The organism is Acinetobacter pittii ANC 4050 (assembly GCF_000399685.1).
Classification (GTDB): Bacteria; Pseudomonadota; Gammaproteobacteria; order Pseudomonadales; family Moraxellaceae; genus Acinetobacter; species Acinetobacter pittii_E.
Genome location: NZ_KB976987.1, coordinates 3,485,643 through 3,541,421 on the forward strand (window position 1 = coordinate 3,485,643; position 55,779 = coordinate 3,541,421).

The following is a 55,779-nucleotide window of genomic DNA, read 5'->3' on the forward strand; positions in this document are numbered from 1 at the left end:
ATGGCAACGGAAGATATTTCGGTATTAAGTCGTTTGGCTGAGTTTGCTGTTGTCGTAACGGGGACTACCATTTTTCATGGCGCTGTTGTTTTACCGCTACTACTTTGGATTTTTGGTCGTATGAGTCCTTGGACTTTTTTCAAAGGAACACGTACAGCGCTGATCACTGCATTTGCCACCAGTTCTAGCTCTGCCACGATGCCGCTTAGTATGAAATGCGCACAAGAAAACTTAGGTGTACGCCCTCAAACAGCGGGCTTTGTGATTCCTTTAGGTACGCAGCTTAATATGGATGGTACTGCACTATATGAAGCTGCAGCTGCACTCTTTGTGGCAAATTTAGTGGGACTAGATTTAAACCTGACACAACAAATTATCGTGTGCTTAACAGCAATGATTGCATCGCTCGGTGCACCTGGAATTCCGAGTGCGGGTATGGTCACCATGATTATGGTTTTACAGTCTGTAGGTTTACCAGCTGAAGCAATTGCAATTTTACTTCCGATTGATCGTCTACTCGATACTGTGAGAACAGTGGTCAATGTGCAAGGCGATATGATGATTAGTGTCGTTGTAGATCGTTATACAAAAGATAAAGATAGCAGTGTCTAATCTCCTATAAAAAAGCAGGATTTAAAATCCTGCTTTTTTGTTTTTAAGCGGCTTGAAGCTCAGCTCTTTTTGCTGCTGGAGATTGAGATAAATAACTTACCGCATCTTCAGTGCTGCCTTCTTTAACTGGATCATACCAAGGCATGAGGTAATCAATTTGTTGGGCAATCAGCCAAAATGGATTTGGTAGCACTTGGTTATCTTTGCGACTAATCTTAAGCCATTCTATAGCAACCCATACTGGGAAAAATCTGGATTTAGCTGCATCAGCAAAACGTGGATCTTGTTTCATAATATGTGCAGCGCCATCTACCCATAATCCAAGTACCAGTACAATCACTGCAAGACTTAAATAGTAGCGTGGAATATAGCCACCACCAAGATGGCGGTATAAATCAAAAGCAACGGTACGGTGTTCAATTTCTTCTGAACCATGCCATTTAACTAGATCGACCATTTCGGGGTCAGCGCCTAACTCTTCCCAACGCTTGTTATAGAGTGCATATTTCCCTAATACACAGGTCATATGTTCGACAGTTGCAATAACGCCTAAACGGAAAAGATCCCATTGTTCTTGTAGAAATTGAGGGACTTCTTTATCAAAGGGTTTATCTGCTAAGGCGGTCGTAAATAGATAATTCATAATGTCCAGATTTCGCTGGATATCAATATTACGTGCACTTAAATATTCTTTATTGGCAGAAGTATGCGCATTGGCATGCATAGCTTCTTGGCGGATAAATGCTTGTACATCCTGTTTAAGTTTTTCATCTTTAATTTGCGGTAAAACTTTATTGTACAAACGGCAAAACCAGAATTCTCCGGCAGGTAAAATATTATTAATTTCATTAATAAAATAACTGGCGAAAGGCTGATTTGGAATCCAGTCAACAGGGGTATCTTTCCAGTCAAATTTTACTTTACGGGGAAGAATTTTATAGTCAATAGAAGAACCTAAAGCCTTGTTCTTCAAAAAAGATAACAATTTCATCATTTAGTCCTGATTTTTAACTCGATGAAGTTATAACGAGTATAAAAAAAGCCCCTACATTTGTGTTTAGCAATAGGGGCCAATTTGAATATAAATTTAATGAAGAAATTGTATCTGCTATGACAATTTAACTTTCAGCGTCCTCATCGGTGGCTTCAGGAATCGCATCGACATCAAATTCTGGTTCTTGATCAAGCGTAAAATGTAGTCGTCCAGCCATAACACTTGCTAGCTCTTCTAAACCTAATTTATTAAGTGATGAGAAAAGTTGAATCGAGAAATCAAGCTTCATTTTTTTCAGCTGCTGCTTAACTTCTAATAGCACTTTGTTTGCTGGACCACGATTAAGTTTGTCCGCTTTTGTTAGAAGGATATGAACAAAAAGATGACGTGAATAAGCCCACTCTAGCATCATCATGTCGAAGTGCTGTAAAGGATGGCGAATATCCATCAGTAATACTAAGCCTTGTAAGCTTTTACGATGAATTAGATAGTTCTCTAATTCTTTTTGCCATACTCGTTTCATATCTTCAGGTACAGCTGCATAGCCATAGCCAGGAAGGTCGACTAAACGTTGATCAGGATTACCTAGGCTGAAGAAGTTAATCATCTGTGTACGGCCTGGTTTTTTTGAGGCACGTGCGAGTTGTTTTTTGTTGGTCAATGCATTAATAGCACTAGATTTACCAGCATTTGAGCGCCCTGCAAAAGCAATCTCGTAGCCACTATCTTCAACACAAAGTGCCAATTTAGGAGCACTCATTAAAAATTCAGCTTGGCGTAACCAGTTTAGTGATTGCACGGCATATTCCGTGATCGCTGGGTCTGGTTTCTTTTCATAGCTGATCTTTTGCTTTGGTGCGAGTCTGGCTTTGGTGTCTTTCGATTTTTCACTACGACGCATAAAAAATAACTTTTTAAATGAGAGGGCTCGCACCTAGTATAAAGGAGCTTGGGTATTCTTGCTAATTTTCAATAAATCAACTTATGAAAATTAATCCAAGTTAGATTTCTAAAAAGGCAATAGGGGAGTGTGCAGGAGCAGATTTTGAGTGCTGCAAAACTTCTTCGAGTGTGTATTGGTCTAGGCTTTGATAAAAGCTCTCTAGAGCTTGATCTAAAATACCTTTTAAACCACAGTGACTGCGTAATACACAAGGGGGCGTATTGCACTCAACGATTTGATTGTCACCCTGTAATATTCGAACAATTGAACCTAAATTTGAGTTAAGTGCATCTGGGTTTAAGCGTATTCCACCACCTTTTCCTCGAATGGTAATAATCCATTCTTGTTTGCCCATAAAGTGAACAACTTTAACCAGATGGTTTTGTGAAACATGCAAATCTTTCGCGATTTCTGCAATCGTGTAGGGTGCATCACTTGGGCGTGCAACATACATTAATATTCGTAATGCATAATCGGTAAATTTATTAAGCTGCATGATCACCAAAAATGGAAGAGAATAAAAAGGATGATCATCTTAGCCTGAAAGTTTAAATAAGAAAACTTTCAGGCAAGAGGTTTTTACATTACAACGTTAAAGGAGCTGAAACCTGCACTTGATCCCCCACTCTGTAATGCTCAAGTAAAATATTAGCCACCGAAAACTCAGTATGGTTTTCTTCAGGCTGAACATCGAAGTGATATGAGTTATTTTCTTGAGCTTCTGTAAATTTAAAAGCTTTCGGTTGTTCAAGCTGTTGCTCTGGAACTTGTACTTTAACCGAAATAAAAGCATTGGCTGGACCAGTTAATACGTCCTCATGGTCAGTTGCTTTTAAAGTAAAACGTTTGCCAGATTCAAGAGGATCAATTTGGGTAATCTCAAATGAGCGCCAGCCAGCCCATCCACCTTTTAAGCTCTCAAGTTGTTCATACTTTTGTTTTTCAACGCCAATTAAAATATCTGCCAATTGTAGATAAGCTTGCTTCCATGCTTCGATAAGTTCTGATTCAAATGGCACATTGAGTACTTCACTAATTGAATGAAGTAGGTTGTCACCAACAATTGCATATTGATCAGGCTGAATATCTAAGCTCACGTGTTTAGTGGTGATGCGTTCTACCGCTTTAGCGAGCACACTAGGGTTCTCAATATTTTCTGCATATGCAAGAACCGCAGCTGCAAGCGCGCGTGGCTGGCGTAAGCTGGTTTGATCATCTAAGTTGAAAACATTTTTTAATTCAGGGTTGTTATTCAACATACGCTTATAAAAGTATGTAGTTAGCGTAACGCCGTGTTCACGTAAAACAGGTACGGTAGATTTAACAAGTTCAATTTGTTGTGGAGTCATGGCTAGACCTTATTCATCTGGCTATATAAGATGTATTTAAAATACATCTTTAAAAAATTAATGGCAATAACTTTTTGAGAAAAACCATAAAAAAATTAGGGGATATAAAATCCCCTAGTATTAACACAGTTTTATTAAAATTTTTTATTTTCCAAATAAAGAACCAAGTAGGCCTCGTACGAGTTTTTGGCCTGTACTTCCTCCTAAACTGCGTGCTGCACTTTTTGCAAAAGTTCCAACAATGTCTTGGGTCAGCTTGGCTCTTTCACGTGCTGCTCGTTCTTCTTCTTTTAATTGTTCACGTGCCAATCTTTCTTGCTCTTTAACTTGTTGTTTGGCTAAAGTTTCTTGTTCTTTTGCTTGTTGTTTAGCAATTTCGGCATTTTGTTGTTGCTGTTCGCGTTCAGCAACTTTATTTTGTAGCATTTCATAGGCACTATCACGATCTACAGCTTGTTCATATACACCAGCAATAATGCTTTGCGAGATTAGCGTTTGGCGCTCTTCGGGAGTGATTGGTGTAAATGCAGAGTACGGAGGCATGACCCAACCGCGTTCTACAATTTGTGGAGTACCTTGCTCATCTAGGCAACTAATGAGGGCTTCACCAACACCAAGTTCCGTAATTGCTTCATCAACTTTAAAGTTTGGATTAGCTCGGAAAGTATCTGCTGCAGTTTTTACCGCTTTTTGATCTTTAGGGGTAAATGCGCGTAGGGCATGTTGAACGCGATTACCAAGTTGCCCCAGAACACTTTCAGGTAAATCGAGTGGATTTTGGGTAATGAAATAGATACCCACTCCTTTAGAGCGGATTAAACGTACAACTTGTTCAATCTTGTCTTGGAGTGCTTGGCTGGCATTATCAAATAATAAGTGAGCTTCATCAAAGAAAAACACGAGTTTGGGTTTATCCATGTCACCGACTTCTGGAAGCTGTTCAAATAACTCTGAAAGCATCCATAAAAGGAAAGTGGCATATAGTTTGGGTGTATTCATGAGCTTGTCAGCCGCAAGAATATTAATGTAGCCACGTCCATTTGCATCAGTTTGAATAAAATCTAAAATATTTAAAGCAGGTTCGCCGAAAAATTGCTCTCCACCTTGATCGGCAAGGGCTAGTAAATTGCGCTGAATAGCGCCTAGGCTTGCTGGAGATAAATTGCCATATTCAGCTTTAAACTCGGCTGCATGTTCGCTAACAAACGTAATCATGGCTTTTAAATCTTTAAAGTCGACTAATAGTAGACCTTGGTCATCTGCAATGCGGAATACAGCAGCGAGCACACCTTCTTGAGTATCGTTTAAATTGAGCATGCGAGCCAATAAAATTGGCCCAATTTCAGAAATAGTGGTTCGGATAGGATGGCCTTGCTGACCAAATAAATCCCAAAAAACAACTGGATTAGCTGCAAAAGGAATGCTATCAATTTGTAAAAGCTTTAAACGTTCATTAAATTTATCAGAAGCTTCACCAGCTTTTGCGAGACTCGAAACATCGCTTTTAGCATCGGCAAGAAATACCGGTACACCAATTCGAGAGAAACTCTCTGCTAGAACTTTTAACGTAACTGTTTTACCTGTACCCGTGGCGCCTGCAATAAGTCCATGGCGGTTAGCAAACTGGGAAAGTAAAACAATTTCTTTGGATGTGTCATTAATATTTTTAGCAATAACAATCGGTGTACCCATATATTTTTATCCTGTGGTTCGAGTCACTATGATCTTGTCGTTTTTACAGTTGTTTCAGTGCGTTTTCGATATCTTGTATTAAATCTTGCGGATCTTCTAGTCCTATACAGAATCGAACCAATAATCCTTGTTGTAAATGTGTATTTTCAAGTTTTCGCATCATTTTTAAATCATAAAGCATGATCAGGCTAACAGGTCCTCCCCAGCTAAACCCGAGCTTAAATAAAGCCAATGCATCGCAGAAGCGACGTACTGCTTTAATGTCATATTCAGGTTTAAAAATGACACTGACTAAGCCAGCACTTTGACCATCTGTGCAGATTTCTTGCCAGTACTGATGGCCTGGGGCATTCTCATCGCTTGGGTGTAGAACCTGTGCAAATTGAGGTTGATTCTTTAGCCATTTAAGTAGAGTGTGGGCATTGGCTGACTGTTTTTCATAGCGTAAAGACATATGAGCTAGGCTGCGTTGAATCTGAGCTGCATCGTCTCCCGAGACTGCAATACCTAAAATGGCATGCGTACGGAATAGACGGTGATGCAGTTTTTCATCACGAGTTACAATGCTGCCCATTAAGATGTCACCCCCACCGCTCGGATATTTGGTGAGTGCATGAATAGTTAAGTCGACTGACAGATGCTCATCAGAAAAATTAAAAGCATTAAAGGCAATTCCAGCACCCCAAGTGTTATCGAGGGCTGTTAAAACACCATGTTCTTTAGCTTTTTTGACTAGATTTTTAAGATCGGGGAATTCTAGAGTAACGGAGCCCGCAGCCTCTAGCCATAGCAGTTTGCTTCTGTCGGTTGGCTGAAAGCTTGTTGCATCAATTGGATTATATACTTTAACGATAATCCCATATTGATCTTGTAGGTAATTTAGATGTTCGAGATTGGGTCCATAAATATTGTCTGGAACCCATACTTCATCATTGGTACTTAAAAAAGCTGAGTTCACAATATTAATTGCTGATAAACCGCTCGGTGCAAGTAAACAATGCAATCCACCTTCAATTTGCGCAATATTGTCGCCTAAAGTGAAGGTAGTAGGGGTGCCATGGGTTCCATAACTATAGTCATAAGGGTCAGTCCAATGACGATCAAAAAGGTGCGAAGTTGATTTAAAAATAATAGTTGATGCACGAAATAAGGGAGGTTGCACTGTTTCAATGAATTGCGGAGCCTTTCTTGGGGCATGAATGAGGCGAGTTTGAAAATCGTTATGCTTTTTCATAGTGCGTTGTGTGTTAAATGATAAAGTTAGATTAAGAGAAATTTAAACTCTTCGCTAGATTTATAAAGTTTTGTAAGACGTTTCGTTACAGTAGATCCATAAAACAAAAACTTGGCTTTATTTTTGCAAAGACCACTACAACATTCTAACAACAATAGGTTTAAGCGCATGAAGTCGCATTTAAGAGTTCATTATTTTCAACATATCGCAGGTGAAGGCTTTGGGAGCTGTTATTCATTTTTAAAAGCTCACCATGCGACTATTAGTTCTACGGAATTTTTTGCACTTCCGGTCGATCGGTCACTTGAAATAGAAGCTTTGCCTCAAATAGACGAGGTTGATTTGTTACTCGTCATGGGTGGTACCATGAGTGTAAATGATGAAGCAAATTATCCATGGCTTAAGATAGAAAAAAGATGGTTACGCCGATATTTAGCAGCAGGAAAGCCTGCTATAGGACTTTGCTTGGGCGGGCAGCTAATCGCTAATGCATTAGGGGCAGCTGTCAGTCGTAATCGCTATCAGGAACTTGGATGGTCGACAGTTCAGAGAGTTGCTAATTTACCTCAAGACAGCTTTCCATTGCCTGAAAAAATAAAGGTGATGCAGTGGCACAGTGAAACATTTGAAATACCTAAAGGTGCTATACACTTGGCTGAGAGTACAGCTTGTCGTAATCAAATGTACCAGATTGGAAAGAATGTATTGGGCTTTCAATTTCATCCGGAAATGACACCAGCGACTTTAGAACTCTTGCTTGAAAATGAAGAGGAGTTATCAATTTTTAATGGAGAATATGTTCAATCTCCGAAAGAACTACAATATTCGGAAGCACAAAAATTTGAACAAGGCAATCAACTCTTAAATAAAGCAATTGAATTTGTCATAAATGCATAGATGAGTTGTCAATGCTCAGTTAAAGCAGGTTTTGAGCAAAAAATAGAAAAAGAGAATTGCATAAGACTTAAACAATCGTTATAATGGGCGACCCTCAAAAGGAGGGGCATTTACTGCGAAGAAAGTAGTAAATGTGCATTACAGTCGTGGCATCGATCATGACCTTAGTGATTTTCACTGCCTTTGACACTTACCAATGGGTGAGATGCGTCAAAGGTGATTCTTTATATGTTTGGCTTGGAGTTTACTGGTATGTCTAACCAGAGAATTCGTATCCGTTTGAAGTCTTTTGATCATCGTCTGATTGATCAATCAGCTCAAGAGATCGTAGAAACCGCTAAGCGTACTGGCGCACAAGTTTGTGGTCCAATTCCGATGCCTACTCGCATCGAACGCTTCAACGTTCTTACTTCACCGCACGTTAACAAAGATGCGCGTGATCAGTACGAAATCCGCACCTATAAACGTTTGATCGACATCGTTCAACCTACAGATAAAACTGTTGATGCATTGATGAAATTAGATCTTGCGGCTGGTGTTGATGTTCAGATCGCTTTGGGTTAAGGCTTTCGGTTGATTAACTTCTAAGTTAATTAGGCCGCTTTTTTAGAGGTTTATGCACATGGCTATTGGTTTAGTCGGTCGCAAATGTGGTATGACTCGCATCTTTACAGATGCAGGTGTTTCTGTACCTGTTACAGTCATCGAAGTCGATCCAAACCGCATTACGCAAATCAAAACACTTGAAACTGATGGTTATCAAGCTGTTCAAGTAACTACTGGTGAACGTCGCGAATCTCGCGTAACTAACGCTCAAAAAGGTCACTTTGCGAAAGCTGGTGTTGCTGCTGGTCGTTTAGTTAAAGAGTTCCGTGTTACTGAAGCTGAGCTTGAAGGTCGTGAAGTTGGCGGCACTATTGGCGTTGATTTGTTCACAGTTGGTCAAGTAGTTGACGTAACTGGTCAATCAAAAGGTAAAGGTTTCCAAGGTGGTGTTAAACGTTGGAACTTCCGTACCCAAGACGCTACACACGGTAACTCAGTTTCTCACCGTGTATTAGGTTCTACAGGTCAAAACCAAACTCCTGGACGCGTGTTCAAAGGCAAGAAAATGGCTGGTCACTTAGGTGATGAACGCGTAACAGTACAAGGTCTTGAAATCGTATCTATTGACGCTGAACGTTCTGTTTTAGTTGTTAAAGGTGCAATTCCTGGTGCAACTGGCGGCGACGTGATTGTACGTCCTACCATCAAGGCCTGAGGGGAAATACCGTGAATTTGAAAACTGTTTCCGGCTCTGCTGTTGAATTGTCTGAAGTTGCTTTCGGACGTGAATTTAACGAAGCTCTTGTACACCAAGTTGTTACTGCTTACTTAGCAGGTGGTCGTCAAGGTACTCGTGCTCAGAAATCACGTGCAGACGTTTCTGGCGGTGGTAAAAAGCCATTCCGTCAAAAAGGTACTGGTCGTGCTCGTGCGGGTTCTATTCGTAGCCCTATCTGGGTTGGCGGTGGTAAAACTTTTGCTGCTCGTCCACAAGATTGGTCTCAAAAAGTAAACCGTAAAATGTACCGCGGTGCAATGCAATGTATCTTAGCTGAACTTGTTCGCCAAGATCGTCTTGTATTAGTTGAAGAGTTTGCTGTTGCAGCTCCAAAAACTAAAGAGTTGCTTGCAAAACTTAACGACTTAAATGCTGCTCGTGCATTAATCGTTACTGACGCTGTAGATGAGAACTTATATCTTGCAGCACGCAACCTTCCGCATGTAGATGTGGTAGATGCAAATGCAATCGATCCTGTAAGCTTGATCGCGTTTGATAAAGTTGTGATGTCTGTAGCTGCTGCTAAGAAAATTGAGGTAGAACTCGGATGAACAACGAACGTATCTATCAAGTCCTTAAAGGACCAGTCTTCTCAGAAAAGGCACAAGTTTTAGGTGATACTGTTGGTGTTCAAGTATTTAAAGTAGACATCAATGCTACTAAGCTTGAAATCAAAAAAGCAGTTGAAAAACTTTTTGGTGTAGAAGTTGTTAAAGTTAACACAACTATTACTAAAGGTAAGACTAAGCGCTTTGGTCGTACATTAGGACGCCGTTCTGATGTTAAAAAAGCATACGTCACCCTGAAAGCCGGCCAAGATGTTGAAATGGCTGACTTGGGCGATACCGCTGAAAGCGCAGCGGAATAAGGACGAAAATTATGCCGATTCAAAAATGTAAGCCAACGTCTCCAGGACGTCGCTTTGTAGAGAAAGTGGTTCATGACCATCTTCACAAAGGCGCGCCTTACGCACCGTTGGTTGAAGCTAAAAAACGTACTGGTGGTCGTAATAACAACGGTCACATTACTACTCGTCACGTTGGTGGTGGTCATAAACAACACTACCGTATCGTTGACTTCAAACGTAACAAAGACAGCATCCCAGCTGTTGTAGAGCGTATTGAATACGATCCAAACCGTACAGCACATATTGCTTTATTGAAATATGCTGACGGTGAACGTCGTTATATCATTGCACCTAAAGGCTTACGTGCTGGCGATAAAGTACAATCTGGTAACGATGCTCCAATTCGTCCAGGTAACTGCTTGCCACTTCGTAATATGCCGATCGGTTCTACACTTCATAACGTTGAACTTAAAATTGGTAAGGGTGCGCAATTAGCGCGTTCTGCTGGTGCTTCTGTTCAGTTATTGGGTCGTGATGGTTCTTACGCAATTATTCGTCTTCGTTCAGGCGAAATGCGTAAAGTACATGTTGAATGCCGCGCTGTAATTGGTGAAGTTTCTAACCAAGAAAACAACCTTCGTTCATTGGGTAAAGCTGGTGCTTCGCGCTGGCGTGGTGTTCGTCCTACCGTACGTGGTATGGCGATGAACCCAATTGATCACCCGCACGGTGGTGGTGAAGGGCGTAACAAAGGTATTCAACCTGTAAGCCCATGGGGTCAAAAAGCTAAAGGGTACAAGACACGTACCAATAAGCGTACGACTAAGATGATTATTCGCGACCGTCGCGTCAAGTAAAGGAATCTGACTAATGCCTCGTTCTCTGAAAAAAGGCCCATTCGTCGATGCGCACTTGTTCGCTAAGGTTGAAGCGGCTGTTGCTAGTAACTCTCGCAAGCCGATTAAAACTTGGTCTCGTCGTTCGATGATCCTTCCAGATTTTGTTGGTTTAACAATTTCTGTTCATAATGGTCGTAACCACGTTCCAGTAATTGTTACTGAGCATATGGTTGGTCATAAACTCGGTGAATTCGCGCCAACTCGTACCTATCGTGGTCACGGTGTTGACAAGAAATCTAAACGTTAATAGGTGTCATGATGGAAGTAACTGCTAAATTACGCGGTGCCGCTATCTCGGCACAGAAAGCACGTTTGGTTGCAGATCTTATTCGCGGCAAATCTGTTGCGCATGCTTTAAATATCTTAAACTTCAGTAATAAAAAAGCTGCTGTTTTAGTGAAAAAAGCATTGGAATCTGCGATTGCAAACGCTGAACACAATAACAGTTTAGATGTTGACGATCTTAAAGTATCTACGATTTACGTTGACGAAGGCATGAGCCTTAAACGTATTATGCCACGTGCTAAAGGCCGTGCAGATCGTATTACTAAGCGTACTTGTCACATCACCGTTAAGGTAGGGGTTTGATATGGGTCAGAAGGTTCATCCAATCGGTATCCGCCTAGGTGTTGTGAAACGTCATAACGCTAACTGGTATGCGAATCCGAAACAATACGCTGAATACTTGCTTAAAGATCTTCAAGTTCGTGAGTTTTTAACTAAAAAACTTAAGAATGCGATGGTAAGCAATATTCTTATCGAACGTCCATCAGGCGCTGCTAAAGTAACTATTAGCACAGCTCGTCCTGGTATCGTAATCGGTAAAAAAGGCGAAGATATTGAGAAATTACAGCGCGAACTTACCAGCATTATGGGTGTTCCTGCGCAAGTAAGTATCAACGAAATTGATCGCCCAGACTTAGATGCGCGTTTAGTTGCTGAAGCTATCGCTTCTCAATTAGAAAAGCGTGTAATGTTCCGTCGTGCTATGAAGCGTGCGGTTCAAAACACTATGCGTGCTGGTGCTAAAGGTATCAAAGTTGAAGTGTCTGGCCGTTTAGGTGGTGCAGAGATTGCTCGTACAGAATGGTATCGTGAAGGTCGTGTACCTTTACATACGCTACGTGCAGACATTGACTATGCTACTATGCGTGCAGAAACAACTTACGGTACGATTGGTGTTAAAGTTTGGATTTTCCGTGGCGAGATTTTAGGTGGCATGAAACAAGTCATGAACCCTGCTCCTGCTGAAGATCGTCCAGCTAAACGTGGTCGTGGTCGTGGTGAAGGTCAAGAGCGTCGTGGTCGTCGCGGTGACCGTGCTGCTGACAAGGGAGAATAATCCATGTTGCAACCTAAACGTACCAAATTCCGTAAGGTGCACAAAGGCCGTAATACTGGTCTAGCGCATCGTGGTAGTACAGTATCATTTGGTTCGATTGCAATCAAAGCAACTGAACGTGGTCGTATGACTGCTCGTCAGATTGAAGCTGCACGTCGTACTATTAGCCGCCGTATTAAGCGTGGTGGTAAAATCTTTATTCGCGTATTCCCGGATAAACCAATTACTCAAAAGCCTCTTGAAGTGCGTATGGGTAAAGGTAAGGGTAGCGTGGAGTACTGGGTTTGCCAGATCCAACCAGGTAAGATCCTGTACGAAATTGAAGGTGTGAACGAAGAATTAGCGCGTGAAGCATTTGCTTTAGCTGCTGCTAAACTTCCGTTTAAAACCACTATCGTGACTCGGACGGTAATGTAATGAAAACTAAAGATCTACGTGAAAAATCGGTAGAAGAGTTGAAAGCTTTGCTTGACGAGCAACAGCTTAATCAATTCCGTCTTCGTATGGCGAAAGCAACTGGTCAGTTGGGTAAATCGCATGAAGTGCAAGTTGCTCGTAAGACAATTGCTCGTATTAAGACACTCCTTACCGAAAAACAGGGGAACGGACAATGAGTGAAAAAACAGTCCGCACGTTAACCGGCAAAGTAGTAAGCGACAAAATGGACAAGTCTATTGTTGTTCTTATCGAACGCCGCGTTCAACACCCGTTGTATGGCAAATCAATTCGCCGTTCAACTAAGTTACACGCTCATGATGAGAACAATGTTGCTAAACTTGGCGATGTTGTGACCATTAAAGAAAGCCGCCCAATTTCTAAAACTAAAGCTTGGACTTTAGTGGAAGTAGTTGAAGCAGCTGCTGAGTAATTCGACGTTCTTGTTGCATCATCGGTCAATTTCGAGTACTCTTTGAGCCTTTCGAAATTGTGACCGGTGATGCTCGGTTTTGGAGTAGGGCAATGATTCAAACCGAAACTATGCTCGACGTAGCAGACAACAGTGGTGCTCGCCGCGTACAATGTATTAAAGTACTTGGTGGTTCACATCGTCGTTATGCTTCTGTTGGCGACATTATTAAAGTTACTGTAAAAGAAGCAATCCCACGCGCACGTGTTAAAAAAGGTGACGTGATGAATGCGGTTGTAGTTCGTACTAAATTCGGCATTCGTCGTCCAGATGGTTCTGTGATCCGTTTTGATGATAATGCTGCAGTTATCCTGAACAACAACAAAGCTCCGATTGCTACTCGTATCTTCGGACCAGTGACTCGTGAACTTCGTACTGAACAGTTCATGAAAATCATTTCATTGGCTCCTGAAGTTCTATAAGAGGCAATCATGGCTAAGATTAAAAAAGGCGATCAAGTTATCGTGATCGCAGGTAAAGAAAAAGGCAAACAGGGTACTGTATTGTCTGTTTCTGAAGACCGCGTTAAGGTTGAAGGCCTTAACTTAGTGAAGAAGCATCAAAAGCCGAATCGTGTAACTGGCGCTGAAGGCGGTATCGTTACTCAAGAAGCTTCGCTTCATATTTCAAACGTGGCAATTTTAAATGCTACAACCCAGAAGGCTGACCGTGTTGGTTACCAAGTGATTGATGGCGTGAAAACTCGCGTTTATAAATCAAATGGTGAATCAGTGGCGGTAGCGAAGTAATAGGTTGAAAAGGCAATGGCCAGACTTAAAGCACGTTACAACGAAGAACTTAAAGCGAAGTTACAAGAAGAACTTAGCATTAAGAATGTGATGGAAATTCCACGCATCACAAAAATTACCCTAAACATGGGTGTAGGCGCAGCTGCAACTGATAAGAAATTATTAGATGGCGCTGTAGTCGACATGCAATTAATTGCTGGTCAAAAACCAGTAATTACACTTGCTCGTAAATCTATCGCTGGTTTCAAAATCCGTGATGGTTGGCCGATTGGTTGTAAAGTTACTTTACGTGGCGACCAAATGTACGAATTCTTGGACCGTTTGATCTCAATCGCAATCCCTCGTATCCGTGACTTCCGTGGTTTCTCTTCGAAATCATTTGATGGTCGTGGTAACTACTCGATGGGTTTGAAAGAGCAAATCGTTTTCCCTGAAATCGATTTCGATAAGATTGATCGTATTCGTGGTATGGATATTACTATTACTACGACTGCTCGCACCGATGACGAAGGCCGTGCGCTTATGCGTGCATTCGGCTTCCCGTTCAAATAAGAGGTCGATATGGCTAAGAAAGGTATGATTAATCGCGAATTGAAACGCGAAAAAACAGTTGCTAAATACGCTGCAAAACGTGCTGAATTAAAAGCTACGATTGCAAACGTAAATGCAAGTGAAGAAGAGCGTTTCGAAGCGATGTTAAAGTTACAAGCATTGCCACGTAATGCATCTCCGGTACGTCTTCGTAACCGTTGTGGTTTAACTGGTCGTCCTCATGGTTACTTCCGTAAGTTCGGTTTAAGCCGTAACAAATTACGTGACACAGTAATGCAGGGTGATGTACCAGGCGTTGTTAAGGCAAGCTGGTAAGGAGCGACTAAATGAGTATGCAAGATACCGTTGCCGACATGCTAACACGTGTTCGTAACGCACAAATGGCTAAGAAACAAACTGTTTCTATGCCTTCTTCTAAGTTGAAAGTTGCTATTGCAAACGTACTTCAACAAGAAGGTTATATTTCAAATGTAGAAGTTGCTCAAGAAGAGACAAAATCTACTTTGACAATTACTTTAAAATATTTCGAAGGCAAACCAGTTATCGAAATGGTTAAACGCGTAAGCCGTCCAGGTCTTCGCCAATACCGTGGTAAAGATAAACTTCCAAGCGTTAAGCAAGGTTTAGGTATTGCAATTGTTTCTACAAGCAAAGGCATCATGACTGATCGCGCTGCACGTGCTGCGGGCGTTGGTGGTGAAGTTATTGCTTTTGTTTCTTAATAGGTGATTCCTCATGTCTCGTGTGGCTAAAGCCCCAGTAACTGTACCTAATGGTGTAGCAGTTACTCAGAACGGCCGGCAGGTCGAAGTGAAAGGCAGCAAAGGTACATTGTCTTTCAACCTGCATGCGCTGGTCGAGCTAAAACAGGAAGAAGGTAAACTTCAACTTGCTCCAGTTAAAGAATCGAAAGATGCTTGGATGCAAGCTGGTACTGCTCGCGCTGTATTGAATAACCTTGTAAAAGGGGTTAGTGAAGGCTTCGAACGTAAGTTGCAGCTAGTTGGTGTTGGTTATAAAGCTGCGGTTAAAGGTACTGTTGTAAACCTTAACCTTGGTTTTTCACACCCAATTGACTACGCTTTACCTGAAGGTGTAACAGCGGAAACTCCAACTGCTACTGAAATCATTTTGAAATCAGCAAACAAGCAGTTGTTAGGTCAAGTAGCGGCAGAAATCCGTGCGTATCGTTCTCCTGAACCATATAAAGGTAAAGGTGTTCGTTATTCGGATGAAGTCATTCTTCGTAAAGAAGCTAAGAAGAAATAAGGCGCGAGGTTCTTATGAACGAAAAGAAACAATCCCGTTTGCGTCGTGCGAAAAGCACACGCTTGCACATTCGTGCATTGGGTGCGACTCGTTTGTGTGTAAACCGCACTCCGCGTCACATCTATGCTCAAGTTATTTCAGCAGATGGTGGCAAAGTTTTAGCACAAGCTTCAACTTTGGATGCATCTTTACGTAGCGGTACTACAGGTAATGTAGACGCGGCTACTAAAGTAGGCGCTTTAATCGCAGAGCGTGCGAAAGCAGCTGGTGTAACTAAAGTTGCATTTGACCGTTCTGGTTTTAAATATCATGGTCGTATCAAAGCCTTGGCTGATGCTGCTCGTGAAAACGGCTTGGAGTTCTAATCATGGCTAAAGTTGAACAAAACGAAGGTCTTGTTGAAAAGCTGGTTGCCGTTGATCGTGTAGCCAAAGTTGTTAAGGGTGGTCGTATCTTCTCTTTCACAGCATTAACTGTTGTGGGTGATGGTAATGGTCGTGTTGGTTTTGGTCGTGGTAAAGCACGTGAAGTTCCAGCTGCTATTTCTAAAGCACTTGAAGCTGCACGTCGCAACATGATTACTGTAGACCTTGCAGGTACTACTTTACAACACCCTGTGAATGCTCGTCATGGTGCAAGCCGTGTATATATGCAACCTGCTTCTGAAGGTACTGGCGTAATCGCTGGTGGCGCTATGCGTGCCGTTCTAGAAGCTGCAGGTGTACATAACGTACTTGCTAAATGTTATGGTTCTACTAATGCTGCAAACGTAGTAAACGCAACTTTTAAAGGTTTGCGTGATATGACTTCTCCTGAGAAAGTCGCTGCGAAACGTGGTAAATCAGTAGAAGAAATTCAAGGGTAATCAATCATGAAAACGATTAAAGTTACCCAGACTAAATCTTCTTCACATCGCTTGAAAAATCACAAGCTTTGCTTACAAGGTTTAGGTCTGCGTCGTATTGGTCATACTGTAGAAGTGCAAGATACGCCTTCTAACCGCGGTATGATCAACAAAGTCTACTATATGGTTAGTGTAGAGGAATAAGCCATGACTCTGCGTTTAAATGAACTTGCGCCTGCAGAAGGTGCAAAACGTGAACACCGTCGTTTAGGCCGTGGTATCGGTTCTGGCGTTGGTAAGACTGGTGGCCGTGGTGTCAAAGGTCAAAAATCACGTAAAAGTGGTGGCGTTCGTCCAGGCTTTGAAGGCGGTCAAACAGCGATTTATCGTCGTTTACCTAAATTCGGTTTCACTAGCCAAATCGCTTTAAAAACTGCTGAAGTACGTTTATCTGAGTTAAGCAAGGTTGAAGGTGACATCGTTAGCCTAGAAACTTTGAAAGCTGCGAATGTTGTTCGTCGTGACCAAATTCGTGCTCGTATCGTACTTTCTGGTGAAATCACTCGTGCATTCACTGTTCAAGGTGTTGCATTGACTAAAGGCGCTAAAGCTGCGATTGAAGCAGCTGGCGGTAAAGTCGAGGAGTAATCTCGAGTGTCTATGTCTCCTAGTTCTTCAGGTCATGTCAACATGATGAAAGGTCAGCCATTTCATGTGAAATATCGTGAAATTATTCGCCGGATGAGTTTTCTAATCGGTGCATTGCTGGTCTTTCGACTAGGAGCGCATATTCCAGTACCAGGCATTAATAATGCTGCGTTAGAAAATTTATTTCATGCGAACCAAGGAACTATTCTTGGGCTATTCAATATGTTTTCTGGCGGTGCTTTAGAGCGAATGTCTATTCTTGCTTTAGGGATTATGCCTTACATTTCTGCATCAATTATTGTGCAGTTAATGTCTACTGTAATTCCTTCACTTGAAGCCTTGAAAAAGGAAGGTGAGCAAGGTAAGCGTAAAATTAATCAATATACGCGTCAGGGCACATTGTTACTTGCAGTGGTTCAGGCAGTTGGTATGTGTGCAGGTTTGATAGGTCAGGGTATTACTCTGTCTGTTGGCCTTGCATTTTATATACCGGCAGTTACTTCACTTGTCGCTGGAACTATGTTCTTAATGTGGCTAGGTGAGCAAATCACTGAAAGAGGTATTGGTAACGGTATCTCAATGATTATTTTCGCAGGTATTGTTGCTGGTTTGCCTAAATTAATTATGCAATCAGTATCTTCTGTAGATAATGGTCAGACAAGTTTGATTGGTCTTGTAATCTTCGGTCTTTTGTCTTTAGGTGTATTGGCAGCCATTGTGTTTATCGAAAAAGCACAACGTCGTATCCCAGTAAACTATGCACAAAAGCAACAAGGTCGTCGTATATTTACAGCACAGCAGACGCATTTGCCATTAAAAATTAATATGGCTGGTGTTATTCCTGCGATTTTTGCAAGTTCTTTACTATTGTTCCCAGCTAGTCTTGGGCAATGGGTAGGAAGTGCAGATCCAAATGCTGGTTTTATTAAAAGTAGCTTACAAGACTTAGCGTTAGTATTGTCGCCTGGACAGCCTTTGTATTTGGTGCTCTTTGGTGCGTTAATTATCTTTTTCTGTTACTTTTATACGGCTTTAGTATTTAGCCCTAAGGAAGTATCAGAAAATCTAAAACGCAGCGGAGCTTATGTGCCTGGTATTCGCCCAGGTGAGCAAACTGCTCGTTACTTAGATCATATTCTTAATCGTTTGACGTTTATTGGTGCGATTTATATTACGGTCATTTGTTTAATGCCAATGATTCTACAAAGTTCTTTTGGGATTCCATTCTATTTAGGTGGTACCTCATTATTGATCGTAGTAGTCGTGGTTATGGACTTTATGGCTCAGCTACAAGCGCATTTAACATCTCATCAATATGACAATCAAACATTAATGAGAAAAACGACTGCTCATCCTAAGGGATAAGCGCACTTAGAGGTTTCATCATGAAAGTACAAGCTTCTGTAAAGAAAATTTGTGGTAGCTGTAAAGTTATCCGTCGTAATGGGGTTATTCGCGTAATTTGTAGCGCAGAACCTCGTCATAAGCAGCGTCAAGGTTAATCTAATCAAGACCTGTTGATTTCAGTAGGCGAATTGGGTTAATATCCGCCCCTCAAGATTTTTGTGGGGCGGTTGATTATCTCTACTGCCTTTTTGGAGAAAGTGAATGGCTCGTATTGCCGGTGTAAACATTCCGGATAACAAGCATGCTGTTATCTCCCTCACTTACATCTTTGGTATCGGTCGCCACACTGCTAAGAATATCTTAGCTGCAGTTGGTATTACTGAAACTACTAAGATCCGTGAGTTGGACGATGCTCAGCTTGATGCGATTCGTGCAGAAGTTGCTAAGGTTCCTACCGAAGGTGACTTACGTCGCGAAATTTCCATGAACATTAAACGTTTAATGGATTTGGGTTGCTACCGCGGCCTTCGCCATCGTCGCAGCTTGCCTGTCCGTGGTCAACGCACCAAAACTAACGCACGTACCCGTAAAGGTCCGCGCAAACCGATTAAAAAGTAAGATTTCTGGAAGCTAAAAGATGGCTAAAGATACTCGCACACGCAAGAAGGTCACTCGTACCGTCTCTGAAGGTGTTGCACACATTCACGCGTCTTTTAATAACACCATTGTTACGATTACTGATCGTCAAGGTAATGCATTGGCTTGGGCCACCTCAGGTGGACAAGGCTTCCGTGGTTCACGTAAATCAACTCCGTTTGCTGCTCAGGTAGCTGCTGAAGTTGCTGGTAAAGCAGCTTTGGATTACGGTTTGAAAAATCTGGACGTCCTTGTAAAAGGTCCTGGTCCAGGTCGTGAGTCTGCGGTTCGTGCATTAGGCGCAGTGGGTTATAAGATTAACAGCATTACCGATGTGACTCCAATTCCTCACAACGGTTGCCGTCCACCTAAAAAACGTCGCGTGTAAGGAGAAACATTCATGGCTCGTTATATTGGTCCAAAATGCAAACTCTCTCGCCGCGAAGGGACAGACCTGCAACTTAAATCTGGCGTTAAACCATTTGACGTCAAAACTAAAAAAGCTAACAAAGCACCTGGTCAACATGGTCAGGCACGCGGTGGTAAGCAATCTGAGTATTCACTACAATTACGTGAAAAACAAAAAGTCCGTCGTATTTACGGTGTGTTAGAACGTCAATTTAGTAACTACTATAAAGAAGCAGCTCGTGTTAAAGGCGCAACAGGTGAGAACTTGTTGAAATTGCTTGAAAGCCGTCTTGATAACGTTGTTTATCGCATGGGTTTTGGTTCTACACGTGCAGAAGCTCGTCAGTTAGTAAGTCACCGTAGCATTACTTTGAATGGTCGTCGTGTAAACATCGCATCTATTCAAGTTAAAGCTGGTGATGTAATTGCGGTTCACGAAGGTGCTAAACAACAATTGCGTATTAAAAACGCGATTGAGTTAGCTGCACAACGTGGTATTCCAGCTTGGATCGAAGTTGATCATTCTAAGCTTGAAGGTACGTTTAAAGCTGCACCAGATCGTTCTGATTTACCTGCTGAAATCAACGAAAGCTTGATTGTAGAATTGTATTCTAAATAATCCTTGAGGTAGCAATAATGACGCGTACTGCAAACGAGTTTCTAACTCCGCAAGCGATCAAGGTCGAAGCGGTAAGCGGGACCTCGGCAAAAGTGATTCTAGAACCTTTAGAGCGTGGTTTTGGCCATACTCTAGGTAATGCTTTACGTCGCATTCTATTGTCTTCTTTACCTGGCGCTGCTGTGGTTGAAGTAGAGATAGAAGGTGTCGAGCACGAGTACAGTACTTTAGAAGGCTTGCAGCAGGACATCGTCGAGCTCTTGCTGAACCTAAAAGGATTGTCTATTAAGCTGTTCGATCAAAATGAAGCATATTTAACATTAGAAAAACAAGGTCCTGGCGATATTACTGCTGCTGACCTTCGTTTACCTCATAATGTTGAAGTGGTTAACCCAGAACATTTAATCGGTACTTTAAGTGCTTCAGGCTCATTAAAAATGCGCTTGAAAGTTGCTCAAGGTCGTGGTTATGAAACATCTGATTCTCGTTTCCCTGAAGGTGAAACACGTCCTGTTGGTCGTTTGCAATTAGATGCTTCTTACAGCCCAATTAAACGTGTTTCTTACACCGTTGAAAATGCGCGTGTAGAACAACGTACCGATTTAGATAAACTGGTAATCGACCTTGAAACAAATGGAACGGTTGATCCTGAAGAAGCTATCCGTAAAGCGGCAACAATCTTGCAACAACAAATTGCAATTTTCGTTGATCTTCAGAAAGACCAAACTCCAGTTGCTCAAGAGCCTCGTGAAGAAGTTGACCCAATCTTGCTTCGCCCAGTAGATGATCTAGAGCTTACTGTTCGTTCTGCTAACTGTTTGAAAGCAGAAAATATTTACTACATTGGTGATCTTGTTCAACGTACTGAAGTTGAGTTGTTAAAAACTCCTAACCTTGGTAAAAAATCGTTAACAGAGATCAAAGATGTTTTGGCATCGAAAGGCTTACAACTCGGTATGCGTCTTGAAAACTGGCCACCAGCTAGTCTTCGTATGGACGACCGTTTTGCCTATCGTAGCCGTTAATTAAGTAGGACTATCACCATGCGTCATCGTAATAGTGGTGTGAAATTAGGCCGTACAAGCAGCCATCGTAAAGCGATGTTCCAAAACTTGGCTAATTCTTTATTTGAACACGAGTTGATCAAAACAACTGTGCCTAAAGCTAAAGAATTACGTCGTGTTGCTGAGCCTTTAATCACTCTAGCAAAAAACGATACTGTAGCAAATCGTCGTTTAGCATTTGCTCGTACTCGTAATGCTGCAACTGTTGGTAAATTATTTACCGTACTCGGCCCTCGTTACAAAGAACGTAACGGCGGTTATCTACGTGTTCTTAAAGCGGGCTTCCGTGCTGGTGATGCAGCACCGATGGCTTACGTTGAGCTTGTAGATCGTGAAGTAAACACTTCAGCTGAATAATTGATTTTATTCAAAAAAGACCGGTTTTATACCGGTCTTTTTTATTTCTAGTCACAAAATAATTTATAAAAATGTCCTCAAGTGACATAAAAAAGCAGATAAACGGTCAAACTTGACATTGTGTATTGTCAAAATTGTGTTTTAATAAACTTATATTCTCAACAATGGGTATAAAAATAAAATGGAAAAGCAAGTTGATATTTTAATCATTGGTGCAGGTATTTCAGGAATCGGAATCGCTGCTCATTTGTCAAAAAATTCACCACAACGACAGTTCGAGATTTTAGAACGTCGTGAGTCTTTTGGTGGAACATGGGATCTTTTCCGTTATCCTGGTATTCGTTCAGATTCAGATATGTCTACCTTTGGTTTTAACTTTAAACCATGGTGTAAAGCGAATGTATTAGCTGATGGTGCTTCTATTAAAGGGTATTTAGGCGAAGTAATTGATGAATATAAATTAAAAGAAAAAATTCATTTTGGTCATCGTGTACTTTCTGCTAATTATGATTCTGCCTCAAAAAAATGGCAGGTTGTAGTACAAGATAGCAATAAAAAACAGCAGACTTGGATTGCAAATTTTGTTGTTGGATGTACAGGTTACTATAACTATGATCAGGGGTATGCGCCTTCTTTCCCAAATCAAGAAGCATTTAAAGGGCAGCTTATTCACCCACAGCATTGGCCGGAAAATTTAGATTACGCAGGTAAGAAAATCGTTATTATTGGGAGTGGTGCAACAGCAATTACTTTAGTACCAGCGATGGCTAAAGGTGGGGCAGGTCATGTCACCATGTTGCAGCGTTCACCAACGTATATTGCTAGCGTTCCTTCTATCGATTTCATCTATGAAAAAACGCGTAAATTTATGTCTGAAGAAGCAGCTTATAAATTTACCCGTGCTCGCAACATTGGCATGCAACGCGCTATTTATGCATTGTCTCAGAAGCATCCGAAAACTGTACGTCGTTTACTTTTAAAAGCAATTGAAGTGCAACTTAAAGGTAAGGTTGATATGAAGCATTTTACGCCTTCATATAATCCATGGGATCAGCGTTTATGTGTAGTGCCAGATGGTGACTTGTTTAAGATTTTACGTGAAGGTAAAGCAAGTGTAGAAACTGATCAGATTGAGAAATTTACCGAAAAAGGTGTTTTACTTAAATCTGGTAAACATCTTGATGCTGATATCGTCGTTTCAGCAACAGGGCTACAAGTTCAGATTATGGGTGGAGTTCAGGCTACTCTTGATGGGAAACCAATCAACTCATCTGAACATATGCTTTATAACGGCATAATGCTCAGTGATGTACCAAATATGGCGATGATAATTGGCTATGTGAATGCATCATGGACACTCAAAGTGGATATCGCTGCTGAATATATTTGTCGCTTATTAAACTATATGGACAAAAATAGCTATGATGAAGTGATCCCATCGGGTGATAAGACGGTGATGGAAGAAGATACCGTAATGGGTAAGCTATCTTCAGGTTATATTAACCGTGCAGCACATGAACTTCCTAAACAGGGTAAACGTGCTCCATGGCAGGTGACTAATAACTACCTCGAAGATAGAAAGTCCCTAAAAAATGCGACATTTGAAGATGGTATTCTTCATTTTCATAAGCGTTCTGAAGCAAATGAACGTAAACCAAAATTAGTATCCTAAGTCATATTAAATAAGAAAAGGGGCGTAATGCCCCTTTTCTTATGAAGGTATTAAAGTGTTCTTGAAATTAATTCTTTCATGATTTCATTTGTACCTGCATAAATTCGATTTGCTCGATGATCTATGTAGGCACGCGCAATTGGATATTCAAGCATATAACCATAACCACCATGCAATTGAAGGCATTCATCTACAATCTTCGAGAACATATCAGAAATTTTATATTTAGCAGCTGCGGCAGCTTCGACACTCAATTTTTCTTCAAGTTGTAATTCCATACAACGATCTAGATAAGTACGGCAGAAATCTATCTCTGTTCTAAGTTCAGCAAGTTTAAAGCGTGTATTCTGAAATGCGCCTATAGGTTTACCAAATGCTTTACGATCTTTTGTATATTGAACGGTATGCGCAAAGGCTGCTTCAGCGCCTGCCTGACAAATAATAGCAACTAACATTCGTTCCCATGCTAATTCTTTCATGAGCATAATAAAGCCCATACCTTCCATGCCTAAAAGGTTTTCTTTAGGAACGCGAACGTTATCAAAGAATAATTCGCAAGTATCCTGACCTTTCATTCCTATTTTGTTTAGAGGTTTACCTTTACTAAAACCAGCACGGTCTGCTTCCACAATAATTAATGATAGGTTTGCTGAACCTTTATCACTATTACCAGTTTTACAAACGACTACTGCCATGTCGCATAGGTAGCCATTCGTAATAAAAATTTTAGAGCCATTAATGACATATTCGTCACCATCAAGTACGGCTGTGGTTCTTACCGCTTGTAAATCCGAACCCGTACCCGGTTCTGTCATTGCAATAGCGGTGACCACTTCTCCAGTTGCCATTTTGGGTAACCATTTTTGTTTTTGTTCTTCATTACCAAAATTATTAACGTAATTAGCAACAATGTCAGAATGCAAAGAGAAACCGGTACTCGAGTCCATCGCATACGCTTGTTCTTCGATAAGAATCATACTGTATAGACGATCTACCCCAGAACCGCCATATTGCTCTGGCATTGTGGTGCAAAGAAGACCTAATTCTCCAGCTTTATTCCAAAGATCTCGGTCCACATGTTGCTGTTTTTCATATTTTTCTATATTTGGAACTACTTCCTTTTCATAGAATTTACGGACAGTCTCACGGAAGGCTTCATGTTCTTCATTAAATAAGTGTCTTGGTAACATATTTGGAATAGGACGGATGGCACCAGATTGCATTTGTATTTCTTCCTTGGTTCAGGTGTGATGTTATGTCCCTAAACATACGGAAGCATTTCATACCTAACAATGTGATGAATGCTCAATTATGAGAACAAGATGATAAATTTGGTCAATTTGATATTTTTAGCGATCTTTGGAAGGTGATCAGGTAAACTAGACGCACTATCAACGCAGATGGGGAAATAAATGTCTGACGAAATGACCTTGGAAGAACGTAAAGTAATTTATCGAGCACGCCGCGGCTTAAAAGAAATTGACGTCTATTTTGACCCGTATGTAAAAAACTATTATTTGAAAGCTGATCCGGCAGAAAAAGCATTGTTTGCAGAGTTAGTTGAGCAAGAAGATCCAGATTTATTAGATTGGTTCATGGAAGTTTCTGAACCTCCACGTACAGAGTTACGTGAATTTATTTATAAATTAAAACAGTATGTGCATGGCTAAACTGTTTTGATAAAAGTATTAAATTTTAAGCTGAAATATAGCCGTGTCTCGGTAATATTTCAGCTTTTTGTTGGTTTGGGCTTAGCAATCCTGCTTTATCAATTATTAACACCTATGTGGTGGCTATGTGCTCTTATTCTTTTATCTATTAGTTTTATCTTCTTTTTAAAGCAAACACGAATATCTCAAATTGTATATTTGGATCAAAAATTATGGTCGGTTGCATGCACCTCTCAAAAAGCGATTCACCAGTCGGCAATTATTAAAATAATTGATTATCAGATATTCATAGTCGTTTATTTTGAAGGGGAATCCATGAAAATAGCTATTATTTGGTACGATCAGCTTCCTATTCAGCAGTGGAAAAGGATAAAAGTTTTAGAAAAACTCTATTAATTGTTAGACAATTCTACATTTGTATATTTATTTAAAAATTATAAAAAACAGAAGGTTATTAATTATTTTCTTGCTTGAGTTCAGGATTGTCTAATTAAAATATAGAAAAAAGCGAAGGAAAGGTGATTGTCTGACAATTTCGCCTACGGGTATTTATTTGATCGGTTAAAGTACAAACACCAACGTAAAGTGTGTCGGAGGTCTCAAAATGGAGATGCCAACATGGTCGTTCTTGGTCATTGCCATAATTTTGGCAGTGGTAATAGGAAGAGCAGGAACTTTACTCAGGGAACATCTTAACAAAGTTAATTTTAACAAAGTTAAGAGACAGAGGATGCAAGCTCGTCGATCAGTCAATTATTAAATTGGTTAGTCGATTAATTTCATCAAGTGTCCAGTTTATTACTGGGTGCGATTGTAGTAAGGAGGTCTCTCATGGAGATTTCAATGTGGATGTTTCTGTTAATTGCAGTAGTTATGGCTGTAGTAGTAGGAAGAGCAGGAACTTTACTTAAGGATTATATAGAACAAAAATAATATAAGCCGTTAAAAGCTTATCTCAGTTAATAAGTAGCATGTGCTGAACCGTCGCAATGCTACTTTTTTTTGCCCAAAATTTCTGTTTCCTCGAAAAACTGTCAATTTTATCTGCTGTGAAGTGTGTCAAAGTATAAGCGCTACAATTAGAGTAATTACTCTTTTATTCAAGATATGCATCTGCTAATGTACATCTGAAAAGGAAAAAACAAATTACATAGAGGACAGGAAGATGTCTAAAGTCCAAAAAATAAGCCAAGGTTTGGCGGTGAGTTTTCTTGCAGCTTCAGTTTTATCAGGTTGTTCTTATGTGGTAAAAACCGGAGCCAATGTTGCTTTAGGTTTTACTGAAAAGCATATGATTCCACCTATTCTTGCTATGCAAGATGCTGAAATGGTCTGTAATTCAGGTAATGCTTTAACTCCAGCAATTATGTCTACCAAAGGTATGGGAGCTGACCCTACACGTGTTGCAGTATTACTATATGCAGCGTCGGGTGTTTGTGCAGAAAACCAGGCTTTAGAGGCAGAATTACGTTATTTGCGGGCTTCAAAAGCGGGACAGGTAACAGAAGCTCAGGATGCTCGTATTGCACAAAAACGTTGGGCTGCAATTGCGGCTGAACGTCAATATACGGGTTATAAGTTATTTGCTGACCGTTGGGAATCTAAATATAAATATCATTTAGGTGATTCTTGTCCAACGATGCGTAGTGACTTAGATCAAACTGTCTATTTAATGGGAATGATCAGCGGTCTACAAGCTGTGACCAATGATATTAACTCTGGTGGCGCAGTGAATGTTCCTAAAGATATCGCTGCTATTGTAGAGCGGGGAATGGTCTGCCTAGATAATGAAAAATTCTGGGGAGCGCCTAACGCAACGCGTGCTGTTATATGGACTTTATTACCTGGTGCAGATGAGGGTAAGCCAGATCCATATCAAACTTTGAAACAGTCAGTGCAATTAGGCGAGCAAAAAGGTGTTCGCTTATCTCATGCTTTATATGCAGTGGCTGCCCAAGCAAGTGGTGATGATGCAAAAATTCGTGATGCATTAAGATCATATGCGGCATCTCAAGCTGATGATAAACCTGTCAATCCGAACTTTAAGTTAATTGATAGTATGGCAGGCCTTATTGTACGTGGGATCTCTGACCGTTACTGGACCGAGCATACTGGCGTACGTACCGGAGATGATGGAATGTCTCATTTCTGGGATGATAAGAATGAAGGTGCAGCAGAGCTAGATGAATTATTTGATGGCGGAGCTGCTTCTGAAGTTCCTGCGGATTCATCTACTACACCAGCAGCGCAGTAAAAAATATTTGAAAGACTAACTTCTTGCGAGTCTATTGTTAAGTTCTACAATAATTGCAAGAAGTTTAATTTCAAGGAGTGTGCCATGAAGGATCATGTACTGAATAGTAAAGTGCTTTTGGTCGCAGTGTGCATTTCCATTTCTGCGTGTTTACAGGTGTTTCCTGATACTTTTATTTATTGGCGTGACAGTTTACTTGGCGAATTCTGGCGTTTATGGACAGCGCACTGGGTTCATGTAGGTTGGATTCATTTTCTTTTAAATATGATGGCATTTGCCTGTTTACCCTTTATCTTTCCACATACAAAAGCATGGCATATTTTAAGCCTGCTTTTGCTGTTGCCACCTTTTATTAGTTTGGTGTTCTACTTTTATTTACCTTATATCGAAGCGTATGCAGGGCTGTCTGGTGTATTACATGGGCTATATACAGCGGTTGCTTTAGTGTATTTGCAATATCGTAAAGAGCGTAATTTTGCTTTTTTGGTTCTAGGTTTAATCGTAGCTAAACTCATATGGGAAAACACATTCGGGCAAACAGGAACTGCCCAGTTAATAGGAAGTCCTGTTTTAACTGAGGCTCATTTATATGGAGCGATAGGTGGAGCAATTTTTGGGGGATGCTATTGGCTTGTGCAGAGATTAAAAAAGAAACATTGACAATACAAACTGTTAAAAAAGTGATTTTAGTCATTCTTTATTCATAAAGTTTGATGCAAATTTGATCGTTGAATAAAGGGATTGGTAGAAGGGGGATGGATTTAACCCCTGACCAAGAAAATTGCATGACTCAATCTCCTGTTTTTTATAGGTTTTTGAGAGAACAAAATTGGAATATTTATGCAAGAACATCAAGAAAAAAGATCTGGATTAGGTCTGCTGGGTTATATCTGGAACGAATGGATCTCAACATTCGTCATCCTTATTCTGCTATTAATGACTCTAATTATTGGTACCGGGGAAATGATCCACGGACAATTATTACGTATCGGGGAGCGCCTCTATGGTGACCCTGCTACAGGTATGCAATATTCTTTTTTGCGTGCTGAGCCAGAAAAGCCAACTTGTGATCGACATCCAAATATCGATGCTCAAGTAAAAGAACAAATGAAAGCAAATGCGTCTGATGATTTCGCGAGCTTCTTTGGTGCAGCATCGGAAAGTGATGTCCGTGCATCACTACTCGCAGCGCAGCAACAATGTGATGAAAAATATCAGGCGTATGATAAAACCATTAAATATATCGAAGCTAACCCTGGGGTACGTACTTACCGTGCTATCGAGACTGGTTTCTTTGGGATTTTTAAATTCGGTACAGAGAACCGCGCTATTTTACTCATCTTTATGGTTCTGATTTCTGCGATCACTGCATCGTTGAAATATCACCATATTGGCTTACGTAATCCAGCAACAAAAATAGATTACAAAGTGTATTCACTCTTTATGTTGATTGGTAATGCACTACTTAGCTTCTCGGTAATTAGTCAGTATCGTTCAGTCATAAATTCTGGGGTAACACCTACCTATGAAACAGTAACGATTTACTGGATCTGGATGATTCTATTTGTTGTTCTGACCTTAATTAGTCTCTATCAATTATTTGTCTCACCTCCACCAAAACGTGAAGGCGGTAATATAGGTTTAGCCTTATTATCGGTGCCTTTATATGCTTACATGGCACTAATTACAGGTATCGTATTCACGTTCTTTATGGATTACCCAATGGGGCAAGGGATTTACCTTGGTTTATTGGTTGAGTTCTCAGGTATCTTCTTAAACCTTGCCTTGTTTATTTGGGCAGGTATGCTTTTGACTCAAACACGTGTTATGGATTTGTTCCTTAATGTCCTTCGTCCATGGAACTTGGCGCCAGAAACTTTAACGTGGTTAATTCTAATTGCTGCTGCTGTACCAACAGCATATACAGGTGCATCAGGTATTTTCGTAATCGCAGCTGGTGCAATTATTTATAAAGAAGTCTGGAATGCAGGTGCTCGCCGTCAATATGCGTTGGCTGTGTCTGCCATGTCAGGTTCTTTGGGGGTAGTTGTACGTCCATGTCTATTGGTCGTTTTAATTGCAATGCTTGATAGCCGCCATGTAACGTCCGATGAGCTGTTTGGTCATGGTATTTATGTATTTTGGTTAACTGCATTTATTTTCTTGGGTGTTTCCTTACTTTTGGCTGAGGAAAAATTCCGTGTGAATTCACCAAAAGTTGCGATTCCAGGCATGATGCGCGCCTTTGTACCCGTAATTCCATATATTCTGATCACTGCTGTTGTTCTTGCGATCTATAAATATGCGCTAGATACAGGAATGAATGAATTTACTGCACCAGTAATTTTGCCATTAGTCCTCATCGCAATGATCTTGTATGACAAATTGGTCGCTACCAAAGAAGCTCCTGCAATTAATATTCATGAGGCGATTGTTCGTGAACACGAACAAAAATCACCATTCCTTCGTGCGCATGATCCGCATAGTTCTCAATTCCGTCTTGGTTTTGGTGGAGCACTTCGTTTTGCGACCTCAGAAACTGTAGGTCATATTGGTGCTCTAATTATCTTGATGGCATTGTCTGCAAGTGTAGGTGGTTTAATTGAACGCTCTGAAGTGGTTGAATTATTGCCGACCCATTTAGGCAGTATCTACATCTCACTTGCATGTATTGCGTTATTACTTGCCATTATTGGTATGTGTACAGACCCATTTGGTGCTGTAATTTTAGTTGCTGCAACTATTGCACCTGTGGCATACGAAAATGGTATTCATCCAATTCATTTCTGGATGATTGTATTGGTGGCATTCGAATTTGGTTATGTAACACCACCCGTTGCCTTGAACCATCTACTCACGCGGTTGTCCGTCGGAGATGATGAAGTGAATGCGGCTGATGCTGAAGCGAAAGAGAAATATACAAGTTTCTACTTCCGATATGAGCGCTGGTTGCTACCAATTATTGTCTTGTTCTCATCATTGGTATTAGTGACCTACGTACCATATGTATTTAAGTTATTCGGTTGGTATCATTAACTTAAATTAAAGTATCGGTTATATAAAAAAGCCTTCCTAAACGGAGGGCTTTTTTTATAAGTAGATTGAGTAAATTTAGAAAAAGATAATTAATACTATTTTTAAATCCAAATAAAAAAGCTAAAGATAGATGACTTTAGCTTTTTTAAGAGTCCGCTCAAAAACTATTGCTGTTTAAGCTGAGCTTCAAGCAATTTAACTTGTTCTTCTTTGAGTTTAGCTAATTGATCAGCATCAGCATGCTGAGCTTTTAAGGTGGATTCCTGTTCTTTTAACTGGCGTTGGATATCTTCAAGTTTTGACACTTCTTCTTTTGCTAAAGACTCTTGGGCTGGTACAGGTTCTTTAAGCATATTCTCACTGACAAGTTGCTGAGAACTTGCATTTTCAGCTAAGGGTTCAGAACTTGGTAATGGCTCAGCAGGTTGAGCAGGAGCGGGCGTCGATACAGGTTGAGGATCAACCAGTGGTGCTGACGACTCAGTTTTTTTAAAAAACCATTGTGCTGCAAAAAAAAGCACTACGAGAATGCTTAAGCCCCCAATTAAAATCCATAATAATTTTGAGTTTTGTTTTCTTTGTAGTGGCATGTTTAAGACCTTTAGTCGGGACGACGTGGCTTGAACTGTATTACCCCAATTTCATCAGGTATAGCAGGCGTCTCAGGCTCATCAACATGAGTTGGACGATTTTCGCTATAACCGCATTCAATACATTCAATCCATTCATCTTCTGCGGTGGTTAGCATGACAATCCGATCCATGGCTTCACATTTTGGACATTTTGCCCCAGCAATGAAACGTTTTTTCATCTTTATCACCCTAACCACACGATCAATTTAGGCCCATAGTTTAAGCGGTTTTGTTGTCATTCGTCCAACCTTGATGACGTAACAACGCGTCAATTTTAGGTTCGCGCCCACGGAAATTAACAAATGCCTCAAGCGCGGTGTCTTTTCCACCCACAGCTAAAATTGCCTGACGGAATTCTTTACCTGTTTGAGTGTTAAAAATACCTTCATTTTCAAAACGATCAAACGCATCACTTGCTAAGACTTCTGCCCATTTGTAAGAGTAATAACCCGCGGCATAACCACCAGCAAAAATATGACTAAAACTATGTTGGAAACGATTGTAGTCGACAGTAGGAACGACTGCATACTGCTTACGAATGTCGTTTAAGGTCTGCTGAATTTGCTCACTGTTTAGCGCAGGCGTTTTTGTGTGAATGGTCAAGTCAAACAACGCAAATTCAAGCTGACGCAAAGTTTGCATACCAGATTGGAAGAATCGGGCATTTAATAAAGCATCTAGTAATTCTTGTGGCAAAGTTTGTTTACTATCGATGTGTTCACTTAGTACATCTAGGCTTTCTTTATCCCATGACCAGAATTCCATAAATTGACTTGGTAGCTCTACTGCATCCCAAGCAACACCGTGCGTTCCTGCAACCGAGATGTTATCTACCTCTGTTAGCATGTGATGTAAACCATGTCCAAACTCGTGGAATAAAGTAATCACTTCGTCATGAGTCAATAAAGCAGGTTGATCACCTACCGGAGGGGTGAAATTACACACCATATAGCAAATTGGTTTTTGTAAGCCATGAAGCGTCTGCATGCGTGAGCGGAAACCATTCATCCATGCGCCACCACGTTTGCCCGTACGAGCATAGATGTCAAAGAAGAATCCACCAATCACTTGGCCTTGGTCTTCTAATTCAAAATAACGTGCATCTGGATGCCAGACAGGTGCTTGTCTTTCGATAATATTAATGCCGTATAGGCGCTGCACAATCTGGAATAATCCCTGAAGAACTTTAGGAGCAGGGAAATAGGGTTTTAAAGCTTCTTGAGATAAGTTGAATTGTTGCTGTTTAAGCTTTTCAGAATAGTATGTTGTATCCCAAGGTTTGAGTTCATCCACACCATCTTGTTTAGCAATTTCTTGAAGTTCCGCAACTTCTTGAAGTGCAGGAGTACGCGCATGTTCTGCTAGATCAACCAAAAACTCATGTACTGTTTTTACGTCTGGCGCCATTTTGCTTGCCAGAGAATATTCAGCGTAGTTATTGAAACCAAGTAGTTTCGCCATTTCCTGACGAAGACTCAAAATTTCTTCCATAATTTTGCTGTTATCAAACTCAGTTTGTTCAGACTGATCAGATGCGCGAGTTACATAAGCTCTATAAAGCTCTTCACGCAATGCACGGTCATCTGCATAAGTCATGATCGCAAAATATGCTGGGAAATCGAGAGTTGCTACAGCTTGGTCGAGTTCACGTTGTTTGCCGTACTGTTTTAATAGCTCAATATTACTTTCTGGAAGGCCTTTTAACTGATCTTCGGTAAGTGGTTTAAAGTAAGCCTGTGTTGCATCAAGTACGTGGTTTGAAAAATCAAAAGAAAGCTGTGAAAGACGCGCAGAAATCTCTGCATAACGTTTTTTCTCTTCACCCTCTAAGGCTACACCAGAAAGTTTAAAATCACGTAAAGCGAGGCGAATAGCACTTTGTTGGGCTGGGCTAAGCGAAGTATAACCTTGATCATCATGGATGTGTTGATATGTCTGATAAAGCGCCGTGTGTTGACCAAGCTGAGTGTAATATTCACTCAATGCCGGTAATAAGGATTGATAAACTTCTCTCGTTTCTGCATTACTCATTACCGCATTTAAATGCGATAAAACGCCCCATGATTCACTCAGGTTATTCTCAAGCGTATCGACTTGCTCAAGTACGGAAAGTTGTTGTGCTCTATCTCTAGGTGCAGCTGTAAGAGTATTTAAAAATTCCTGACCTGCTTGAATTGCTTGCTGGATGTCTTGTTTTAAATTTTCTAATTTAATTTGGTCAAAACGCGGAGTTGGTAAAGTCGCTTGCTGTAAAGTCATTGCTAATAGCCACATTATTTTTTAAACATGGTATTAGATGTAGGTCCTCTCAAGCCGGAAATCAAGCTTAATGTGTAAAATAACCCTTTTTAAAAAGAAATAAGCCTCCTATAGGAGACTTATTTCTAATTCGTGATAATTATTTACTCATTATTCAGCCTTTGATTTTGCATTCGACTTTTTCTTTTTAGGTTTAGATTTTTTCTTCACCTTCTCTGGTTTAGCCTCAGCTTTTGCTGAGGTTTTTTTACCAGATTTTTTGGTGTAAGAACTTGGCTTACTTTTTTCTTTCTTTTTATGAACAGGTCTTTCACCATCACTGCTGACGGTTGGTTTGCTAAAGACCTCTTCGTTAGCCTGAGCAGCTGTTTTAGTGGTGCGTGGTGCGCGGCTACGAACTACTCGGCCTGCATGGGTAACTTGTTTAATAAGCTGAAAGTCAATTTTACGTTCTTCCAGATTGACACCAGCAACCTGAATTTTAACTTCATCGCCTAGACCAAAGACTTGACCACGATTTTGACCTACCAGATTTTGGCTCGCTTGGTCATAAATAAAGAAGTCATCGCCGAGTTGGCTAATATGAATCATACCATCGACATATAGATCTTTCAGTGTCACAAACAAACCAAATTCGGTTACCGCACTCACAATACCAATAAACTCATCGCCTAAATGCTGTTGCATGTAGTGGCACTTCAACCAAGTCGTTACGCTGCGAGATGCTTCATCAGCACGGCGTTCTGTTTGAGAGAAATGTTCACCTGCATCATCTAGTGCAGCACCAGAGAGTGGATAAGGCTTTTGTTTGAGATGTGCTTTAATGGCACGGTGCAATAATAAATCTGGGTAACGACGGATTGGCGAAGTGAAATGTGTATAAGCTTCATAAGCCAAACCATAGTGCCCTGCATTTTTTGCGCCATAATAAGCTTGCATCATTGAGCGTAATAAAACGGCATGAATGCTTGGTGCATCAATACGATCTTTGGTTGCTTCAATAACTCTTTGATAGTCTGCTTGAGTTGGCTGGTCAGGGAAGGGGAGACCCAGTAATTTTACGAAGTCTTTTACTTTCTGAATACGTGAAAACTCTGGCGCTTCATGCACGCGATATAACATTGGAACATCATGTTCTAATGCATATTCAGCCGCAGCAACGTTAGCAAGCAACATACATTCTTCAATGAGCTTATGTGCTTCATTACGTGTACGTGGCAAAATTTCTTTAATCCCGCCTAGCTCATCAAAAGTCATGTAGGTTTCAATGGTTTCAAATTCCATTGCATGACGATCAGCACGTAAATTTTTCAAAATCTGATAAAGCTGGAAAAGCGTATTTAAAGATTTATGAACATCACGATCTTTTGGAATCGCATCTGTGGCGCCGTCAAAATATTGTGCTACCTGTGTATAGGTCAAACGTGCTTTTGAATGCATGACTGATGGATAAAACTCATAACCTGTTACACGGCCTGTACGAGAGAGTTTTAAGTCACAGACCATACATAAACGGTCTACATGAGGGTTCAGAGAGCACAAACCGTTTGACAAAGCCTCTGGTAGCATCGGTAATACAAAGTGCGGGAAGTATACCGAAGTTCCTCGTTCCTCAGCTTCTTCATTGAGGGCTGAGTCTAAGCGGACATAATGGCTAACATCAGCAATTGCGACGACTACACGGTAACCACCGCCTGGACGTTTTTCTGCATAAACCGCATCATCAAAATCTCGAGCATCTTCACCATCGATCGTAACTAATGCTAAATCTCTTAAATCAATACGGCCTTCACGATCTTGAGCGGATGGCTCTTTAAAACTTTCAGCTTCTTTTAAGACTTGATCTGGAAACTCATATGGCAAACCAAATTCAAGAATGGTCTGTGGAATAATAATTTCTGTATCAGCTTTATCGGCCATAGACTGAATAATATGCGCCGTCGCAAACTCTTCACGAGTTGGATAACTATCTATTGCGACACGTAGCATATCGCCAACATTTGCCTTAGCATGTGTTACCAATTCTTTTTCTAAAGGAATAGGTTGGTGCTGATTTGGATTGTTGGGTTGAATAAAATATTCGCCATTGTGAACTGACAATTTACCAATTAATTGTTTAACGCGATGCTGTAAAACTTCTGTGATAAAACCCCATGGTTTACCTTTACGGTCAACCGAAGTCTGGCGCACTCTAACTCGGTCACCATTAAATACTAAACGTAATTCGCGTTCAGGAAGTAAAAGATCAGTTTGACCATCAATATGTGCCGTACCTAAACCTTTACTATTAATATAAACAGTTGCTTCATAGGTTGGTTGATCTGCCACCAACTGAAATTTAAAACCGTCTTTCATGATTTGGCCGTCACGAACCATAGCACTTAAGCGGTGACTTAGAGCTTCAATACTTTTTTGGTCATGAATATTAAAATGATCGACAAGTTCTGCATGAGATTGCGGTGTCTGCAATTGTTCCAATGTATCTAAAATAAGAGTACGGCTTGGAATAGGATTGTCATAACGTTCAGCTTCAGCTTTCGCTTCGGGGTCAGCCCAGTTTTTTGTCATGTCGTTTGGTTTCACGCTTGGCAGATAAGTTTAGCATAAGTCATGCAGACCCGAACTGCACGTTTAGGTTTGCAATAATGTGTTATGCACTACAGTATTTTGATGAAGAAATAATATCTATCTTAACAAGCGTTTGATCGAAAAAGACGAAAATAATGAGGAAATTGCTTAAAAAATAATTCATTGAACTAAAAAACAAGAAAATTTCACTATGATGACTTGAACAATAGGGTTTTAGTTTGTATTATGGCGGCTCGTTCCGGTGAGGTGGATGAGTGGCTGAAATCACTTCCCTGCTAAGGAAGCATACCTATTACTGGTATCGAGGGTTCGAATCCCTCTCTCACCGCCATTTACTTAATGCGCTCATAGCTCAGCTGGATAGAGCACTTGGCTACGAACTAAGGGGTCGGGAGTTCGAATCTCTCTGAGCGCACCAAGTAAAACAGAACGAATCGCTGAAAGGCACACAAGTTACGCGCTCATAGCTCAGCTGGATAGAGCACTTGGCTACGAACTAAGGGGTCGGGAGTTCGAATCTCTCTGAGCGCACCAAGTAAAACAGAACGAATCGCTGAAAGGCACACAAGTTACGCGCTCATAGCTCAGCTGGATAGAGCACTTGGCTACGAACTAAGGGGTCGGGAGTTCGAATCTCTCTGAGCGCACCAACTTGAAGAATTAACCGCTTTTATAGCGGTTTTTTTGTGCCTGTTTTTTAGTACTTTAAGAAAAATCTAAATTTATAACTTTTTAATTATATTAGAGATAATCATAAATGAACTTAGCTTTATTTGACTTTGACGGCACGATTACTCATAGCGACACATTCAGCCTATTCCTTAAATTTTCTTTGAACAAAAAAACTCAAATAGTCGGTGGTATTCGTCTTGCACCTTATATAGCGGGTTATAAGCTTGGATGGGTAACTGATAAAACTATTCGAACTAAACTTTGCCAAGTGGGATATGCGGGATATGATGCAGATGCCCTAAAAGTTAGGGGACAAGAGTTTGCTAAAAATGTGCTTCCTATCTGTGTGCGTGAAAATGCTTTGGAACGTATTCTCTGGCATAAACAACAAGGCGATCAGATTGTTGTTGTCTCTGCATCATTGGGCGTTTATTTAGAAAGTTGGTGCCAGTCTTTAGGTTTAGATGTTATATGTAATCAACTTGAAATACGTGATGGTATTTTGACAGGTGAGTTTATTAATGGCGATTGTGGTTATTTAGAAAAAGTAAATAGAATAAAAAATAAATATGATTTAAGCCAATATTCTAAAATTTATGCTTATGGTGATACACCTAATGATTATGCAATGTTAGAACTGGCGCATAAGAAATACTATAGATGGCAAGAAGTGAATTAATATTTAAAAATATATTAATAAAGAAAGCCACTTCTCATAAGTGGCTTTCTTTTAATGGATTATATTAAACAGTATTGAAAGAGTTTTCTAGGAAGCTATCAGTAAGTAATGATGTCGGTACGATAGTATGCGTTGTGTTGGTTACGCTAGATACTGTAGACGTCACGCCACCAAGTAAGCTGCCACCAGTTAATCCGCCCAGCAAATTAGAAATAACATCTAAGCCGCCTTCACCAGTAACGCCACCCGTTAAGCTACCAACGATGTCTGTAACGATGCCGATAGGGTTGTCTGTACCGCCAGTCACACCACCAGTTAACCCACCGAGAAGATCGGTCACTACACCAAGAGAGCTATCACCACCAACGCTACCTGTTAAGCCACCAAGTAAATCAGTTAGTAGACCGAGTGAGCTATCTCCACCAGTTGCTCCACCAATAGTACCAGTTAATCCGCCAATGATTTCTGTAACTAAACCAGTAGCAGTTGTACCATTTGTAATCAGCGTATCGAGAATACCAGTAGCAGATTCAGTAGCACCCTGAATATCACCACCAACTAAATCAGAAACTACCTCAAGTGCACCGTTAACTGTGTCGCGAGAAGTTTCAAAGGTTAATGTGCCGAGGTCGGCAATTTCAGAAACTGGGTGTTCTGCTTGTGGAAGGGCGCCGATAATTGTATCTGCAACTGTATCAATGCCAGTGTTGATAATTTCAGTTTTTAGGCTTTCTACACCCTGAAGAATATCAATACCGCCTTGAATGACATCAATCACAGGTGAAATTGGGGAAGTTCCACCACCGATACCGCCAGTTACACTGCCGATAATGTCAGTAATCACTTCAAGTGGGTTGCCGTCAACGCCACCAGTTACACCACCAATAATGTCAGTAATTACTTCAAGCGGGTTACCGTCAACGCCGCCAGTTACACCACCAATAATGTCGGTAATTACTTCAAGTGGGTTACCGTCAACACCGCCAGTTACACCACCGATAATATCGGTAATCACTTCAAGTGGATTGCCATCAACGCCACCAGTTACACCACCAATAATGTCGGTAATTACTTCAAGCGGGTTACCGTCAACGCCGCCAGTTACACCACCGATAATATCGGTAATCACATCAAGTGGACTTCCATCAACACCACCAGTTGCGCCACCGATAATATTATTCACAATTCCAGTTGCGGTTGTACCATTGGTGATAAGCGTGCCCAGAATACCTGTAGCAGATTCAGTAGCACCTTGGATATCACCGCCAACTAAATCAGAAACTACCTCAAGTGCACCATTTACTGTGTCGCGAGAAGTTTCGAAAGTTAGTGTGCCAAGACCTGCTAGGTCTGAAACTGGATGTTCAGTTTGAGGAAGGATACCAATGATTGTGTCAGCAATAGTGTCGATGCCTGTATTGATAATTTCAGTTTTTAGGCTTTCTACACCCTGAAGAATATCAATACCGCCTTGAACGACATCAATCACAGGTGAAATTGGAGATGTACCACCGCCGATGCCACCAGTAACACCGCCGATAATGTCAGTAATCACTTCAAGCGGGTTGCCATCAACGCCACCAGTTACACCACCAATAATGTCAGTAATTACTTCAAGTGGGTTACCATCAACGCCACCAGTTACACCACCAATAATGTCGGTAATCACTTCAAGCGGGTTACCTTCAACACCACCAGTTACGCCACCAACGACATCGGTAACGCTTCCGACCACGCCAGTAACAATACCAGTTGCGGTTGTGCCATTATTGATAAGTGTTTCAACAATACCAGTAGCAGACTCAGTAGCGCCTTGAATATCACCACCAACTAAATCAGAAACTACCTCAAGTGCACCGTTTACTGTGTCGCGAGAAGTTTCAAAAGTTAATGTGCCGAGGTCGGCAATTTCAGAAACTGGATGTTCTGCTTGTGGAAGGACGCTGATAATTGTATCTGCAACTGTATCAATGCCAGTATTGATAATTTCAGTTTTTAGGCTTTCTACACTCTGAAGAATATCAATACCGCCTTGAACGACATCAATCACAGGTGAAATTGGAGATGTACCACCCCCGATACCACCTGTAACACCGCCGATAATATTAGTTACGGTTTCAAGAGGATTGCCACCACTAATTCCGCCAGTCACACCACCAATAATATTGGTTACAGTGTCAACCGGGCTTGTAGAACCAATACTACCTGTAACTGTGCCCACTGCATCAGAAACAAGACCAGTTGTGGTCGTTGTAAGTGTATTTGTTGCTGTAGATAGAGTGTCTGAAAGTAAGCCAGAAGTTGATATGTGACCATCAACAGTAGAGCCGCCCGTTACATTAGTATTCACCGATATAATATTGCCCAAATCTTGAGTAACTTTTGATATCGAAGAAACGAGATTTTTTAGTAAGAACATTTCAGTCTATTTCCTATATAATTATGTATTTTTAAGTAAGTATTATTTATTGCGCGAGTTAATTATTGAGATATATATCTCAATAATTGCGATTTAGTATTGGTGAGATCTCAAAAGCTGTCAATGTGTATTTTTAGTCACATTTTTTGATATTAAATAATATTTAAAGCAATAATAATTTTTTTAATTTAGACATAAAAATAATAATATTTTTTATATAATATTTTTTTCATTAATTATTTTTTAATCATATTTTCACTCATTTGAAGCATTATCCTCGATAAATTTTAATTAAGCTTATAATGTTAAAGCTCAACCAGAAATATATTATTTCTATAATGTTGACTAAAACAGTAGCCTTTATCATCTAGGTATATGGCCAAATGCCGCAAAAAGCTGATAAAATTTATTTGAAAAAAAATATTTCAAATACATCTTAAATAAGAAAAACACTAATAATTTTAGCCGCTATTTGATGTAAACTAGTTTGATGGCTAAGAACTAGACGTTTGGTGACAGAAAGATGAAAAAAAGCTTCCTAAGCTTTGAAAAATGCGTATAATGCGCAACATCAAGTACGCGCTCATAGCTCAGCTGGATAGAGCACTTGGCTACGAACTAAGGGGTCGGGAGTTCGAATCTCTCTGAGCGCACCACTTGAAGAATTAACCGCTATATATAGCGGTTTTTTTGTGCCTGTTTTTTATTATTTCAATTTAAAAGCCAGTGCTCATGGCAACCGGCTTTAAATGATTTGAAGTTGAAAAAAATTAGCTAAATGTTTTAAAACGGCTTTCATCTTCAATAAATACTTTTTCACCTGCTTGACCTTCAATTGAGCCAAATACTAATTGAGCTCTTAATTTCCACTGAGTAGGGATGTTAAAAGTAGTGTTAACTTTCTCATCAATAATTGGATTGTAGTGCTGTAAAGAGGCTCCAAGACCCTGCTCAGCCAGTACGCTCCATACAGCAAATTGGGCAATTGCTGTTGAATGTTCAGACCACACTGGGAAATTGTCAGCATATAACTCAAATTGTTCTTGTAGACCTTTAATTACATCCTGATCTTCAAAAAATAAAACTGTACCTGCACCTGCTGCAAAACTTTGAATTTTTTGCTCAGTTCCGGCTAATGCTTCAGCAGGGACAAGCGTTTTTAATACATCTAAAACAATATTCCAGAAGTTTTCATGAGACTGATTAAATAAAATCACAACGCGAGAAGATTGAGAGTTGAACGCTGATGGACTATGTTTGACCGCTTCTTGAATCAATTCTTCAATTTCCGAAGGGGTATGTTCTAAGTTTTTTCCAATCGAATAGATAGAACGGCGTTTTTTAATTAATTCTAAAAAGTTAGTTTCATTTGAAAGATGGTTCTCTTGAGTGGCTTGAATAACCACATCTTTTGAGACAGTCGCTTTTTGATTTAAGCCAAATAATTTTGCAAGAAAAGACATGAGACATTCCACTAAGAAGGTGATGTTCCTATTGTAGAAATTTTAAAAACTGAAATAAGCTCAAAAAATATGAACCTACGTTCTATATATGCAACGTAGCTGCTCTTCCAATCTATTAATAAGCTCCACTTTTAAACAAAATAAAAAATAGCTTTTGATTCATTTTAAAGCTGAAATGAATATGCTCTAATAGTTTCGATTTATTGAGTATTGATGCAGTGCAATGACCGAGCAAAAAATAGCTTTATCTTTACGTTACTATTTGAATTTAGAAGAGTCACAAGATGGATTTTCATTAGTGACGTTTGGGAAAAAGCAAATTACCCGTTTTCTAACACCTGCGATTAGTATCGCAATTATTATTTGGGGATTTTATTTAGGTCTCTCTGGTGTTGGTCGATATTATGTCGGGTTAGGTGTGTTTTTTCTAGTGATGCAAGGTCTCATGCGTTACTGGCTTTTACCGATGTTATTTAAGCGTCAATTCGTTCGTTACCAGTTTGGAAAGAGCGAGCAGGGGATCGACTTATATCAAGATTATTTTGAACTTTACGCCAATGGCCGTAAGCAAGTGATGCAATATGCAGATGTGCAAACCTTTGCTAAAGGCAAGTTGACCTATATGCTTGAACTAAAAAATAAAACTGTAATTATTGTACCAAAACGAGCATTCTCACAGGTCGCAGATCAAACTATATTTGAAAATACATTTAAGAAATAAATTATTGGAATTATCAGCCGCAACAACAAAGGAAGCCTCATGAATACACGTCCTTCAAAAATCGTTTGCGTGGGCAGAAGTTACGCCGATCATGTCAAAGAATTAAATAATGCTATGCCTGATAGGCCGATATTATTTATTAAGCCACCGAGTAGCTTGATTGGTTTAAATGACGGTATTTCATGGAATCCAGCTTGGGGCAGTTGTCATTTTGAGTGCGAGTTAGTTTTGCGCATTGATCATCCTTTAAAGGGTGAAACAGATCCTGAAAAAGCCTTAAAAGCGATTAGTGCAGTGTCTTTAGGTCTCGATCTAACAATGCGTGATTTACAGAATGAACTAAAAGGTAAAGGTCATCCATGGGAGCGTGCTAAAGCTTTTGATGGTGCCTGTGTGCTGTCAGACTGGGTTGATGTGAGCGAAATTACAGATTGGCAAGAGACTAAATTCACCTTCCATATTAACGATGAGTTGCGTCAAGATGGAAATACTGCACTGTTAATGTTTAGCATTGCCGATCTATTAATTGATATTAATCAGGTCTTTTCACTCGAACCGGGTGATGTAATTATGACTGGTTCGCCTGCTGGTGTTGGACCATTACATGCAGGTGATCAGTTGAAAATGACATTAAAAGGTGCAACGCAAGATTTTGTATGGAAAACTTTTGTAAAAGCCTAACCCATTCCTAAAGATGGACAATAAAAAACCCTATTATTATTTTTAATAACAGGGTTTTTTTATTGGGTAGGAAAGAGTGACTATACTATTGAATAGTTTTACTTTCTTATTTCTCTTCAAAAATTGTTGAGAGCGGAATAGAAAGTTTGGCAGCCAAGTAATCATTAGACTCGACTAGAGCTGGTCCTATTTTTTCCATCCATTCATCGTCATCGTGTACATTTAGAACATCTTCACGTAACGGTAAAGGGTATGGGAGAGCAGTGAAAAAGCCCCAGAAGTCAACTTGGGATAAATTGCGCGCAAGCACATATTCATCTTTATCGGTACGTTTAACTAAATTTTGCTCTTCAAGCAAAAGTACATAAGCTGGCCAGCGGCCAACTTCTCCACGTCCTAAAATTTCGAGAGCTTCTTTATCGCTTACACTTTCGCCAAGTTTCTGTTTTTTATAAAACAGCTCAAGAATATCTAATAGCATTAAAACAGGATGACGTTTTTGCTCTTTACCCGAATGAAATGCAGTTAAAGCAAAACTCACCTCTACGCCTAGCAAAATAATATTCCATGAAAGAAAGATCCATAGAAGGAAAATTGGCACGGCTGCAAATGCACCATAAATAATTTCATAACTAGTGAAATTTGACATCACGAAGCTAAATAAATTTTTGAGTATTTCAAACAGTACTGCACTTAAACAAGCAGCAATTCCTGCTGCATAAACTGGGACGGTGCGATTGGGAATGGTCCAATATAAAATGAAGAAACCCAAAATAGTGAGTGCAAAAGAAATTAGCCAGAGTAGAAATGCGCCATCAAGTTGATAACCTGTGAAGTTATTGCTTAATAAGTTCATCGAAGCAACAGTTGATGAAATAACAAATGCACTGCCTAAAATAATAGGACCAAGCGAAATAATGGTCCAGTAGCGCATAAAGCCCATAATGCCACTACGCGTTTCTTTTACTCGCCAAATACGATTAAAAACTGTTTCAATTGAGGTCAGCATTAAAACTGTCGTGACGAATAAAAATAGCACACCAATTACAGTCAAGTTGCTCGACTTCTCTGTAAAAGCATTTAGTGCTTTATCAAATGCGATCGTGCTCTTCGGTAAAAAGTTACTATAAATTAAATGTTGAAGCTGTTGTCTTGCAGGTTCTAACGCTTTAATTGAAGAAATAATTACTAAAAAAACCGTTAGCATCGGTACAACTGCAAATAGTGTTGTATAGGTGAGAGAACCAGCTTGTTCACGGCACCGATCAGCTTCAAAACGCTTAAATACATATAAAACGAACTGAAACCAGGTTTTTTTATAAAAAGGAAGTTTCTCTAAAAAACGTTGTAACATACGTCGTCTATCCCGATTTTTTTAGTCATCATGTTGGGCGATTGATAGCTTAGCAAAGTATTAGCTTAAGAACTTAAATAGTAGATTAAAGCAAAATAATAACTTAAAGAATGAAAGTCATTTTGTAAGTTTACTATGTGCTATAGAAAAAATTGTAGCAATAATCTTTTGAAGGAAGTCATATTTCTCTTATCAGGTATAAGCGAAATCAAAGAGATTACTCTTTTTATTTGATAGATTTGAGAAAGTTACGTAGCTTGCCTTCAGTACTACACGATCAATCGCTTCTAGAATTTCATAAGATTGGCTTCGCCAAAAAAATAAAAAATACCGTATAGTGTTCTTTTTAACAAAATTTATGAAACCGATGCAACCTTACATTCTTGTACTCTATTACAGCAAATATGGTTCTACTAAAGAAATGGCGCATTTAATTGCCAATGGTGTTGAGTCTGCGGGTATGTCAGTAAAAATTCGGACTGTGCCAAATATTGCTCCAGTCGTCACGACAGCTGAACCAAGTATTCCAGCAGAAGGTGATATCTACTGTACGTTAGATGATCTAGCAAATTGCGCGGGGCTGGCGTTAGGTTCCCCAACTCGCTTCGGTAATATGGCAAGTGAAATGAAATATTTTTGGGACCAAACGACGAGTCTTTGGCTCAATGGGGCATTACACAATAAACCAGCTTGTGTTTTTACTTCTTCTGGGTCAATGCATGGTGGGCAGGAGAGTACTTTACTTACTATGCTACCGCCGTTATTTCATCACGGGATGATGATTATGGGATTACCAAATGCAATCCCGGCGTTATCTAACACGAAAACAGGTGGAACGCCGTATGGAGCTAGCCATGTAAGTGGACCCCGCCATGACCAGAACTTAAGTCAGGACGAAAAGATTTTGTGTGAAGCTCAAGGCAGACGTTTAGGTGAAGTTACTAAAAAGCTCCTTATTTCACCTTAATTAAATAAAAAAGAGCGGATTATCCGCTCTTTTTTATTTGTATATCTTATTCTTTTACAAAGGTAACTTTACCATCTGTAAGAGAGTGAACACGTGCTAGTGATTCAACTCGGTAGCCTTTTTCAAGCAATAAATCACGACCTGGTTGGAATGATTTTTCAATCACAATACCGACACCCACAACTTCTGCATTTGCTTGGTGAATTAAATCAATCAGTCCTAATGCTGCTTGACCATTCGCCAAGAAGTCATCAATAACTAATGCTTTATCAGTTGAATGAAGATGCTTGTTTGAAATCGCAATTGTACTTTCAGTTTGTTTAGTAAAAGAAAATACTTTAGAACGATATAGATCATCTTTTAATGTCAATGACTGATATTTTCGAGCGAAAATTACAGGTACACCAAGTTCCAAACCTGCCATGATTGCAGGTGCAATACCTGATGCTTCAATGGTAATAATCTTGGTAATCCCTGCATCTTTAAAGCGAGCGGCAAATTCTTTACCAATCTGCTGCATTAATACAGGATCAATTTGGTGGTTTAAGAAAGCGTCGACTTTCAAGACTTGATCAGATAGAACGATACCTTCTGTTAAGATTTTCTGTTCTAGTGCGTGCACGGGAGAATCCTCTAGACGGATGCTTTTTAAAGCAAATGCGTATTTTAAAAAGCATCCAAAAAAATGCAAGCTTTAATTCGTCTTACCTGAATAACTTGTTAATAACAATCCATAAGAAGTTTTACCATCAATATGACTTACTTTAACTGGTAAATAATCTAATTTCGGTGCTAACCAAAAGATTGTGCTACGTTCAGGTTTTTTATGCTGTAAAACGACTTTAATGGTATCGAATGTCCCATAAGAGGTTTTAATTTTTTCGTTGCCTTGTTTTACAAATCGACGATTTTCAACTTCTTTTGCATCTGCAAGTGGGTAAGAAGTTTTAAGTGAGCCATTTTTTAAATCTTCACGCAGTTGTAACTCTGCATTTAACTCATCAAGAACGCCTGCCTGCCAAGCAAATGAGCGGGCTTTATCGTCTTTCTTAGTCGAAATAGTTTTACTATTCGGATTAAAGTTAATATTCATAGTGTTGTTGTGAATTAAAATTTTGCTAGTACGGCTAAAACTTTGAGACCCAATTTTACCATTAGCAAAACTAAATTTACTTGTTTCACTTGCAGACGCAATTCCACCTGCTTTTGCAGTGAAATTATAAGTCCAATTATTACCTTGCTGGCTTAAAGCACGTGTAGCTGTACCCATACCTTTATTATTATAAGTAAACTGATAGTTTGCCTGAAATGGGCTCATGGCAAGAGCATGACTTGAGAAGCCTGCAAAAAGCAAAGTTGTTGAAATACCTGTTGCGATGCCAAACGATTTCAGAAATTTTGTTGCCATAAGTAAGTATCCTTGTACAGACTAAAAAGTTAGTGCTGATGCATCTGTAACTTAAACATATTATGCCTGTTGATCATGGAGAAAAAATCAGGATTTATGCTAAATGTGTAATCTATTTGTGTTTTTTTGGCAGTGAGTTATTTTTCATTTATATCCATTTAAGCATCTTTTTGCTGAATTGGTGTTATTTCAGAATCTTCTAATTCATCTTCAAAATCATCATCCTGATCACGGTATAGTAGTGCTGCTAAATTCACATTTCCAAATACGACTAATTCAGCTTCACGCACCCGTGCATAATTTACATGTACTTTACCTAATGTCTCGATAATACTGGCTTTTTTACCAAACCAGCGGTTGAGATCAAGAAATATAAGTTCATCACGTTCTTCTGCTACATTAAAACGTTCAAGAATCATCCCTAAAGGGTCTTTTTTCAAAATCTTATGATAGTAAAAAACTGCGGCTTTCACGGCGATTTTTTGCCAAAAGTTTTTATATTTTGCTTCAATAATTTGTGTATTACTAATTTGTTCAAAAACTAAAAGCTGTTGTTCTTTATTAAATTCCATCTGAATTAGTTTTAAATCGACTGATAATGTTGTTTCTAAACCTTTTACATGCATAGTTGCATATAACCTTAACCAGTCATGATAAAGATCAGCATGTAGGTCATCTAAAAATTCAACATTATTGGTGACATAACGTTGTAAAGTTGCATTCAGAAAGGTTTGCGATAACGTAAAATCTCTTTCTTCCTCAATGAATGCTTCTGCTTTTTTATAGACTTTTTGAAGGCGTCTGACTAAAGAGGAAAATAGCGTTTGCATAAAAGAACTTCCAGAAGATAATTTACTAAAGAGCCCACACAATCTTTATTATGATAAAAAACGGGTTTTGATATTGCAGTGTAACAAATTTAATTGATACATTTTGACAAAATGAAAATGGATAAAATTCTCTATTTGAAGTGAATCACACTTTTATCCAAATTTGAATATTGGTTTACATTTTATTCGGTATTAAACCGTGGGGAAAAGGCATTTATATGCTTTTAAGATTATGCTGAACACCAGAAGTCGATCCATAGAACATTTTCATTATTGGTGGCAAGACCGAATCTTTATTGCTGCAACAATATTGGCAATCTTGCTGCATATTTTTGTGTTGCTTATTCACTTTGCCATGCCTAGCCCATCAGAGCAATCTACTAAAGAAATTGCAATTTCAATTCGACCAAGCAATGAGCCAGTTAATCAGGCAGATTTTTTGGCTCAATCAAACCAGCAGGGTTCAGGTGCATTTCGTGAGGCTCACCGGACTTCTAGTGATACTCCAAACCCTATGCTTAGTGAGGCTTCAACTGGAAGTGCAGAGTTAGAAACTTTGCAAAAGGTTCAGCAACAAAGAGAACTTAAATTTGAAGAAAAAGTTCTAATGACGGTTTTGAGTTGGCACAAACAAGCTAATGCAAGTCAGAGGAAAAAAGAATTAGAACAATTACAAAGTCAATTTCAAGCAAAAGCTGCGATGGTTGCCAGCCTTGAAGCACAATATTTACAACGTCGACAAGATTTTAGCCGTCAGCAAAAAATCAAGACAGTAGATGGAATTCAAGCAAAGAAAGATGCCTCGGCTGCTTATTTAGATAAGTTTCGTGAAAAAGTGGAGCTTTACGGTAACCGCTATTATCCAGAAGAAGCCAAACAGCAACAACTAAGAGGTGAAGTCCGTTTAATGGTGATTTTGAATGCCCAAGGTGGGATTCGTGCAATTCGTTTGCTTGAAAGCTCAGGGCATTCAATACTAGATGAAGCCGCTAAGTCTTCAGTGCGTCGCGGTGCACCATTTGGACATTTTGATGCCAATATGAAAGATATTTCGGAGTTACGTATTGTGCGTACTTGGCGCTTTGATCCAGCTGAAGCGGAATTTGAGGTTCACTAATTAAAAAAATGTGGATAACTTTTAGGATATCCACATTTTACTAATGATCACATTATTCCTGATAAGGGTTTGCAATATTGAGTTTTGCTAAAATTTCAATTTCTAAGCCTTCCATCTCTTCTGCATCTTCATCACTAGTTTCATGGTCATAACCGAGCAAATGTAAAACGCCATGTACTAATAGATGGACAAAATGATTTTGGGCAGTTTTTTTCTGCTCTAATGCCTCTTGTAATACCACCGGAATGCAGATAACCAAATCACCTAGAGGTAAGGCATCTAGCATTGGTAAAACTTCTTCAGGAATATCACTTGGAAAAGATAAGACATTAGTTGGTTTGTCTTTTTCTCGGTACTGCAAATTGAGTTGCTGGCTCTCATCCAGATCAACGCAAGCAACCCCAATTTCACAATCTTCTTTATAACCAACGTGGCGTAAAGTTGTCTCAATAATTTTTTTGAGTTGAGCTCGTTTGAGCTCCAACTCAGGTGATTGAAAGTCTTGTTGTAAACTTAAACTGATTTTCAAAATGAATCCTTAAGCATCCTGATGTTGCAAGTCTGCTGCTGTATCGTTTTCAGCAACTAATGCCTCTTGACGTGCTTTACGTTCAGCACGCGCTTCAGCATTAAGACGCTGTTGTTCACCATCCCAACCTTCATACGCTTCAACAATTTTTTGAACAAGTTGATGACGTACAACGTCACGGGAATGGAAACGGGTAATATGAATTTCTTTAATGTTCTCGAGTACACGTAGTGCATGCGCCAAACCAGATTGTTGGCCTCGAGGTAAATCTACTTGGGTAATATCACCTGTAATCACTGCACGAGAGCCAAAACCTAAACGGGTCAAGAACATTTTCATTTGTTCAGGTGTTGTGTTTTGAGCTTCATCCAAAATTACAAACGAATGGTTAAGTGTACGACCACGCATATATGCAAGAGGTGCAACTTCAATCACTTGACGCTCGATTAACTTGGCAACTTTTTCAAAGCCGAGCATTTCGTAGAGGGCATCGTAAAGAGGGCGTAAGTATGGATCGATTTTCTGAGTTAAATCACCAGGTAGGAACCCGAGCTTTTCTCCAGCTTCCACGGCAGGACGTACAAGTAAAATCCGCTGGATTTCGTTACGTTCGAGCATATCTACTGCGGCAGCAACTGCTAAATAGGTTTTACCTGTACCAGCAGGGCCTACCCCAAAAGAAATATCACTTTGCAAAATACGCTGTACATAGCGTTTTTGATTGGCGCCACGTGGATTAATGCGGCCTTTTCGAGTCTGGAAATAAACATCCATTGGCGCATCATGCTCATCCATTTCTTCTCCAACTAACTCGAAATTACGTTCAGTTTGAGAAGATTGAATTAACAGATGTAACAGATCGGCACTGATTTGCTGGGATACCTCAGACTCTTCATAGAGTCGTTGCAATAATGCTTCAGCTCTCCCAACAGCATCTATCTCACCATCGATATGAAAAACATCTCCACGATGAGTAATTTTGACATCTAAACGCTGTTCAATTTGCTTAAGGTGCCCATTATAGGCACCCAAGATGCTCTTTAAACGTTCCATTGAAATTTCAGGAAATGTTACGGTACGTCGAATCGCTGCAGTCAAGAGAAAACCTTTCAGTAGACTTTAGAATACCTCTACATTACGCCACGTCAGGCTCAAGATTCAAGAGCTCACCGTAAACTAAATTTAAAGTTTTAATTTCAGTAATCTCGATCTCTGCAAAACGGCCCACCCAAGCAGCATCACCGACAAAAGTGACTAGGCGTGTATTGTCAGCTGTACCGACTAAAATATTAGGGTCTTGGTCCGAGACTTTTTCAATAAGAACGCGTTCAATTTTGCCAAGCATTGCATCAGTTTTTTCAATACTAGACTGTTTAATCACTTTTTGAACTTGAGCTAAACGCTCTTTTTTAACGTGCTCAGGTGTAGTGTCTGGTAAGTCCGATGCAGGTGTACCCGGACGTTTTGAATACACAAAACTATATGAGTGATCGAAATCTAAGTCTTTGATAAATTGAAGTGTTTCAGCAAAGTTTTCATCAGTTTCACCTGGGAAACCAATAATAAAGTCACTCGATAAGTGCATATCTGGACGAATTTTTCTTAGCTTGGCAATCTTATCGATATAAACATCAATCGTATGATTTCGCTTCATTGCCTGTAAAACATCATTAGAACCACTTTGAACAGGCAAGTGTAAATGCGACACCATTTGAGGCAAATCTTCATAACACTGAATTAACTCATCAGAGAACTCAAGTGGATGCGATGTTGTATAACGTAAACGGCCAATACCCGGAATTTCTGCAACGAGTCGTAACAATTCAGGGAAGGTGCAGATGCCGCCTTCGAAAGTTTCGCCGCGATATCCATTTACATTTTGACCAAGGAGTGAAATTTCACGAACACCTTTTTCAGCCAGACCCGCGATTTCTGCAAGTACATCATCTAATGGGCGAGAAACTTCTTCACCGCGTGTATAAGGAACTACACAGAAAGAACAATACTTAGAGCAGCCTTCCATAATAGAAACAAATGCTTTAAAGCCTTCTACACGTGGTTCAGGTAAAAAGTCGAACTTTTCAATATCTGGGAAAGAAATGTCAACCAGTTTGATTTTATCTTTTTTTGGTTTTTCTACTTGAGCATTATGTTGATCAAGCATTTGTGGTAAACGGTGTAATGTCTGTGGACCAAAAATCATGTCCACGTAAGGCGCACGTTTTTGAATATTGTCACCTTCTTGAGAGGCAACACATCCACCCACACCAATTACCAGGTCAGGATTTTTGTCTTTGAGTTTACGCCAGCGGCCTAATTCACTAAATACTTTTTCCTGCGCTTTTTCACGAATAGAACACGTATTCATGAGCAGAATGTCTGCTTCATTAGGGTTGGTCGTTAAAACGTAGCCGTGAGAATCCCCTAAAAGGTCTGCCATACGGTGACTGTCATACTCATTCATCTGACACCCTTGAGTTTCAATATAAAGTTTTTTTATTGAAACATCAGTGGTGTGCGTTGGCTGGGTAACAGTGTTTTCTGAGGCAGCTTTGGCACCATTGGGAATGAAGGTTTGAACCGTCATGCAGGCTCCTAACAGATCGATCTAAAAAGAATAAATTGGCCCAAAATGGGTCAAACCATTTATTATAGCAGTATTTGAGCTGAACCGATAACAGTAAACTTTCAGAACATGACAAGGTTTTTGTGAAGTAAATTAGGTGAATTTTAATGATGTTGAATCATAGAGTTACATAACACAACAAAAGAAAGCACGAAGAATAATTAAACTATGCGTTGAAGGTGAATAGTCAAGGTTTAGCACATTTATGAGACCAAGTAGAAAGAGCTCATCAATACATAGTCGTGTAATGAAAAATAAATATATGCATCGTAGCTGGTTAGGAGCTATGTGTTTACTTGGTTGTTCATTTACTTATGCTGCCGAAGAGCAGTTCAATGATGCCTTAAATGCTGCAAATAGTGGTAATACTGCGTTATTAGACCAATATCAGCTTGCAATGCAAAATGATGTATTGGGATATTATCCAGAGTATTGGAAACTCAATACCAACCTTGGCTTTCAACCCACTGCCTCTATCGTAAGCTTTGCTCAACGCTATCCACAGTCAGCAATGGCTGAAAAATTAGCAGCTGATTATGTTGAAGAAAAAGTTAAACAAGCTGACTTTGCATCTGCACAACCTGTCTTATCTTATGTTACCAATCCTGACCAAGCCGAAAATTGTGCTTTAGCACAAGTGCGGGCGAAAAGCGGCGATGCTTTAGTTTTTGCTGAATATAAAGATGTTTGGTTAGCGACTGAATCACAACCGGAATCTTGTGTGGGCTTAGGTCGCATGATGTTATCTAGTCCTTTAATGAGTGCACAAGATAAACAACAGCGTTTATGGGTACAGTTGCGTGCAGGTTTGTCGGGACAGGCCCTCGCGACAGCACAAACTTTGGGCTTGAATCTTTCTTTGGCTCAGCTTAACCAAATTCAAGCTAATCCGCTTAACTATTTATGGAGTGCACCTAAGGCCAATGATGCAGATTATGCTTATTTGATTTTTGCTTTAGGGCGTTTAGCTAATAATGACTTGAGTAATGCTTTTTCAAATGTGCAGCGTGTCGCCCAAGGTACACCACAAAATGTACAAAAATATTTATATCGTACGGTAGCCTATATTGGTGGCACCACGGTAATGAAAAATAATTTTAATCGTGAAGTTCTTCAATACTTTGATGCAAGTTATGGTTATCCATTAAGTCCGGAAGAAGCTGAAATTTATGCACGTCAGTCAATCCGTTTTGGCGCGTGGGAAAGCTTAATTCGTGCGATTGATAGTATGACCGTGACCCAAAAACAAGAAGACCGCTGGCAATATTGGCTTGCTCGTGCGACAGAGCAGCGTGGTGATAGTGCTTCTAAAGCAACAGCACAACAAATTTATAGAAAATTAGCTCAGGCGGGTGATGACTATCATAACCTTTTAGCAAAAGATCGCTTAGGTGAACGTTATAACCATCAACCTTATGATGATCAACCAACAGCAAGTGATTTAAGACGTTTAGATCAGAATATTCACTTCAATCGTGCTTTTACTTTAAGACGTATTAATGCAAATCCAACTTACACTAACCGTGAGTGGAATTGGGCTGTTCGCCAAGCTTATCTTCAGCACGATGATGGTTTACTTTTAGCTGCGGCAAAGCGTGCTCATGATATGGGATGGTATGACCGTGCAATCTATGCAGCAGATCGTACAACTAATAAGCACAATGATACGTATCGTTATGTGACCCCACATAAGACTAATGTCGTAAGTCATAGTTACAATGCAGGAATTGATCCAGCATGGGCTTATGGTTTAATGCGTCAAGAAAGCCGGTTTGTCACCTCTGCACGTTCTCACGTTGGAGCGGGCGGTCTTATGCAAATTATGCCTGATACAGCGAAGTTGATTGCACGACAAATGGGTGAAACTTATAATCCTGCTGCATTAAATGAAATGAATACCAATATTCGATATGGAACATTTTATTTGTCGATGATTCAGGGACAATTAAGCAACAACCCTGTTTTGGCAACTGCAGGTTATAATGCGGGACCTAATCGGGCTAGACGTTGGCAACCGGACTATCAATCAATTTCGGCTGACCAATATACTGAGACAATTCCATTGTTAGAAACTAGAGACTACGTCAAGCATGTTATGACGAATGCAACACATTACGGTGTGATATTGGGTCAAGGGGCTCAGTCATTATCACAACGTATGAAAGTCATTCCAATGCGTACGTCGCCTTAACTTTAAGGTGGTTGATGATGGATCTTCTTTTAATTGGCATATTCAAGTTTTAATTAAATGAAATATAGATATTTGGAACTTCGTTCAGTTTTACAACTTGCATGGTGGCTCATCTGTGCGGGAGTAGGGTTGATGAGTTCCGTTTTACATGCCGAACCTGTTAATTTACAGGGGTATGTTATGCATGTACAAATGACACCAGCTGCATGTGCATTAGATCCCTCTAAACAAAAACAACGTAAATGTCTTGAAGGCTATTCACTGACAATTACAGGACTTATGCCGGAAACCACAAAAACTGATTGTTCAACAGAAAGTTCAGCAGCCCTCTCTCCATTACAAGCTAAAGTCGTAGCTCGGGTTATGCCTGATAATAATGCTCGTGTGCAGCTATGGAAAAGTGTAGGGGGGTGCGTTCCTATGAATGCAAGCCAATATTTCCGTACAGTTATTAATTTTGCTGAACGTTTAAAAATCCCGGCTAGTCTTACAAGTTCAACAAATGTTGAAATGCAGCAATCAGCATTAAGACAGCAGTTTACTCGTCTTAATCCAAGCTTACCTCAAAATGGTATCCGTTTTAGTTGCCAGTTATCGCGTTCAGATGTCGTCTTAACAGAAGTGAAAGTTTGTTACACGGTAAAAGGCCAATATAAACAATGTGCAAATCATGTGGTATCGAATTGCCCTGGTGAAATCATGATTAAAGGTAGTTACTAAAGGTAGTGAACATTTCGTAAGAAAATGCTCGCCATACATTGAATCTATTTATAAAGGTTAATTTGTATTTTCTATCAGACTTTTGGTGAAAATGAGTCGCTTTTACATGCATCTGCCAAATCTTTAGAGTACAATCTTTGCCGTTTATGATGATTTGGTTAGATGGAATTCCTATTTAGCCCGATTAAGGACACTCATTGGAGACAATTACATGAAGCAACCCGTTCGTGTTGCCGTGACTGGCGCTGCAGGTCAAATTGGTTACAGCTTATTATTCCGTATCGCAAGCGGTGAAATGTTAGGTAAAGATCAACCTGTTATTTTGCAATTGCTTGAAGTTCCAGTTGAAAAAGCACAACAAGCGCTTAAAGGCGTAATGATGGAACTTGATGACTGTGCTTTCCCTTTATTGGCTGGCATGATCGGGACTGATGATCCGAAAGTTGCATTTAAAGATGCTGACTACGCATTATTGGTAGGTTCTCGTCCACGTGGTCCTGGTATGGAACGTGCTGACTTGTTAAAAGTTAACGGTGAAATTTTCATCGGTCAAGGTCAAGCATTAAACGAAGTTGCTAGCCGTAACGTTAAAGTATTAGTTGTAGGTAACCCTGCAAACACTAACGCTTACATCGCAATGAAATCTGCTCCAGATCTTCCAGCGAAAAACTTCACAGCGATGTTGCGTCTTGACCACAACCGTGCGTTGACTCAAGTTGCTCAAAAAGCTGGTGTGGCAGTTGCTGATATCGAAAACTTAACAGTTTGGGGCAACCACTCTCCAACAATGTATGCTGACTACCGTTTTGCAACTGCAAATGGCGAAAGCTTAAAAGACAAAATTAACGATCCAGCTTGGAACAAAGACGTATTCCTTCCAACTGTTGGTAAACGTGGTGCTGCGATCATCGAAGCGCGTGGTTTGTCTTCTGCTGCTTCTGCTGCTAATGCTGCAATTGACCATATGCGTGATTGGGCGCTTGGTACAAACGGCAAATGGGTAACTATGGGTATTCCATCTGATGGTTCTTATGGTATTCCTGAAGGCGTTATGTTCGGTTTCCCTGTTACAACTGAAAACGGTGAATACAAAATCGTTCAAGGTTTAGAAATCGATGAATTCAGCCGTGAGCGTATCAACTTCACTCTAAACGAGCTTGAAGAAGAACGTGCAGCAATTGCTGACATGGTAAAATAATTCATCAACTTGATGAATTAAAAAAAGCACTCTTTATAGAGTGCTTTTTTATTGAACCCTGAAAAAGGGAACACAAAAAGCAACAAGAAAATATAGACACTATCATGCAAGTAAAAACGTTTTATTGTTAGATTAGTTAATAGATGATTTAAAAGAAGTTATAGGAGAATAACAATGTTTGAGCAGCAACCTACATTAGAGCTTTTATTTGAACAACTGGGTTTGGACTCAGATGAAGCAAGTATTGAAAATTTTATCAAGATACATCAATTGCCAGCCGAACAAAAATTACATGAAGCTTCTTTTTGGTCAAAGGGGCAAAGTGATTTTTTAAAAAGTCATTGGGAAAAAGATGATGAGTGGATTGTGGTGATTGATGAACTGAATGAACAGTTACATGAAGACAGCGTGAAAAAATAAGTTCATAAAATAAAGCCTGTTTTACATGTAATACGTAAAACAGGCTTTATTACATTAAGGGTTTAATGTGTTTTTACTTTTAATTGATCTTTATACCATGGCTCATGACGTACAAGATCAAATACAGGTTGGCCATGAA

At 39.9% G+C, this 55,779-nt stretch carries 65 protein-coding genes, 5 tRNA genes and 2 pseudogenes (2 of these 72 running past the window's edge); 50 read left to right on the forward strand and 22 right to left on the reverse strand.

The features are described from left to right. A protein-coding gene (locus F931_RS20090; protein ID WP_031945567.1) for a dicarboxylate/amino acid:cation symporter crosses the window boundary here: on the forward strand, positions 1-612 show its 3' end. It extends 654 nt beyond the left edge of the window; the window shows 612 of its 1,266 coding nt (coding positions 655-1,266); its start codon lies off the left edge, out of view; it ends in the stop codon at positions 610-612. Positions 613-655: 43 nt separating this feature from the next. Here F931_RS20090 and F931_RS20095 read toward each other — a convergent pair whose 3' ends face one another. The 7 genes and pseudogenes from F931_RS20095 to metC form a co-directional block, all read right to left on the reverse strand. Beyond that, the gene (locus tag F931_RS20095) at positions 656-1,606 is read right to left on the reverse strand and encodes a metal-dependent hydrolase (protein ID WP_080649551.1); all 951 of its coding nucleotides are present in this window, start codon (positions 1,604-1,606) and stop codon (positions 656-658) included. Positions 1,607-1,730: 124 nt separating this feature from the next. After that, positions 1,731-2,507 carry a ribosome biogenesis GTP-binding protein YihA/YsxC gene (yihA, locus tag F931_RS20100; RefSeq protein WP_016142971.1) on the reverse strand — a complete coding sequence of 259 codons (777 nt, stop codon included), beginning with the start codon at positions 2,505-2,507 and terminating at the stop codon, positions 1,731-1,733. Positions 2,508-2,607: 100 nt separating this feature from the next. After that, positions 2,608-3,045 (reverse strand): RrF2 family transcriptional regulator, encoded by a 438-nt coding sequence (locus F931_RS20105; RefSeq protein ID WP_016142972.1) that lies wholly within the window; start codon positions 3,043-3,045, stop codon positions 2,608-2,610. An 88-nt stretch (positions 3,046-3,133) separates the two neighbouring features. Continuing rightward, complete coding sequence (locus tag F931_RS20110; RefSeq protein WP_016142973.1) at positions 3,134-3,898, reverse strand: globin domain-containing protein; 765 nt, start codon at positions 3,896-3,898, stop codon at positions 3,134-3,136. 2 nt (positions 3,899-3,900) lie between these two features. Then, positions 3,901-4,046, reverse strand: a pseudogene (locus F931_RS22440) (hypothetical protein). After that, positions 4,043-5,590, reverse strand: a complete 1,548-nt coding sequence (yjgR, locus tag F931_RS20115) for a helicase HerA-like domain-containing protein (protein WP_016142974.1) — start codon at positions 5,588-5,590, stop codon at positions 4,043-4,045. The pseudogene F931_RS22440 and the gene yjgR overlap by 4 nt, the downstream one beginning before the upstream one ends. 43 nt (positions 5,591-5,633) lie before the next feature. Then, positions 5,634-6,824 carry a PLP-dependent transferase gene (gene metC, locus F931_RS20120; RefSeq protein WP_016142975.1) on the reverse strand — a complete coding sequence of 397 codons (1,191 nt, stop codon included), beginning with the start codon at positions 6,822-6,824 and terminating at the stop codon, positions 5,634-5,636. 168 nt (positions 6,825-6,992) lie between these two features. Here metC and yfeJ point away from each other — a divergent pair, with 168 nt between their 5' ends. The 30 genes and pseudogenes from yfeJ to F931_RS20270 all read left to right on the forward strand — a co-directional run bounded on the left by yfeJ (position 6,993) and on the right by F931_RS20270 (position 23,205). Beyond that, positions 6,993-7,721 (forward strand): type 1 glutamine amidotransferase, encoded by a 729-nt coding sequence (yfeJ, locus tag F931_RS20125; RefSeq protein WP_016142976.1) that lies wholly within the window; start codon positions 6,993-6,995, stop codon positions 7,719-7,721. Between the two features lie 252 nt (positions 7,722-7,973). Beyond that, positions 7,974-8,285 carry a 30S ribosomal protein S10 gene (gene rpsJ / locus F931_RS20130; protein WP_000070912.1) on the forward strand — a complete coding sequence of 104 codons (312 nt, stop codon included), beginning with the start codon at positions 7,974-7,976 and terminating at the stop codon, positions 8,283-8,285. A 58-nt stretch (positions 8,286-8,343) separates the two neighbouring features. Then, complete coding sequence (rplC, locus tag F931_RS20135; protein ID WP_002117051.1) at positions 8,344-8,982, forward strand: 50S ribosomal protein L3; 639 nt, start codon at positions 8,344-8,346, stop codon at positions 8,980-8,982. Between the two features lie 11 nt (positions 8,983-8,993). Beyond that, on the forward strand, positions 8,994-9,596 hold the full coding sequence (rplD, locus tag F931_RS20140; RefSeq protein WP_016142977.1) for a 50S ribosomal protein L4: 603 nt from the start codon (positions 8,994-8,996) through the stop codon (positions 9,594-9,596). Continuing rightward, positions 9,593-9,913 carry a 50S ribosomal protein L23 gene (gene rplW, locus F931_RS20145; protein WP_002049693.1) on the forward strand — a complete coding sequence of 107 codons (321 nt, stop codon included), beginning with the start codon at positions 9,593-9,595 and terminating at the stop codon, positions 9,911-9,913. The genes rplD and rplW overlap by 4 nt, the downstream gene beginning before the upstream one ends. An 11-nt stretch (positions 9,914-9,924) precedes the next feature. Further along, complete coding sequence (rplB, locus tag F931_RS20150) at positions 9,925-10,749, forward strand: 50S ribosomal protein L2 (RefSeq protein ID WP_002049686.1); 825 nt, start codon at positions 9,925-9,927, stop codon at positions 10,747-10,749. A 13-nt stretch (positions 10,750-10,762) separates the two neighbouring features. Then, the gene (rpsS, locus tag F931_RS20155; RefSeq protein WP_001138119.1) at positions 10,763-11,038 is read left to right on the forward strand and encodes a 30S ribosomal protein S19; all 276 of its coding nucleotides are present in this window, start codon (positions 10,763-10,765) and stop codon (positions 11,036-11,038) included. An 11-nt stretch (positions 11,039-11,049) separates the two neighbouring features. Continuing rightward, on the forward strand, positions 11,050-11,379 hold the full coding sequence (rplV, locus tag F931_RS20160) for a 50S ribosomal protein L22 (RefSeq protein ID WP_001982638.1): 330 nt from the start codon (positions 11,050-11,052) through the stop codon (positions 11,377-11,379). 1 nt (position 11,380) lies between these two features. Continuing rightward, positions 11,381-12,197: pseudogene (gene rpsC, locus F931_RS20165) on the forward strand (30S ribosomal protein S3). After that, complete coding sequence (gene rplP, locus F931_RS20170) at positions 12,137-12,550, forward strand: 50S ribosomal protein L16 (RefSeq protein WP_002049688.1); 414 nt, start codon at positions 12,137-12,139, stop codon at positions 12,548-12,550. The pseudogene rpsC and the gene rplP overlap by 61 nt, the downstream one beginning before the upstream one ends. Continuing rightward, entirely contained in the window at positions 12,550-12,747 is a 198-nt protein-coding gene (gene rpmC / locus F931_RS20175) for a 50S ribosomal protein L29 (protein ID WP_000849928.1), read from the forward strand. Before rplP ends, rpmC begins: the two co-directional genes overlap by 1 nt. Beyond that, positions 12,744-13,001, forward strand: a complete 258-nt coding sequence (gene rpsQ / locus F931_RS20180; protein WP_002116661.1) for a 30S ribosomal protein S17 — start codon at positions 12,744-12,746, stop codon at positions 12,999-13,001. The genes rpmC and rpsQ overlap by 4 nt, the downstream gene beginning before the upstream one ends. A gap of 92 nt (positions 13,002-13,093) precedes the next feature. Continuing rightward, on the forward strand, positions 13,094-13,462 hold the full coding sequence (gene rplN / locus F931_RS20185) for a 50S ribosomal protein L14 (RefSeq protein WP_001982634.1): 369 nt from the start codon (positions 13,094-13,096) through the stop codon (positions 13,460-13,462). A 9-nt stretch (positions 13,463-13,471) separates the two neighbouring features. Next, positions 13,472-13,789 carry a 50S ribosomal protein L24 gene (gene rplX / locus F931_RS20190; RefSeq protein WP_002116820.1) on the forward strand — a complete coding sequence of 106 codons (318 nt, stop codon included), beginning with the start codon at positions 13,472-13,474 and terminating at the stop codon, positions 13,787-13,789. A gap of 15 nt (positions 13,790-13,804) precedes the next feature. Next, complete coding sequence (gene rplE / locus F931_RS20195) at positions 13,805-14,341, forward strand: 50S ribosomal protein L5 (protein WP_002116961.1); 537 nt, start codon at positions 13,805-13,807, stop codon at positions 14,339-14,341. A 9-nt stretch (positions 14,342-14,350) separates the two neighbouring features. After that, positions 14,351-14,656 carry a 30S ribosomal protein S14 gene (rpsN, locus tag F931_RS20200; protein WP_002049689.1) on the forward strand — a complete coding sequence of 102 codons (306 nt, stop codon included), beginning with the start codon at positions 14,351-14,353 and terminating at the stop codon, positions 14,654-14,656. A gap of 11 nt (positions 14,657-14,667) precedes the next feature. Continuing rightward, positions 14,668-15,063, forward strand: coding sequence for a 30S ribosomal protein S8 (rpsH, locus tag F931_RS20205; protein ID WP_002049732.1), 396 nt, complete (start codon positions 14,668-14,670; stop codon positions 15,061-15,063). A gap of 13 nt (positions 15,064-15,076) precedes the next feature. Then, the gene (gene rplF, locus F931_RS20210; RefSeq protein WP_002116801.1) at positions 15,077-15,610 is read left to right on the forward strand and encodes a 50S ribosomal protein L6; all 534 of its coding nucleotides are present in this window, start codon (positions 15,077-15,079) and stop codon (positions 15,608-15,610) included. Between the two features lie 14 nt (positions 15,611-15,624). Continuing rightward, positions 15,625-15,975 carry a 50S ribosomal protein L18 gene (gene rplR, locus F931_RS20215; protein ID WP_002049741.1) on the forward strand — a complete coding sequence of 117 codons (351 nt, stop codon included), beginning with the start codon at positions 15,625-15,627 and terminating at the stop codon, positions 15,973-15,975. Positions 15,976-15,977: 2 nt separating this feature from the next. Next, the gene (gene rpsE / locus F931_RS20220; protein ID WP_001141025.1) at positions 15,978-16,475 is read left to right on the forward strand and encodes a 30S ribosomal protein S5; all 498 of its coding nucleotides are present in this window, start codon (positions 15,978-15,980) and stop codon (positions 16,473-16,475) included. A 6-nt stretch (positions 16,476-16,481) separates the two neighbouring features. Continuing rightward, positions 16,482-16,658 carry a 50S ribosomal protein L30 gene (gene rpmD, locus F931_RS20225; protein ID WP_000849088.1) on the forward strand — a complete coding sequence of 59 codons (177 nt, stop codon included), beginning with the start codon at positions 16,482-16,484 and terminating at the stop codon, positions 16,656-16,658. 3 nt (positions 16,659-16,661) lie between these two features. Further along, entirely contained in the window at positions 16,662-17,102 is a 441-nt protein-coding gene (gene rplO / locus F931_RS20230) for a 50S ribosomal protein L15 (protein ID WP_002116985.1), read from the forward strand. 45 nt (positions 17,103-17,147) lie between these two features. Beyond that, positions 17,148-18,467: a preprotein translocase subunit SecY gene (secY, locus tag F931_RS20235; protein ID WP_014207743.1), complete on the forward strand. Its 1,320-nt coding sequence runs from the start codon at positions 17,148-17,150 to the stop codon at positions 18,465-18,467. Positions 18,468-18,487: 20 nt separating this feature from the next. Further along, on the forward strand, positions 18,488-18,604 hold the full coding sequence (gene rpmJ, locus F931_RS20240; protein WP_000867907.1) for a 50S ribosomal protein L36: 117 nt from the start codon (positions 18,488-18,490) through the stop codon (positions 18,602-18,604). A gap of 106 nt (positions 18,605-18,710) precedes the next feature. Then, a complete protein-coding gene (rpsM, locus tag F931_RS20245) occupies positions 18,711-19,067 on the forward strand; it encodes a 30S ribosomal protein S13 (RefSeq protein ID WP_000090815.1) in 357 nt (118 codons plus the stop codon). A gap of 19 nt (positions 19,068-19,086) precedes the next feature. Beyond that, entirely contained in the window at positions 19,087-19,473 is a 387-nt protein-coding gene (gene rpsK, locus F931_RS20250; protein ID WP_001040166.1) for a 30S ribosomal protein S11, read from the forward strand. 12 nt (positions 19,474-19,485) lie between these two features. Continuing rightward, positions 19,486-20,112: a 30S ribosomal protein S4 gene (gene rpsD, locus F931_RS20255; RefSeq protein ID WP_000135204.1), complete on the forward strand. Its 627-nt coding sequence runs from the start codon at positions 19,486-19,488 to the stop codon at positions 20,110-20,112. Between the two features lie 17 nt (positions 20,113-20,129). Continuing rightward, complete coding sequence (gene rpoA / locus F931_RS20260) at positions 20,130-21,137, forward strand: DNA-directed RNA polymerase subunit alpha (RefSeq protein WP_002116730.1); 1,008 nt, start codon at positions 20,130-20,132, stop codon at positions 21,135-21,137. Positions 21,138-21,155: 18 nt separating this feature from the next. After that, positions 21,156-21,533, forward strand: a complete 378-nt coding sequence (gene rplQ / locus F931_RS20265; RefSeq protein WP_002049717.1) for a 50S ribosomal protein L17 — start codon at positions 21,156-21,158, stop codon at positions 21,531-21,533. Between the two features lie 181 nt (positions 21,534-21,714). After that, the gene (locus F931_RS20270; RefSeq protein ID WP_016142978.1) at positions 21,715-23,205 is read left to right on the forward strand and encodes a flavin-containing monooxygenase; all 1,491 of its coding nucleotides are present in this window, start codon (positions 21,715-21,717) and stop codon (positions 23,203-23,205) included. Positions 23,206-23,255: 50 nt separating this feature from the next. Here the strand turns inward: F931_RS20270 and F931_RS20275 are convergent, their stop codons facing one another. After that, on the reverse strand, positions 23,256-24,428 hold the full coding sequence (locus F931_RS20275) for an acyl-CoA dehydrogenase family protein (protein WP_016142979.1): 1,173 nt from the start codon (positions 24,426-24,428) through the stop codon (positions 23,256-23,258). A 189-nt stretch (positions 24,429-24,617) separates the two neighbouring features. Here F931_RS20275 and F931_RS20280 point away from each other — a divergent pair, with 189 nt between their 5' ends. From F931_RS20280 to F931_RS20295, 5 genes are all read left to right on the forward strand, one after another. After that, positions 24,618-24,875, forward strand: coding sequence for an FAD assembly factor SdhE (locus F931_RS20280; RefSeq protein ID WP_016142980.1), 258 nt, complete (start codon positions 24,618-24,620; stop codon positions 24,873-24,875). A gap of 6 nt (positions 24,876-24,881) precedes the next feature. Continuing rightward, positions 24,882-25,271, forward strand: coding sequence for a hypothetical protein (locus tag F931_RS0104020; RefSeq protein WP_025470444.1), 390 nt, complete (start codon positions 24,882-24,884; stop codon positions 25,269-25,271). 769 nt (positions 25,272-26,040) lie between these two features. Further along, entirely contained in the window at positions 26,041-27,129 is a 1,089-nt protein-coding gene (locus F931_RS20285) for a hypothetical protein (RefSeq protein WP_016142981.1), read from the forward strand. 84 nt (positions 27,130-27,213) lie between these two features. Next, positions 27,214-27,789, forward strand: a complete 576-nt coding sequence (rrtA, locus tag F931_RS20290) for a rhombosortase (protein ID WP_016142982.1) — start codon at positions 27,214-27,216, stop codon at positions 27,787-27,789. A 180-nt stretch (positions 27,790-27,969) separates the two neighbouring features. Further along, positions 27,970-30,165: a TRAP transporter large permease subunit gene (locus F931_RS20295; RefSeq protein ID WP_016142983.1), complete on the forward strand. Its 2,196-nt coding sequence runs from the start codon at positions 27,970-27,972 to the stop codon at positions 30,163-30,165. A gap of 164 nt (positions 30,166-30,329) precedes the next feature. Here the strand turns inward: F931_RS20295 and F931_RS20300 are convergent, their stop codons facing one another. The 4 genes from F931_RS20300 to rnr form a co-directional block, all read right to left on the reverse strand. After that, on the reverse strand, positions 30,330-30,755 hold the full coding sequence (locus tag F931_RS20300; RefSeq protein WP_016142984.1) for a hypothetical protein: 426 nt from the start codon (positions 30,753-30,755) through the stop codon (positions 30,330-30,332). Positions 30,756-30,766: 11 nt separating this feature from the next. Continuing rightward, positions 30,767-30,976, reverse strand: coding sequence for a YheV family putative zinc ribbon protein (locus F931_RS20305; protein WP_016142985.1), 210 nt, complete (start codon positions 30,974-30,976; stop codon positions 30,767-30,769). 40 nt (positions 30,977-31,016) lie between these two features. Further along, a complete protein-coding gene (gene prlC, locus F931_RS20310) occupies positions 31,017-33,071 on the reverse strand; it encodes a M3 family metallopeptidase (RefSeq protein ID WP_025470445.1) in 2,055 nt (684 codons plus the stop codon). Positions 33,072-33,206: 135 nt separating this feature from the next. After that, on the reverse strand, positions 33,207-35,624 hold the full coding sequence (gene rnr / locus F931_RS20315; RefSeq protein WP_016142987.1) for a ribonuclease R: 2,418 nt from the start codon (positions 35,622-35,624) through the stop codon (positions 33,207-33,209). Positions 35,625-35,885: 261 nt separating this feature from the next. Here rnr and F931_RS20320 point away from each other — a divergent pair. From F931_RS20320 to F931_RS20340, 5 genes are all read left to right on the forward strand, one after another. Then, positions 35,886-35,976, forward strand: a tRNA-Ser gene (locus F931_RS20320). Positions 35,977-35,986: 10 nt separating this feature from the next. Then, positions 35,987-36,063, forward strand: a tRNA-Arg gene (locus F931_RS20325). A 39-nt stretch (positions 36,064-36,102) separates the two neighbouring features. Further along, positions 36,103-36,179: transfer RNA gene (locus F931_RS20330), tRNA-Arg, on the forward strand. 39 nt (positions 36,180-36,218) lie between these two features. Continuing rightward, positions 36,219-36,295, forward strand: a tRNA-Arg gene (locus F931_RS20335). Between the two features lie 107 nt (positions 36,296-36,402). Continuing rightward, on the forward strand, positions 36,403-36,996 hold the full coding sequence (locus F931_RS20340; protein WP_016142988.1) for an HAD family hydrolase: 594 nt from the start codon (positions 36,403-36,405) through the stop codon (positions 36,994-36,996). 64 nt (positions 36,997-37,060) lie between these two features. On the opposite strand, the gene F931_RS20345 is transcribed toward F931_RS20340, so the two are convergent. Then, positions 37,061-39,415 carry a beta strand repeat-containing protein gene (locus F931_RS20345; protein ID WP_016142989.1) on the reverse strand — a complete coding sequence of 785 codons (2,355 nt, stop codon included), beginning with the start codon at positions 39,413-39,415 and terminating at the stop codon, positions 37,061-37,063. A gap of 579 nt (positions 39,416-39,994) precedes the next feature. Here F931_RS20345 and F931_RS20350 point away from each other — a divergent pair. Continuing rightward, positions 39,995-40,071, forward strand: a tRNA-Arg gene (locus F931_RS20350). A 114-nt stretch (positions 40,072-40,185) separates the two neighbouring features. Here the strand turns inward: F931_RS20350 and F931_RS20355 are convergent. Continuing rightward, the gene (locus F931_RS20355) at positions 40,186-40,878 is read right to left on the reverse strand and encodes a nitroreductase family protein (RefSeq protein WP_016142990.1); all 693 of its coding nucleotides are present in this window, start codon (positions 40,876-40,878) and stop codon (positions 40,186-40,188) included. Between the two features lie 223 nt (positions 40,879-41,101). Here F931_RS20355 and F931_RS20360 point away from each other — a divergent pair, with 223 nt between their 5' ends. Continuing rightward, complete coding sequence (locus tag F931_RS20360; RefSeq protein WP_016142991.1) at positions 41,102-41,599, forward strand: YcxB family protein; 498 nt, start codon at positions 41,102-41,104, stop codon at positions 41,597-41,599. Between the two features lie 39 nt (positions 41,600-41,638). Beyond that, positions 41,639-42,280 carry a fumarylacetoacetate hydrolase family protein gene (gene ycgM, locus F931_RS20365; RefSeq protein ID WP_016142992.1) on the forward strand — a complete coding sequence of 214 codons (642 nt, stop codon included), beginning with the start codon at positions 41,639-41,641 and terminating at the stop codon, positions 42,278-42,280. A gap of 106 nt (positions 42,281-42,386) precedes the next feature. Here ycgM and F931_RS20370 read toward each other — a convergent pair whose 3' ends face one another. After that, positions 42,387-43,634, reverse strand: coding sequence for a YihY family inner membrane protein (locus F931_RS20370; RefSeq protein WP_016142993.1), 1,248 nt, complete (start codon positions 43,632-43,634; stop codon positions 42,387-42,389). Positions 43,635-43,992: 358 nt separating this feature from the next. Between F931_RS20370 and wrbA the strand changes: the two genes are divergently transcribed. Next, positions 43,993-44,601 carry an NAD(P)H:quinone oxidoreductase gene (gene wrbA, locus F931_RS20375; RefSeq protein ID WP_016142994.1) on the forward strand — a complete coding sequence of 203 codons (609 nt, stop codon included), beginning with the start codon at positions 43,993-43,995 and terminating at the stop codon, positions 44,599-44,601. A 46-nt stretch (positions 44,602-44,647) separates the two neighbouring features. On the opposite strand, the gene xpt is transcribed toward wrbA, so the two are convergent. From xpt to F931_RS20390, 3 genes are all read right to left on the reverse strand, one after another. Continuing rightward, positions 44,648-45,223 (reverse strand): xanthine phosphoribosyltransferase, encoded by a 576-nt coding sequence (gene xpt, locus F931_RS20380; RefSeq protein ID WP_002119547.1) that lies wholly within the window; start codon positions 45,221-45,223, stop codon positions 44,648-44,650. A gap of 72 nt (positions 45,224-45,295) precedes the next feature. Next, entirely contained in the window at positions 45,296-46,009 is a 714-nt protein-coding gene (locus F931_RS20385) for a DUF3108 domain-containing protein (protein ID WP_016142995.1), read from the reverse strand. 158 nt (positions 46,010-46,167) lie between these two features. Beyond that, entirely contained in the window at positions 46,168-46,839 is a 672-nt protein-coding gene (locus tag F931_RS20390) for a hypothetical protein (RefSeq protein WP_016142996.1), read from the reverse strand. Between the two features lie 232 nt (positions 46,840-47,071). On the opposite strand from F931_RS20390, the gene F931_RS20395 reads away from it, so the two are divergent. After that, positions 47,072-47,956, forward strand: a complete 885-nt coding sequence (locus F931_RS20395) for an energy transducer TonB (RefSeq protein WP_025470447.1) — start codon at positions 47,072-47,074, stop codon at positions 47,954-47,956. A 52-nt stretch (positions 47,957-48,008) separates the two neighbouring features. Here F931_RS20395 and ybeY read toward each other — a convergent pair whose 3' ends face one another. Genes ybeY through miaB form a run of 3 tightly spaced genes read right to left on the reverse strand, consistent with a single transcriptional unit; the run spans position 48,009 to position 51,072 of the window. Continuing rightward, complete coding sequence (gene ybeY / locus F931_RS20400) at positions 48,009-48,485, reverse strand: rRNA maturation RNase YbeY (protein ID WP_016142998.1); 477 nt, start codon at positions 48,483-48,485, stop codon at positions 48,009-48,011. A 9-nt stretch (positions 48,486-48,494) separates the two neighbouring features. Further along, positions 48,495-49,583 (reverse strand): PhoH family protein, encoded by a 1,089-nt coding sequence (gene phoL / locus F931_RS20405; RefSeq protein ID WP_002119513.1) that lies wholly within the window; start codon positions 49,581-49,583, stop codon positions 48,495-48,497. A 37-nt stretch (positions 49,584-49,620) separates the two neighbouring features. Further along, a complete protein-coding gene (gene miaB / locus F931_RS20410; protein WP_016142999.1) occupies positions 49,621-51,072 on the reverse strand; it encodes a tRNA (N6-isopentenyl adenosine(37)-C2)-methylthiotransferase MiaB in 1,452 nt (483 codons plus the stop codon). Positions 51,073-51,358: 286 nt separating this feature from the next. Here miaB and slt point away from each other — a divergent pair, with 286 nt between their 5' ends. From slt to F931_RS20430, 4 genes are all read left to right on the forward strand, one after another. Further along, entirely contained in the window at positions 51,359-53,302 is a 1,944-nt protein-coding gene (gene slt, locus F931_RS20415; RefSeq protein ID WP_025470448.1) for a lytic transglycosylase domain-containing protein, read from the forward strand. A gap of 57 nt (positions 53,303-53,359) precedes the next feature. Next, positions 53,360-54,022: a ribonuclease T2 family protein gene (locus tag F931_RS20420; RefSeq protein ID WP_025470449.1), complete on the forward strand. Its 663-nt coding sequence runs from the start codon at positions 53,360-53,362 to the stop codon at positions 54,020-54,022. Positions 54,023-54,233: 211 nt separating this feature from the next. Next, complete coding sequence (mdh, locus tag F931_RS20425) at positions 54,234-55,220, forward strand: malate dehydrogenase (RefSeq protein WP_002119517.1); 987 nt, start codon at positions 54,234-54,236, stop codon at positions 55,218-55,220. Between the two features lie 174 nt (positions 55,221-55,394). After that, positions 55,395-55,640 (forward strand): DUF2789 family protein, encoded by a 246-nt coding sequence (locus tag F931_RS20430; RefSeq protein WP_016143002.1) that lies wholly within the window; start codon positions 55,395-55,397, stop codon positions 55,638-55,640. Positions 55,641-55,702: 62 nt separating this feature from the next. Here F931_RS20430 and F931_RS20435 read toward each other — a convergent pair whose 3' ends face one another. Further along, positions 55,703-55,779, reverse strand: the 3' portion of a protein-coding gene (locus F931_RS20435) for a hypothetical protein (RefSeq protein WP_016143003.1). It continues 451 nt past the right edge of the window; only the last 77 of its 528 coding nucleotides appear in the window; the start codon falls outside the window, past its right edge; it ends in the stop codon at positions 55,703-55,705.

Excerpts from the sequence above, each read along its gene's own strand:
- yjgR (WP_016142974.1), bottom strand. The coding sequence starts at position 5,590 with ATGGGTACACCGATTGTTATTGCTAAAAATATTAATGACACATCCAAA.
- F931_RS20385 (WP_016142995.1), bottom strand. The coding sequence starts at position 46,009 with ATGGCAACAAAATTTCTGAAATCGTTTGGCATCGCAACAGGTATTTCA.
- F931_RS20270 (WP_016142978.1), top strand. The coding sequence starts at position 21,715 with ATGGAAAAGCAAGTTGATATTTTAATCATTGGTGCAGGTATTTCAGGA.
- secY (WP_014207743.1), top strand. The coding sequence starts at position 17,148 with ATGAAAGGTCAGCCATTTCATGTGAAATATCGTGAAATTATTCGCCGG.
- rrtA (WP_016142982.1), top strand. The coding sequence starts at position 27,214 with ATGAAGGATCATGTACTGAATAGTAAAGTGCTTTTGGTCGCAGTGTGC.
- rplV (WP_001982638.1), top strand. The coding sequence starts at position 11,050 with ATGGAAGTAACTGCTAAATTACGCGGTGCCGCTATCTCGGCACAGAAA.
- rpsH (WP_002049732.1), top strand. The coding sequence starts at position 14,668 with ATGAGTATGCAAGATACCGTTGCCGACATGCTAACACGTGTTCGTAAC.
- F931_RS20390 (WP_016142996.1), bottom strand. The coding sequence starts at position 46,839 with ATGCAAACGCTATTTTCCTCTTTAGTCAGACGCCTTCAAAAAGTCTAT.
- F931_RS20280 (WP_016142980.1), top strand. The coding sequence starts at position 24,618 with ATGTCTGACGAAATGACCTTGGAAGAACGTAAAGTAATTTATCGAGCA.
- rplB (WP_002049686.1), top strand. The coding sequence starts at position 9,925 with ATGCCGATTCAAAAATGTAAGCCAACGTCTCCAGGACGTCGCTTTGTA.
- metC (WP_016142975.1), bottom strand. The coding sequence starts at position 6,824 with ATGAAAAAGCATAACGATTTTCAAACTCGCCTCATTCATGCCCCAAGA.
- rplX (WP_002116820.1), top strand. The coding sequence starts at position 13,472 with ATGGCTAAGATTAAAAAAGGCGATCAAGTTATCGTGATCGCAGGTAAA.
- slt (WP_025470448.1), top strand. The coding sequence starts at position 51,359 with ATGAAAAATAAATATATGCATCGTAGCTGGTTAGGAGCTATGTGTTTA.
- miaB (WP_016142999.1), bottom strand. The coding sequence starts at position 51,072 with ATGACGGTTCAAACCTTCATTCCCAATGGTGCCAAAGCTGCCTCAGAA.
- rplN (WP_001982634.1), top strand. The coding sequence starts at position 13,094 with ATGATTCAAACCGAAACTATGCTCGACGTAGCAGACAACAGTGGTGCT.
- yihA (WP_016142971.1), bottom strand. The coding sequence starts at position 2,507 with ATGCGTCGTAGTGAAAAATCGAAAGACACCAAAGCCAGACTCGCACCA.
- rplF (WP_002116801.1), top strand. The coding sequence starts at position 15,077 with ATGTCTCGTGTGGCTAAAGCCCCAGTAACTGTACCTAATGGTGTAGCA.
- rnr (WP_016142987.1), bottom strand. The coding sequence starts at position 35,624 with ATGACAAAAAACTGGGCTGACCCCGAAGCGAAAGCTGAAGCTGAACGT.
- rpsN (WP_002049689.1), top strand. The coding sequence starts at position 14,351 with ATGGCTAAGAAAGGTATGATTAATCGCGAATTGAAACGCGAAAAAACA.
- F931_RS20345 (WP_016142989.1), bottom strand. The coding sequence starts at position 39,415 with ATGTTCTTACTAAAAAATCTCGTTTCTTCGATATCAAAAGTTACTCAA.
- rplR (WP_002049741.1), top strand. The coding sequence starts at position 15,625 with ATGAACGAAAAGAAACAATCCCGTTTGCGTCGTGCGAAAAGCACACGC.
- F931_RS20295 (WP_016142983.1), top strand. The coding sequence starts at position 27,970 with ATGCAAGAACATCAAGAAAAAAGATCTGGATTAGGTCTGCTGGGTTAT.
- F931_RS20430 (WP_016143002.1), top strand. The coding sequence starts at position 55,395 with ATGTTTGAGCAGCAACCTACATTAGAGCTTTTATTTGAACAACTGGGT.
- F931_RS20355 (WP_016142990.1), bottom strand. The coding sequence starts at position 40,878 with ATGTCTTTTCTTGCAAAATTATTTGGCTTAAATCAAAAAGCGACTGTC.
- F931_RS20340 (WP_016142988.1), top strand. The coding sequence starts at position 36,403 with ATGAACTTAGCTTTATTTGACTTTGACGGCACGATTACTCATAGCGAC.
- prlC (WP_025470445.1), bottom strand. The coding sequence starts at position 33,071 with ATGTGGCTATTAGCAATGACTTTACAGCAAGCGACTTTACCAACTCCG.
- F931_RS20285 (WP_016142981.1), top strand. The coding sequence starts at position 26,041 with ATGTCTAAAGTCCAAAAAATAAGCCAAGGTTTGGCGGTGAGTTTTCTT.
- rplQ (WP_002049717.1), top strand. The coding sequence starts at position 21,156 with ATGCGTCATCGTAATAGTGGTGTGAAATTAGGCCGTACAAGCAGCCAT.
- F931_RS20370 (WP_016142993.1), bottom strand. The coding sequence starts at position 43,634 with ATGTTACAACGTTTTTTAGAGAAACTTCCTTTTTATAAAAAAACCTGG.
- F931_RS20095 (WP_080649551.1), bottom strand. The coding sequence starts at position 1,606 with ATGATGAAATTGTTATCTTTTTTGAAGAACAAGGCTTTAGGTTCTTCT.
- F931_RS20300 (WP_016142984.1), bottom strand. The coding sequence starts at position 30,755 with ATGCCACTACAAAGAAAACAAAACTCAAAATTATTATGGATTTTAATT.
- rpmD (WP_000849088.1), top strand. The coding sequence starts at position 16,482 with ATGAAAACGATTAAAGTTACCCAGACTAAATCTTCTTCACATCGCTTG.
- rpoA (WP_002116730.1), top strand. The coding sequence starts at position 20,130 with ATGACGCGTACTGCAAACGAGTTTCTAACTCCGCAAGCGATCAAGGTC.
- F931_RS20360 (WP_016142991.1), top strand. The coding sequence starts at position 41,102 with ATGACCGAGCAAAAAATAGCTTTATCTTTACGTTACTATTTGAATTTA.
- rplW (WP_002049693.1), top strand. The coding sequence starts at position 9,593 with ATGAACAACGAACGTATCTATCAAGTCCTTAAAGGACCAGTCTTCTCA.
- ycgM (WP_016142992.1), top strand. The coding sequence starts at position 41,639 with ATGAATACACGTCCTTCAAAAATCGTTTGCGTGGGCAGAAGTTACGCC.
- F931_RS20305 (WP_016142985.1), bottom strand. The coding sequence starts at position 30,976 with ATGAAAAAACGTTTCATTGCTGGGGCAAAATGTCCAAAATGTGAAGCC.
- rpsK (WP_001040166.1), top strand. The coding sequence starts at position 19,087 with ATGGCTAAAGATACTCGCACACGCAAGAAGGTCACTCGTACCGTCTCT.
- rpmC (WP_000849928.1), top strand. The coding sequence starts at position 12,550 with ATGAAAACTAAAGATCTACGTGAAAAATCGGTAGAAGAGTTGAAAGCT.
- F931_RS20420 (WP_025470449.1), top strand. The coding sequence starts at position 53,360 with ATGAAATATAGATATTTGGAACTTCGTTCAGTTTTACAACTTGCATGG.
- rplP (WP_002049688.1), top strand. The coding sequence starts at position 12,137 with ATGTTGCAACCTAAACGTACCAAATTCCGTAAGGTGCACAAAGGCCGT.
- F931_RS20105 (WP_016142972.1), bottom strand. The coding sequence starts at position 3,045 with ATGCAGCTTAATAAATTTACCGATTATGCATTACGAATATTAATGTAT.
- F931_RS20275 (WP_016142979.1), bottom strand. The coding sequence starts at position 24,428 with ATGCAATCTGGTGCCATCCGTCCTATTCCAAATATGTTACCAAGACAC.
- F931_RS20110 (WP_016142973.1), bottom strand. The coding sequence starts at position 3,898 with ATGACTCCACAACAAATTGAACTTGTTAAATCTACCGTACCTGTTTTA.
- mdh (WP_002119517.1), top strand. The coding sequence starts at position 54,234 with ATGAAGCAACCCGTTCGTGTTGCCGTGACTGGCGCTGCAGGTCAAATT.
- rplO (WP_002116985.1), top strand. The coding sequence starts at position 16,662 with ATGACTCTGCGTTTAAATGAACTTGCGCCTGCAGAAGGTGCAAAACGT.
- wrbA (WP_016142994.1), top strand. The coding sequence starts at position 43,993 with ATGAAACCGATGCAACCTTACATTCTTGTACTCTATTACAGCAAATAT.
- rpsE (WP_001141025.1), top strand. The coding sequence starts at position 15,978 with ATGGCTAAAGTTGAACAAAACGAAGGTCTTGTTGAAAAGCTGGTTGCC.
- rpmJ (WP_000867907.1), top strand. The coding sequence starts at position 18,488 with ATGAAAGTACAAGCTTCTGTAAAGAAAATTTGTGGTAGCTGTAAAGTT.
- rpsQ (WP_002116661.1), top strand. The coding sequence starts at position 12,744 with ATGAGTGAAAAAACAGTCCGCACGTTAACCGGCAAAGTAGTAAGCGAC.
- rpsM (WP_000090815.1), top strand. The coding sequence starts at position 18,711 with ATGGCTCGTATTGCCGGTGTAAACATTCCGGATAACAAGCATGCTGTT.
- rplE (WP_002116961.1), top strand. The coding sequence starts at position 13,805 with ATGGCCAGACTTAAAGCACGTTACAACGAAGAACTTAAAGCGAAGTTA.
- yfeJ (WP_016142976.1), top strand. The coding sequence starts at position 6,993 with ATGAAGTCGCATTTAAGAGTTCATTATTTTCAACATATCGCAGGTGAA.
- F931_RS20395 (WP_025470447.1), top strand. The coding sequence starts at position 47,072 with ATGCTGAACACCAGAAGTCGATCCATAGAACATTTTCATTATTGGTGG.
- rplC (WP_002117051.1), top strand. The coding sequence starts at position 8,344 with ATGGCTATTGGTTTAGTCGGTCGCAAATGTGGTATGACTCGCATCTTT.
- rpsD (WP_000135204.1), top strand. The coding sequence starts at position 19,486 with ATGGCTCGTTATATTGGTCCAAAATGCAAACTCTCTCGCCGCGAAGGG.
- rpsS (WP_001138119.1), top strand. The coding sequence starts at position 10,763 with ATGCCTCGTTCTCTGAAAAAAGGCCCATTCGTCGATGCGCACTTGTTC.
- rpsJ (WP_000070912.1), top strand. The coding sequence starts at position 7,974 with ATGTCTAACCAGAGAATTCGTATCCGTTTGAAGTCTTTTGATCATCGT.